Below are 43,171 nucleotides of genomic sequence, written 5' to 3' on the forward strand. Positions count from 1 at the left end.
AATCAAGGAAGTTACTGCTTGGGAAATACAAAGAAATCAACGCGATCGCACAGTTGATTGGCAGTTTACTACCACAGATGCGCGGATTAAACTTAAACGACTTTATCCCTCAATTATTTCTTGACAGACTACTAGATATGCTCAGAAAATTATTGCTCAAACCAAAATCAAAGCTATTAATGTGGTGCAAAGTGATTTCAACTCATTTGCAAATTCTTTTGCTACCCCTTTCGAGAGTCCTGATGGCGATACTTTACCGTTGACAACGCAGCAACTTGTCACCTACGGAACTTACCCAAATACCGGAAGAACTTATCCACAGATTATTTCCTGTAAAATGAAGAGCGCTGATGCCATCAAGTTTTTTTATGGGGAGGATGCAGCAGTATCTGGGTCTAGCTGTCGCGATATCCACAAGCGGATTCTCAAAAAAGTCTTCTCTAAACTCAAGACCAGAAAGATAAAGAAGTTAGCCTTTGAAAAAGACGAGGTTATTCTTGAACCTGATATAGTTGCTACTAATGGTCCAGAGTGGCTAAACCCATTTCCTCCAGACTTGGCATATTTGGGTGATGATGGATTGCTCCACTTGCAAGCAAAATCCCTACCTGTACCTAGAACGGTACCGCCATTTGTTTCCATTGGACCCGAACGAAAGGGCGTACATTACTGTCATCTAGCTGCACCAGAATACATTACTGCATTGATAACTGGCGCTGTAGTACCTTAACTACAAAGGATATGATTTAACTTGAATCTTCAGGACGCACTAAAGTGCGTCCCTATTACAAATAATGTTACAAATTATTTTTTGTAAATCCCTAATTTGTAAATCCCTAAGTTCCTGTACCAACAGCAAAGATATTAGAACCTTCAGAGTTCGCTTCAGGAATACTTTCAACTATTTTTGTCACTGCAATATTACCATCTACACCTGCCATAAATTTATTGTTAATTAAATTGGAAAAAGTAGTAACATCACTAAACCAATTTTCAACAATTTGAGTAATTGAACTGAGTTTTTCCTCCGAATTATTACCACTAATTTGATGGCTGAAGTTACCACTAAAAATCACAATCGGGATAGGTTGATCCTTTTGACGCAACTCAGCTTGAGTAATATTTAAAGCAACGGGAGTATCTTGTAACTTATAAACCAAATTTAAAGATGCTTGCATGGGTACTTCCCCTTCTTTTTTCCAAACACCGTCAGATAAGAGATGCTCGGTAATAAAGTTGCGAGCTGCATCCTTCATAGTAAAAGCAACAAAGCCTCTAGGATTAATCCCTATAGCTTGAAAATCCATATTAGGTAGTACTCGAGCATATTTTTGAGCAATCTTTGCAATGGAAACAGTTGCTGCTGTTTTATCTGCAATTGGTTCGGCAAACATCACCCTATTAGGCTCACCTATAATACTGACACCATTTTTGAAGGTAATACGCGTGAAGTTAGTACTGAATACTGGCTTTCCAGCAAATTCCCATTCTGCAGGTACAATACCGCTATATTTGAGGAAATCTGGATTTAAAATAGAAGGGTTTTGGTTTTTCGCCGCAATAACGATTATTAGTTCTTGAACAGTTAATGGTTGGCTCATGCTATCTACCATATTAATTTATTTAACAGTGATTTTACTACTTACACTCAAAAAATAGTAAAATACTATACTAAAATATTATAAATAATACATTGAGTGTAGCATCTCATAATGAGAATGAAACACAGGAATAATCCAGTTCTACGCCAAAAAATTAAACATTCTCTGTTCTTTACTAGATGATAGCTTTCAAATTATTTATCTGGAGACATAAATAATAATTAATATGTAATCTTTGTAGGAGGAAAAAATTAATTTCCTATAATTTCTGTATCTTATTTATCACATTACTTTTTACAATAGATTTAGGTAGGTATTTATGTATAACTGCCATGACTTTATCTGTCACTATGGGTTTAGTCATAAAATCAGTAGATCCGACAACTTTTGCACGGATTCTATCAAAAAGACCATCACTACCAGTTAAGATAATTACAGGTGTTTTTGCAAATTCAGATATTCTTCTAATCTGAGAACAAACTTCATATCCATTAACTACTGGCATCATTAAATCTAAGAAAATAATGTCAGGTTTATGTTGGATTAACATCGGTAAAGCTTGGATTGTATCTTGGATTTGAAGAAAATTCATCTCGTTTGACGTGATAATTTTTTCCATGGTTTTACATATTTGTAAACTATCATCAATACAAGCGATTAAAGGCTGTTTATATTTTCTAGATGAGATAGAGTTAGAAGTTTTTGTCTTGTCTTTATTTTTTGCTTCAGTAGGCAAAGGTAAATCTGAAATCTTATTAAATTCAATCAATTGTTTGACGACAAATGGTGTTAAACATGAGGCAACTTTCAGGACATCATAATTTAGTTTTAAAGCCAAATCTCGTAGAGTATTCTGCCCATTAAGTAAAGGAACTAAGTTAGCATATAGTTGTGAGTTAATCTCTTTTTTAAATAACTCCTGTTCTCTCAAAACTGGTGATAAATTGGGAGAAAAAGAAGCTAAACCAGCATCAGACCATGCTTTCCATTCACGTTCCATCCGTGTTAGAAAAACTTTAGTACTGATAAAATTAATTGGAACATTTAATATAACTTTAGGTTTTCGGTCACAACGGATAAAACTAAAATTTGCTTGTTGTACAACTTCAAATAATAATTCTGCAACAATATTTTTAGCGACTGCATCTACTTGTCTAGGTTCTACTTCTTCTTTTTTGTATATACTTATAAGTAATTTATAGTCCCAGTATTCGAAAGCAACTTGCTCAGGAGTTAACTTAATTTTATCTAGATTAACTTGAGGACAATATTTTGTCATTAGTCTGCGCCAACGGCGATGAGGATGAGTTCCTCCAGTAGCCCAAATAATGCGTCCAAATCTATAGTAAAAACTCCATTTCTGCTTATTCTGAGATTTAATTTCTAATTTTCCCGTGTATTTAAGTTGAGTACAAACTTTAACTTCTTCTATTGGATCTGTATAAAAATTTGGCTGTGAATGCGACATGATAATCTCTTAATTTTAAATTAGATAATAAATTTGCAAAACTTCAACTAAAGATTTACTATTAAATCTCAGATATAACTCTGTTTCTCAATTTTAACCGGTACGCTACATCATATTTTGTGGAAATATAAGAGCTAGTTATTTTCCCATATTTATCAATATTTGTGATATTTATCCTCCAAATGTTATTTCCTGTATTTCTTATTTTCTAGTTTTATTTATTACAAAAAAAATAGCCCTAGAGAAATTACGGCATTGTTGAAACATACAAGGTAAAAGTGGGAATACTAAATCTGTAGCTTAGAAAGCAGCAGTTTAGCTGGTCTGATTTGTTGTAATCCTCAACGCAGAAAGTTTTTATGCGTCGATCCCTATGACCTCCTAATCTTCGCTTACTAAAGATAACACAAAGGTATAATATATGACTTTTCAAACCAGGGAAGAAGTGCGCGAAAGGCTCGGTAATATTGACCAAATCCGAGACATTATTTTTGGTGCGCAGATTAGAGACTATGAAAACCGCTTTGTTCAACTAGAATCAGATATATCGCGCTTACAACAAGAAATGCGATCCCAGGTTGAACAACTCAAATCGAGTTTTAGTATTGAAATAAAAGCTGCAACAGAAGCATTAGATAAGAAAATAAAATCTATAGCTTTGACGACTCAAGAAGAATCTGTAGATTTACGCCAGCAAGTAGATAGATTAAACCGTAAGTTTTCTAGCAGTATTCAGTCCCTTGACGAAGCATTAGACATTCAAACAACTTCGGTGCGTCAAGAAGCATCCCAAACAAAAATGCAGTTAGAAGATGACATTAAAGCATTGAAAGATTTAGTTTTGGAAGAAATGGAAAGACATTTTTCCCAATTAAGTAAAACTAAAGTCTCTAAAGATGATATTGCTGAAACTTTATTTGCTTTGGGAATGCGCTTAAAAGAAACAGAATTTATCCCAATGTTACGAGAAGCAAGTGATGAAATCAACGGTTATAACTCAACTCCAATATTAAAAGCAAACGAAGAAAAATTTTCTGATATATTGAGTCATTCTCGTAGGTCTAACGATTTGAACTCTTAAATCAAAATAGTTGGCAGTTAAGCTGTTAACTGTTAACTATTGAATATTAAATATTTGGTATATCAACATGACTCAATTAGAAGACTCTGCTTCTTCAAATGTGGATGTAGATTCAAAAGAAAATGCGCAATTAGAAGATTTTATTAAATTATTAGTTGAGTTAAAAATTGTTAATCCAACAGAATCATTTTCATCAAATAACGTTGTTTCAACAGTTAGTTTGTACTCCTCTAACTATGATTCAGCACAAAATAAATCTGTAAGAGATTTAGAATTATCTGAGACTGAGGTGGAAGCAAATATAGATACTGTAGATAGAAATTCACAATTTATTGAAAATCATATACCAACAGATTATCTAGAAGCTGCGATAGATCTGAAATCGCATTTTATCTCACATTCTCAACCTTTAGAGAGTAATGTATTAAGTAATATTAGTGTATTAGATGAAATTGAAAAATCAATTTATTTTGAATTACCGTCCCAAAATAAATTAGAATCTATTAATTACGAAACACAAAACTCTAGTTTAAAATATAATGAATGTGACTCTCACTATAAATCTTCTAAAGTAACTCATAAAGAAGAATCTAATATTGCATTCCAAAAACTACAGAAACTATTATTTGGGCCAGAAATATCAGAGTTAAATACTCGAACTAAAAATATTCAAGATAGTGTTAGATATTTAGAAAATAAAATCTATAATAGTGATGAGCTAATTAATTTATTATTACCATTATTTAGTGAAGTTATACGACGTAAAATATCTATATCTAAAGAAGATATTATTCAAGCGATCGCACCGATTATTGATGATTTAATTAGAACTAGAGGGAAAGAAGACCCAGTTAATATGGGTGAAGCATTATCCACTGTAATTCCATCTGCTTTGGAGAATGTTAGCTCAAAAGACCTTGCAAATGCTCTCGCACCAACAATAGGAGAAGCCATAAAAAGGCAGATTGAAATCGAGCAAGATAAAATTGTTGATGCACTTTATCCCGTAATTGGAAATACTATTTCCAAATATATGATAGAAACTATTCAATCTATTAATGAGAAGATTGAAGAAACCCTTAGCTTTAGAGGTATTAACCGTAAAATAAAAGCTAAATTACAGGGAGTTTCAGAAGCAGAGTTAATTATTAAAGAATCTCTCAGCTTTAGCATTCAAGCAATCTTTCTAATTCATAAAGGTTCTGGATTATTAATTTCAGAAATTCAACCTTCACAGGAAGAACGTTTAGAATCAGATATGGTTGCTGGAATGTTAACTGCAATTCGTGAATTTGCAAATGATTGTATAGCCAAAAATGGGAGAGTTTCTGAACTAGGTGAAATTGACTATGGTGGATCCAAAATTATTTTAGAAGTAGCAGGATATTGTTATCTTGCAATAATTGTAAATGGAGAACCATCTAAGTCTTTGATACAAGAGATGCGATCTACTCTCTGTTTGATAATTAAGAATTATGGTAAATCCATAGAAGAATTTGATGGAAACTTAGACACTATCCCACCTGAAATTAATGCTAGCTTAGAAAAATTAGGAAACTATAAAAATTGTCATAAAAATAAAGAAAATAAAAATAGACTATCTCCATTATTAATATTAAGCTTAATCATGTTAAGTGCGATCGCGATTCCTTGGGGAATTTGGCAATATCGTACTACAGTTATTAGTTCTACAGAAGACAAAATAAGGGTTGCTTTGGATTCTACTCCAGAATTATCTATTTATAATTTGCATGTTGAAGAAAATCAAGGCAAACTACAACTAACTGGAAAATTACCAAACAGATGGCTTCGTAAAAAAGCCGAGCAAATGATAAAAGCTGCAGCACCGAACTGGTCTATTAAGAATAAAATTATTCCTGTTGATATACCCGCAGATCCAATATTAGTAAAGTCTGAAGTTGAAAGAGTTACCAAAATTTTAAATCAAGTGTCTGGTACAGTAATTTATACTAATTTTATTGATGATAAAGTAACTGTAAAAGGTAGTGTTAGACAAATTGCCGATAATAAAAAAATTATTGCAGCATTTGAGCAAATCCCGGGAGTAAAATTTGTCTCAAGTGCAGTTGAGGTTAAAGCTTTAAAAGTTGGAGTGAGAATTTACTTTTCATCAGATTCAGCGACTTTACCTAAGAATATTGATGAAATACTCAAGGAAGTCCAATCATTTCTCAATAAACATCCCTCAACAAAGCTCAAAATCATTGGTTACAGTAACTCTCTTACAAATGATAATTCTCAAGAGATTGCACTTCAAAGAGCTTTAAATGTCAAAAAAATCTTGCTCCAAAAAGGTATTGATCCATCTCGATTACAAGAGAAAGGTAGAATTGATTTACCACCTGGAGTAACAAAAGAACAACCCTCTTGGATGAGACGTTGTGTCATTTTTGAGCCAGTCACAGAAAATAACATTCAACCAAAATAGTTAGTAATATCAAGATTGAAATTATTCAAAATAATTCTTTACATATGATTTAAAAAATTAATCGTTTGCTTTAAAGTTCTACTTAAATCAACATCATTCATTACTGATAATACTAAATTTTATTTTTTTCAATCATGTCTGCTATTTCTCGCAAAATTTGTTTAGTTGGTGATTTTGGTGTAGGTAAAACCAGTTTAATTCGCCGTTTTGTTGATAGACAATTCAGCGATAAATATCTTTCTACCGTGGGTGTTAAAATTTCTCGCAAACTCGTTAAAGGATATCAAAAAGAATTAGCAACTTCACAAGAGCTAAATTTACTTATTTGGGACATTGAAGGTAGTAATAAGTATAAAGCTATTTCTCCTAGTTATTTCCAAGGAGCTAAAGGAGGAATTATAGTTGCAGATTTAACTCGTGAAGATACTCTTGAGCATTTAAAAGACCATATTGAAGCTTTTTTAAAAGTTAATCCTCAAAGTTATACAATATTGGCTCTTAATAAGTCAGATTTAATCGAAATTGAATATTTAGAACGGATTCAAAAAAAATATCAATTTGAAACAAATCCTATGATTTTAAAAACATATTTTACTTCAGCAAAAACAGGGATAAATGTTGATGAGATATTCCAATTATTAGCTAATAATATAATATAAAATTCAAGATGAATCATTTATTAACAAAATTTTTGTCTGCATGCGATAAAGAATACCTAGTAACTAATCAAAACTGGGAAATAATTGAGACATCCTTAATAGACAATAAACTTATAAGTAACTTACCTCAAGACTATTTAGGAAAAGATATTAGAACAATTATTTCAGAACTAGTTGGTTTAGATAATATTGCCCATGAAATTATTCATGGTAAACGAAGTAAATTTGAAATCAAAGGAATAAAAAGTTCTCCAGATAAAAAATTATATATTGATATCTGTATTCTTCCAAATTTTACAGATAATTATGATAATAATAAATTGATATTGTTGATTTCAGATGCAACAGAACGGATGATTTTAGAACAATCATTAGTTCAAGGAGCAAATGAAACTAGTCTGTTATTAAAACAGTTGACAGCTTCTAAGCAATATATAGATAGAGTTGTTACATCAATGGCTGACGCCTTATTAGTAACAACACCATCTGGTAAAATTAAAACAATTAATTTAACAGCAGAGATACTATTAGAATCTAAAGAAGTAGATCTCTTAGAAAAACATATTTCTGTTGTTCTCCCAAAATTTGATAGTTTACAAATAAATAATTTTTACAATACAGAAAATTCAGATTTATTGAACAAAGAAGTAGAAACTACATGTCAAACAAAAAGTGGTAAAAGTATTCCTGTAGCCTTTTCCTGTGCAAAAATTAAAACAGAAATAGAAAGGTTCCGAGGTTATATCTATATTTTACGAGATATGACTGAACGCAAGCAAGCAGAACTTGCAAAACAAGAATTTTTGGCAATTATTAGTCATGAAATTCGTACTCCAATTTCTTCTGTCATGGGAATAGCTGATCTGTTGCTTGAGACGGAATTAGAAGAGGAGCAACAAGAGTTTGTTAAGACCATTTATACTAGCGGCAATTCTTTACTTAAGATTGTGAATGATATTCTAGATTTTGCCAAAATTGAATCTGGAAAATTGGAATTAGAAGCCCAACCTTTTTATCTGTGCAATTGTATTCAGGAAGCTATCTGTTTGCTGTCACTAAAAGCTGAAAATAAAAAGTTAACTTTAAACTTCAATCCTTCACCTAACCTACCTGAAATGATTGTGGGTGATATTACTCGATTACGGCAAATTTTACTTAACCTAATTAGTAATGCGATCAAATTTACTTCCGAAGGAGGAGTAGAAGTTTTTGTCAATAGTCATGAAATTGGAAAAACCCAAGCAGGTAACGAGCTTTACGAAATACAGTTCGCAGTGAAAGATACAGGTATTGGGATTCCCCAGGATCGTCTAGACCGTCTATTTCAATCCTTTTGTCAGGTTAATTCTTCTATCACCCGAAAATATGGTGGTACGGGTTTAGGTTTGTCTATTTGCAGGCAACTAACTGAACTGATGGGGGGTAGAATTTGGGTAGAAAGTAAATTAGGTGAAGGTACTACATTCTATTTCACAATTATTGCACCGATTTTTTCCTTCGAGTTGCAGAATAGAATTTTAAGTTAATTTTTTATCTCAAGCTTCTATTTACTTTTTATGTGTCTTAGCTAAAGGCTTTGGGAACATGAACTATATCTTAATTTTGGTGCTAGGTTTCGCTTGTATTGTGATCGGCTTAAAAATTCAAGAAGAAGTTTATCGTTTATCAGCAGCCTTTACTGGAAGTATTGTTTTGATTTGGGGTTTTACTTTAACACCTACAGCTTTTCAGGTAATGGTTGAGGTTGGTATTGTTTTATCTGTTTTCTCTATCTGCGTGCGTTGTTGGGAATGTGAACAATAGTGAGAATTGGTGATTGGTCATCCTTTAGAATGATTTTTATCAAATTATTAGTAAAATTTTTATTTTTATTTCCTATTTATCCGGATAGAAGATAAATAACCTAAAATCATGAGACTATATTTACATCAAATGATACTCACCCAATGAAGATTTCTAAACGTATTGCAACTCTCAACCGCGTTCGGAAACTTAGCCGCTTGATGGATTCATCCATACGCCTTCCAGGAACAAAGTTTCGGATTGGATTAGACCCTATTATAGGTCTGATACCTGGAGCAGGAGATCTTATTAGCGCAATATTTTCGGCATACATCATACTTTTAGCGACTCGTTTGTCTATCCCTACTCGGGATTTGGGACAAATGGTATTCAATGTTGGTTTAGAAGCAATCGTTGGTACAATACCTCTTGTGGGAGATTTGTTTGATGCTTTTTATAAGTCTAATATTCGTAACCTGGAAATTTTAGAACAACATTTGAGTCAAGCAGAGCCAGAATTAGAAAATATTAATTCAGAAATTTCAAGGTATGCTCAAGTAAAATAAATATTCCTAAGCATGTATCTATACAATAAATAGTTCTTATATCCCTTGCAGAATGTCAGGGATATTTATCTAATTATTAACTTGCGCGTTAAATTTTTAATATAGTAGTGAGCATTTAGATTGGGACACTATATTTCGCGAAGAAGGGAACAGGGAATAGAAAACAAGTAAACTTCCTAAAATCGTAGTGCTACATTTTCTCTGTGATTTTTTTTGAAGTTATGAGTAGCTATTGTGAGTCAAGATATGCTAAGTTTTTTCAGGATTCTAGCAGAGCTGAATGTCAGCAACCCCCGACTAAAGTCGGAGGCTTCTAGCCTTTAACTGACCAGACTAAGGATTAATTTCCTACATTTAAACTAAGTGCTTAAGTTCCTACCTTGAAATGCGTAGCCAGTTTCAAGCTCTAGAATCAAAAAGTTAAACAGATTTAAAGGGGTTAAGTCAGTACTTTTTGGATACGCCGAGTTTAAATATTGTCGAGGCTCACTTTACCGCGTAAGCGAGTATGCCGTAACTGGCAAAAAGGAGAAACGCGGGTAATCAATTACCCGCTCGTTTTTCCTCCCCCACTTAAAAGTGCGGGGTTTCCAAACTCACGCAGGTTTTTAGATGACTTAAAGTCTTCATACTTATAACAAATATGCCTTGTGAACTTTGGCCTTATGTTACCCCTGGAATTCCAGATGAATTATTTGAACGTTTACCAGGAATTCCATTAAGCAAGCGAGAGATTCGCTTGTTGTTAATCGCTCAGCTAAGACTAAAACCTGATTCCGTTTTATGGGACATTGGTGCGGGTACCGGTACCATCCCAGTAGAAGCAGGATTACTTTGTCCAAAGGGAAAAATTATCGCGGTTGAGAGAGATGAAGATGTAGCCGATCTCATTCGGCGTAATTGTGATCGTTTCGGGGTGAAAAATGTAAAAGTAGTTGAAGGAATTGCTCCTGCTTGCTTGGAGGAAATTAAGGAGCTTCCCCGACGAGTTTGTATTGAAGGAGGACGACCCATTCAAGACATTTTGCAGGTCGCATGGAATTATTTACCTCCCCATGGTAGATTAGTCGCCACGGCTACTAACTTAGAAAATTTGTACGCAATTTCCCAAACTTTTGCTCAACTTCAAGTACGAAATATTGAAATAGTTCAGTCAGCAGTGAATCGCTTGGAAACACGCGGATTATCTCAAACTTTTGCCGCTTTAAATCCTGTATTTATACTTAGTGGCGAAAAGCTAGAGTGAATAGGTCTAAAATAAATCATAGTTACCTGATGTTAAATTGTGAAATTTAATAATTCATAATTAATAACTGTGCGAGTACAACTGTGGGGAGTCAATGCGTTATTAAATATAAATATCTGTGATGCACCTCGCTGTAGTAGTTTAAGCCTAGGTACGCTGAACAAGCGAACTGTAAGCATAGTTAAAGGCTTTGTTCAAACCGCAGGCTCTGTGGTTAGACAACCCTAACCGCTATAATTTATATCTTATTTTTTGTGTATGCCTTGGTCTCGGATTATCAGTGGAATTGTTGCTATTGCACTGGCTCTAATTGCAACTATTTTGGGAGGATGGTACTTCACCATACTTTTTGCAGTAATTATTTATTTAGGACAACGAGAATTTTTTAATTTAGTTAAAGCTAAAGGTATGGCTCCTGCAGCTAAAACTACTCTGTTTGTAAGTCAATTATTGCTAGTTATTTGTACCCTTGATGGTAATTTAGCTGATGCAATTATGCCTATATGCGGTACATTAATATGTTTCTATTTGCTGTTTCAACCCAAAATGGCAACAATTGCTGATATTTCCGCCTCGGTTTTAGGATTATTTTACACGGGTTATTTGCCTAGTTATTGGGTAAGGCTACGTGGTATTGACGGTGCAAACCTCAGCAATCTGCCCCTTGGAGGTTATTTACCGCAGTTAGATCCAAATATTTCCCAATCCTTTGAAGTTTCTGATTTACCTAGAGGGTTAACAGCTACATTATTAACTTTCTTATGTATTTGGGCTGCTGATATTGGTGCTTACATTGTGGGTAAGTTTTTTGGTAAAACACCTTTGTCAGACATTAGTCCGAAAAAGACTGTTGAAGGAGCGTTATTTGGAGTTATTGGTAGCGTTCTTGTTGCCATATGTGGAGCATATTTATTAAAATGGCCTCACCCAATTATTGTTGGTGCAGCTGTAGGATTAACAATTGGTATTGCCAGCATTTTAGGAGATTTGACGGAGTCAATGTTAAAACGAGATGCTGGAGTTAAAGATTCTGGACAATTAATTCCTGGTCATGGTGGAATTCTAGATCGTACTGATAGCTATATTTTTACTGCACCTCTAGTTTATTATTTTGTCACGCTTTTATTGCCGTTGTTGAAGACTTGATAATTGGCGACTCGTGACTTGCGATCATACTCGTCTGCGTGCTAGCAACTAAACATGAATGATATTAGCCAATGGAGTAACATACCATTATCACTACTCACATCCACTATGTGCTAAGCAAGGTTATGTTGAATTAGTTAATAAGTTATCAAAAATTAATTTATTTTTGTTGTTTTCTAATAGTTGTAGCCTGGAATCTCTACTATGCTGTTGTGATTTATCCAAAAGTAACCTAGCATAAATTTGACAGAGAAATTACTCAAAGTTGGGTAGATCGAATTTTTTCAGATACCATTAGAGGTAAATTCATCAAGAATTTACGTTTTCGCGAGGAATCTCATTTATGGGATCAGAAAGGGTATATTCGATACTATGTATGCACTAAAAATTTAGACTGCGAACTTATTGATAATGTTGTAATTGTATATCGTTCTGATTTTCCTTGAAATCCCAGAGAGTTTTGTAGGAACTGTTTTTGTAGGGACTAATTATTATATACTGTGTACAAAAATAATTAAAAAAATACCATTTATCAACTACCCATTTGTTTAAGTTTTGAATTCTCAATGACTGAAGCCATCAGAACATTGGTGGTATAATTTTTTTGTCGGTTTTGAAGGGAAACAGCCTTCAAACGTAAGGGGGAAAGTATCCGGTGCAAGTCCGGCACTGTCCCGCAGCTGTAAGCTCAATTTTGTGATTCAAATTTATAATTGAGAATTATAAGTAATTGTTCAATTATAAGTTCACATTTGTTCATTCAGATTGAGTAAGTCAGAATGCCCGCCGATAATTACGTTTATTTTTTATCAGCTCATCTGCGAGGTACGGATGCGTTATCGTTCAGTATTGTCACAATTATTTAATTTAGTCGCGCCAGCAACGCAACAAAAATCACTTGGCGTATATATAGAGTAGTAGATATTAGCAATAATATTTAAGTGCACAGTCTACCTTAAATAAATCTTCACTTACCTGAATTACTTAATCAGGAATATATACTCAATACTTACAATTCAACAGTCAAATATTTACAATTATTGTCTCAATAATTTCCCTAGGGAACTAGCGTTAAGTTTAGTCCGGATTACTTGTCACCGGTCGATTAGTATTTAACATCTCCCTAGGAACAATTATCAGTTTATGGCGTTACCTATAAACTGACAACTGTAGCCCGTAAGGGCGTGGCGTTACCCATAAACTGATAACTATGAAACAAAATCGAGTCAAACTTCATTCAGTTGGACTGGCATTACTAAGCTTATATTTGGTAGTAAACTTACCAAAACCTGCTTATGCAATGCATATTATGGAAGGTTTTTTACCGATTGGTTGGGCGGTTTTTTGGTGGGTTGTCTCCTTACCATTTTTTATTTTAGGATTACGATCGCTAACTCGCATCACTAGAGAAAATCCGGAGTTGAAGCTTTTACTTGCTTTAGCTGGCGCTTTTACTTTTGTATTGTCAGCATTGAAAATTCCTTCAGTTACTGGTAGTTCTTCTCACCCTACTGGTACGGGATTAGGTGCAGTATTGTTTGGTCCCTTAGCAATGTCGGTTTTGGGTACCTTAGTACTATTATTTCAAGCTGTGTTAATGGCGCACGGTGGCTTGACAACATTGGGAGCAAACATGTTTTCAATGGCGATCGCCGGCCCATTTGCAGCATACTGGATATATCGGCTAATTATGCAATCTAGTGGCAAGCAAAAGCTAGCAATCTTTTTAGCCACTGCATTCGCAAATTTACTTACCTACGTTATTACTTCTTTTCAGTTGGCTTTAGCTTTCCCCGCACCTGTTGGTGGTGTCATTGCTTCTCTAAGTAAATTTATTGGAATCTTTGCCTTTACTCAGGTTCCCCTAGCAATCAGTGAAGGACTATTAACTGTACTCGTGTGGAACTGGCTAATATCTTACAACTCTCAAGAATTGGAATTGTTGAACTTAATTAAGCGGGAGTCTCAAAGAAGTGAATCAATCAAATCAGTCTAATACAAATCAATTTCATAAAGGATGGAATAATTGGCTGTTGATCTTGGCAATTATAAGTTTAGCAGTTTTACCATTGATATTTGTTCGTGGTGCAGAATTTGGTGGTGCGGATGGTGAGGCTGAAAAAGCAATCACCGAAGTTGAACCAGAATATAAACCTTGGTTTCAACCAGTTTTTGAACCACCAAGTGGGGAAGTAGAAAGTTTATTATTTTCGACCCAAGCGGCTTTGGGTGCTGGAATTATTGGCTATGGAATTGGTTTATATCGCGGGCGTTCCCAAAAGCAAAAACGTGAAGAGTAAGCATTCCCCATGAGTTTGCAACTAGATACCTTAGCTTACACTAACCGTCTGCGAAAATTACCACCGGAACACAAGCTGATTTTTGCGATCGCAACTCTGGTGATTTCCCTATGCAGTCATCCACCGGTACAAATTTTACTTACTCTGTGGATGAGTGTTTGGACTGTTTTTTATGCCAGAATTCCTGCAGGAATTTACCTACGAGTATTAATATTTGCCGGTTTTTTCTGGCTTACGAGTTTACCTGCATTAATACTCAATGGTGTTTCTCTGAGTGATTTTTCCCAAGTTCAAGGCGATTCTTGGCAGAGTTTAAGGTTGCATTCTTACTATATTTATATCAGTCGTAGTGGAATTCACCAAGCGACGTTAATTTTTACCAGAGCGATCGCCTCTGTTTCTTGTCTATATTTTTTGATGTTAACTGTTCCATTTACGGAGATTTTGCACACGCTGCGTCGATTCAAGTTTCCCGTACTTTTGACTGAAATATTGTTATTAATGTATCGATTTATTTTTATTTTGTTGTATGTAGCCAATGAATTATTAAGGGCGCAAAAGTCCCGTGGTGGTTATCGTAATTGGCGTACTAGCATGAAAAGCTTAGCCTTACTGATTAGTCAATTATTAAAGCGAACTTTACAAAAATACAGTCAATTTTCTTTGGGATTAGAAACGCGGGGTTTTGCAGGAGAATTTCGGGTGTGGTCTCCCCAACGCTATCGTTCATCCAGACGATATACCGTAGAAGCAATTTGTGGGTGTCTAGTATTAATTGGATTAGAATTGTGGCTACATGCAAGAATATTTACTTGAATTTGAGCAGGTATATTACACTTATCCCGGCGCACAGCAATCTTCTCTAAATGGTATTACACTCAAAATTCCATCTGGTAAAAAGTGTGCTCTTATAGGTCAAAATGGTTGTGGTAAAACAACTTTATTCTTGCTCGCAAATGGTTTGTACAAACCTAATGCTGGAACCATACGTTGGTGCGGAGAAATTTTACGCTACAACCGCAATTATCTCAGTAAACTGCGACAAAAAGTTGGATTGGTTTTTCAAGATCCCGAACAGCAACTCGTTGCTTCCACCGTTGAAGAAGATATTTCCTATGGTTTGTGTAATTTAAACCTACCTAACAAAGACATTCAGTCACGAGTCGAGCAAGCACTAACAGAGTTTGACTTGGAAGATTTAGCTCAAAGACCATTGCATCATCTCAGCTTGGGACAAAAAAAACGAATTTCTATAGCCGATGTTATGGTGTTAGAACCCCAACTTTTGTTGTTAGATGAACCCACTGCATATTTGGATGTCAAGCATACTCGTAAATTGACAAAAATTCTTAAAAGAATCCATGGGAATGGTACAACTTTGTTGATGGCTACCCACGATCTAGATCTAGTCGCTCGGTGGGCTGATTGGATTTTTGTGATGGGTGGAGGAAAGTTAGTTCTGGAAGGTGCACCAGAAGATGTGTTTATGCAATGCGACCTGCTAGAAAAATTAGATTTGGGATTGCCACTAATATATCAATTATTATTTGATGAGAATTTATCCTCTGAAGAAAAAACCATTGTAGAAAAATTACGACGACGTTACTTAAAATCTTGATCTCAGTTCAAATTTCTGAGGTTATTATTTTTCAGTGAAAATTTTGATAGCGGAATGCTAAGCTGATTAATTACTTCGCTAATACAAAAAAGTGTTGTCATACAGCAATCATTAGATTCCTGCATTAGCAATATATTTAGGAACATCAGATAGTTTTAAATTCTATGTTTACAGTTCACACTTGGTTGCAAATTCGAGGGACATACCATAATGGTTAAATTTGTGCTGTCATTTAATGCTGAAGATTTAGAATTGCTGCTGGTCGATCGTGGTGTACCAGCAGAAGAAGCTTTTGATGCGCGTGCAATCAAGGAAAGGTACATTCAAACTGAAGAAATGCCCAAAATAGGAGAAACTATTATGTATCCGATTTTTGGGATCTTGAATGATGAATTAAGACACTGGATACATCAAAATATTGGATTCAGAGTTACAAACATCATTCATAATCCTATTGGGGTGGTGTCGTTTTCCGGTACTCCCGAAAATGAAACAACCCAAAATGAGGTTCACACAGTTCTTATAGTCACACCATGTAGACTTCCCATACTCAAGTAAGAGCAAACCACCCCCAAATAGCCCCGTTACTATCCCCAAAGGTAACGGGGTATTCGTTTAACTGTTTTCTGTTCGTTTTGTATTGGCGATTCAAAAAATAGAAAAAATAAACTTAACAAAGAACAAACCCACACCTAACATGGCAGGGGCTTGAGTGGAGGAATGGGAGAATAAAACATTTTTGAGAGGTGATAGCGGCAGTTATTGCTAATCATATACCTAAGGTAGATTATGCCAGCCACTAACACCTTGCTCTATGAGATACTTAATTTGACAAACAATTTATGTCTGCCCGAGACTAACTATTCAAACACATTTCTACTTGCTTGTCCGCTAATTTCTTTTGGGCATCACAACATTAGTATTAACATTTTGGCTGTGACCGTTGGTATGACTATTAGCATGAACTTTTCCACTACCGTTGGTATTAGCCTTACCACGGGGTTGAATTACTCCATAACCTCCATGATTGCGTTCGTAAATTACATTAATTTCGTTTGTTTCGATATTTAGGAACATATAAAAATCATGCCCCACCATTTGTAACTGCTCTAGTGCTTCTTTCACAGTCATTGGTGGCATAGCAAAATACTTCGTGCGCACAACTTCTTTTGGTAACTCCGGAGTACGATTCCCGATTAAGTCTGTAATTACAGCTTCTTCGGTTACGTAAACTTCATTTGTGGAGGTGCTGTTGTTTTTTTTGCTCTGGCGTCTTTCTTTATATTTACGTAATTGTCGAGTTATTTTATCTGCAACCAAATCAATACTGGCATATAAATTCTCGCTACTTTCTTCTGCACGAATTACATTGCCATTTGCAAAAACCGTTACTTCCGCCGACTGATTAGGATTTATTCGGGGATTACGAGCTACGCTGAGGTGAATATCCACCTGATTTGTAATATTCTGAAAATGATTGACTGCCTTTTCTATCTTCTGATTGACGTAGTCGCGAATTGCATCGGTAATTTCAATATTTTTCCCGTGGATGACAAGCTTCATGCAAACTCTCCCACTTTATTTACGTGTATTTTTTACTTATCGGAAGGAGTCGCGGCGATTCTTACTCTCTGCCGCTCAAATTAAGAACTTCTATTTGAATTCGTCTGTTTTTTTGAATTCTTCGGTTAGAATCTGTCCTTATGAATTTAACTTGTTGTTAATGTGCATAACCAGATAATAACTCAATAAAACAAAAAATTATAAGTAAGCGTAACTCTTCGTAACTCAATATATATGCACTAGTCACAGCCAGAAGAAAACAGACTTTATGTACAACGATGTACACATTAAAAGCTCTCTCTCACAAGCAGAATGTTTTTCCTGACTTCTCAATGTAACCCCCAAAAATTTACGCTTCTTGCTTTTGTATTATGTGTCAATAAATGATTACGAACTGTTGGGAAACAAATTAATTCATGTACTTTTTGCTACTACACTTTTACTCTACAGAGTATTCCTCCTGAAATCATCTAACTTATATCTTTAAGGTAGCACTATGTTACTTCCAAAACTAATTCCCTTGACTTTCCTTTAAAATCCTTTGCATTGCTTGACATTCTTTGTTCACAAAAATGTAATAAACCTCACTGAAACCTGAAAATTGTTTGCTAACTATCAATTCAGCTTATGACTCACTCCCGAAATCAATGTTTCTTATATAACCAAGGAGTACTGCTTTATGGGGATGCTCATAAATGGCAGAAGGAACTTGTTGCCGCTCGTATTCAGGATCCTAGTTTAGATGATGTACTAATTTTGTTGGAGCACCCACCAGTTTATACTTTGGGACAGGGAGGTAGTTTAGACTTTCTCAAATTCGATCCGGGCAAAATTCAAGATAATACCCAACCTGTTTCTCAAGAAGATTTACAATATAATTCTCAACATAATTCTCATAGTATCTACCGGGTTGAACGTGGTGGTGAAGTTACGTATCATTGTCTGGGTCAGTTAGTGGGGTATCCAATTTTAAATTTGCAACGACATCGTAAAGACCTCCACTGGTACTTACGACAACTAGAAGAAGTATTAATTCGCGTCTTATCTACTTATGGCTTACCAGCAGAACGCGTTCCTTCTTTAACTGGCGTTTGGGTAGATGGATATAAAGTTGCAGCAATTGGAATTAAAGTTAGCCGTTGGATTACCATGCATGGTTTTGCTTTAAACGTGTGTCCAGATCTGAGTGGTTTTAAGCAAATAGTTCCTTGTGGAATTTCTGATAAACCGATTGGTTCCCTAGTTCAATGGATTCCTGATATTACAGTTTCTCAAGTACGCCCTCTTATTGCAAATATGTTTGCCCAAGTATTTGATTTGGAAATAATTGAAATTGAGGCTAAGGATAAAAGTTAATCGGGATTTACTGTTCGTAGCTTGCACGTATTCCTTAAGAATGAAGCTAATGTGTTAGCGTAACGTAAGCCCAGGTCATATTCTGCTATAAATTTTTGGTAAATATCGATCTAAATCTAAATACTTCCGGTCTTAAGAAATTGAGCGTGAAAAAATTTAATGGGTACGGTAGATCCTGTACTTACTTATGCTATTCATTTGCAGGATAGCTCAAATTACCTCTTGTCTGGGAATCATATAAAAAACACCTTTACCTAAAAACCATTAAAATTAGACTTCCCGAAGATTCACAGGACTTACGCAATTGTCACAATATACCAGTGGTGCGTGACACTCAAAACCTTACTAATACGTTCAGGTTAACTCGCTTGTGTCACGCACCCTACAAGAAAAATGTGCCGGTTGCGTAAGTCCTAATTCAATTTATCCAACGTTAGCGATTGTATTAAAACTAAAATTCAAATTTAAATTCAAATTTAAATTATTTTACTAAAACGCTTTATTTAAACGCCGTGAGCAATGAAAGAGACTTAAAATTAAGTCAAATTATCTACAAAAATTCTCGCACGGGAGAGGTACACGCTCCACCGCTAATGCCTCTCAGAGAACGTGACTTCAAAGCTTTGGCTACTTTATTCGACCAGTTAGATTGTACTGAAATCGAAGCCGACATAAATAACACTTTAAGCTTAATGGTACCCGAACCTAGCTGGGATGAAGACCCCTATGAATTTTTACAGGAGTATTTGTGATTACTGGATATTGACATTACTTATTGCCACTTCCCATTTCCAATAAAACCTTTAAAACACCTTTCGTTTGAGCTTTCTCAAAGGCTGCAATTCCTTCTTCTATTGGATAATGAGCTTCTATTAATGGTTTGACATCGACTTTTTGTTGAGCTAATAATTCCAATGCGGGTGAAAATGGACCGCAACGGGAACCAATCAAAGTAATTTCATCAACTACCAAGGAAGAAGCATCTAAACTTAACTTACCTGCATATGTGCTCTTGAGAACTAATGTTCCACGGGGTCGCAAAGCACGTCTAGCAATCTCAAATCCAGCACTATTACCGGTACATTCTACAGAAATATCAAAATATCCATTTTGCACTATATCCTTAAAACCTGTCTTAATTCCTCTAGCTTCTAAATTTGCAAGTTTTTTGCTGTGACGACCGACAACTAAAAGTTCACAACCTGTTAAAGCAATAGTTTGGGCAACTAATTGACCTAGTTTCCCATCTCCAACCACCAATACTCGACGATCTGTTCCTAAAGTTACTTGCTCCTGAATTTCCAGTGCTGCAGCTAGGGGTTCTGTGAAGGTTGCGACTTCTGTAGGTACGCGATCCGGTACTGGATACAGATTTTTGATTGGCAAACAAAGATACTCTGCAAAAGCTCCATTACGATTTACGATACCAAGTACGCTACGGTTCTCGCAGTGAGTGGGTTGTCCGCTACGACAAAAGCGACATTCTCCACAAGCAGCATTAATCTCTCCAACCACACGCCGATTTACAAGATTGTCTGGACCTTGTTCGACTAAACCGACAAATTCATGTCCTAAAATACCGGTGTAAGGATAGTAACCTCTAATTAATTCTAAATCGGTATTACAAATACCGGCTGCTAAAACTTTTACCAAAGCTTCGCCCTCTGGCGGTTCGGGAATGGGGATATCGGTACGTAATTGCAGGTGATTATTTTCCAACCAAAGTCCTTTCATGGGCGATCGCCAAATCTGGAATAAGATGAGTTAAACAACCAAAATATTTTACCGTTTAGTTACGAATATATTGTTTTAAATCATTATATAATTTTTAGGATTTATGCAACGAAAGCGGATCCGTAAGGTAGCGGATCCGTCGCTAGTACAGCTAGAATTCCCAAAATATTTTGTTTGCTTTTAAATTGTACCGAGTAAGTAATGGCAAACTATTGGTAAAAAGACATACTATAGTACACTTGCATATTGTTTAATCTTCATATATCCGACATTCTTCCGCGCCGGGATTTTCTTCACAGTATGCTTGGAAAGAACTAAGTTTTTTTTGCGATCGCTGACGTGATGATTCTGCTTGCAATTCTTCCACTACGTCCCATGCTGCAGCACATTCCCGAGAAGTATCACCTTTTTCTGCACAGATAGCACGAGCATCGTCACGGGCTGCTTCGATGCGATCCTCAAGAAACATATCTGTAGGCTTCTCAACAAAATCACTTTTATTGAGAATATCACTAATTGAAATAATACCTAGCAAACCACCTTTAATTACTGGAGCGCGACGGATGCGAGTATTTGCAAACAATCTGGCTACATATTCCACACCTAGTTCGGGATTAACCACAATACAGGGTTTGGTCATGATCTCATATACCCGCATTTGTTTGGGGTCTTTACCATATGCAGCAACCTTATAAATAATATCTGTTTCAGTTACCATTCCATAGGGGTCGTCTTGTGTTCGAGGTTCTACAATTAAAGCTCGCAAACCTTTATCTTTCATTAGTTTTACAGCTTCTGCAACAGTTGCAGAACCACGAATGGTAACAACTTCTTTGGTCATTATTTCTTCTGCTTTCATCATAATCCTGGGAGTTAAAGTGATAATTTTTCTTTTTTTGGGATTTTTTTTGGAATCTTCTTTTGTGAAAATAATTTAACTAAATAATTTCAGCCCCAATTTAACTAAATAATTTCAGCCCCGCAACCATACTTGCTGACAAAATTTACTTCTGCGATCACAACTTAATCTTCATATATTCTGGCTTCAGGAGCATCGGGATACTCTTCACAGTAAAGCTCAAAATTACTTTTTGGTTTCTCTACAAAATCACTTTTACTTAAAATATCTGTAATTGATATTACCCCCAATAGTTTGCCTTTAATTACCGGAGCGCGACGGATACGAGTATTTGCAAACAACCTGGCTACATATTCCACACCCAATTCGGGGTTAACTACAATACAAGGTTTACTCATGATTTCATAAACTCGCATTTGTTTGGGGTCTTTACCATGTGCAGCAACTTTGTAAATAATATCGGTTTCAGTCACCATACCGTACGGGTCATTTTTATTACGCAGTTCCACAACTAAAGAGCGAAGTCCTTTCTCTTTCATTAGTTTCACAGCTTCGGCGACAGTTGCAGAGCCACGTACGGTAACAACTTCTTTAGTCATTATGTCTTCTGCTTTCATAACCTTTTCTTCTCTTACCTTTACTCGTAAAGCGATAACTATTTCTTTTGCTTCTCGTGTCTCAAAGTAATTCAGTCACGATTGTTTTGAATTTTTCATAGGGAACGACTCCAACAACCTTTTCTATGCAGCTTCCATCTTTATAAATCATGACTACCGGAATACTGCGGATTCCCAATCTTTTGGCGAGACTCGGATTCTCATCAAGGTCTACTTTAGCTACCTTTACACGCTCCTCATATTCTTGAGCTAATCTATCCATCATCGGAGCAATCATTTTGCAAGGTCCACACCAAGTTGCAGTAAAGTCAACAACAAACACACCGTCGCTGCTAGAAAGTGTATCGAATTCGGCTTCTTTGATATATTCAACTGCATCCATCTGATAACTCCTTATTTGAATTAAATATATGGGTATTTTTATTGACAGGTTTTAAATAACACTTCTTATTAATTGATAAGCTCGAATTGTTGTAACCTGATGTAATATGTCTTCATAAGACAAGTAAGCAAACAAAATAATGGCAGCTAATAAGGAAAACGATAATTATTTATGGGAAAAACTTAACCAAGCAAGGCAAGCTAAAGCAGCTAGAGGTGGTTATGCTGGATATGGTTCGCCTCCTTTTGGGAAAAAATCTGTAAATGGCGAACTGGTGGAAAATTCTCAAGAACAGCAAATTATTGAATTAATTCGCCGCCATCATAAATCTGGAAAATCTCTACCCCAAATCGCTAACTGGCTTAACCTACAGGGATACACAACTAAACGAGGAAAGCAATGGCAACCCGTTTCTGTAAAACGAGTATTAGATAGACTTTATGGAAAAAAAGGAAGAATATCTGGTATTTAGAAAAATTGAAACCATCCTCAAAAACAGATTAGAAACTAAAATTTTAAGTACTTCATTTCTTCTCTAAAGTAACCCGAGCATACTTTATAAGAGATATAATATCTTTATATCTTACTTTATTATAATCTCACCTCTAATAAGTGCAACCTATACTAAATAAAGCTTTCAGGCTCTACTCCTTTACATCTCTCGTATTGTACAAATTTTCGTATAAATAATGTATAGCTTGGCGAACAAAATTTACAAATTTTAATATGCATTCATTCCACAAAATAGCACAATCTTAGCTAAAACAGAGGAGCCTGAGGCGAATGGCACGCTCGTTAAGAATCATCCGCACAAGCGCGTGCGTGAACAAAACTTGAACTGAGTTTATAGTTATTAGTTTACTGCTCAATTTAAGGTCTTATAAACATAAGGTATTTATTCCAATGGAGTAAATCATATTTCAAGAACTGCCTAATTAATCATAACTATTGGAAAATTATTATAACTCTGGATGCAACCAAATAAATAATCCAGCAGATGCAGTAGTACCAACAAAATGTGCTGCTATACCAGTAACATTACATACGTTAATAAAAACATCTAGCGAACGAATAATACGCGTAGGATTGTAAATAGTCACTCCTTGGGGCTGAGAAATTGATTTTGCGAGCAATACACCTAAGCCAGATAAGCTACCAATGATAAAAATTAACATACCTGCGAAGCCTAAGATTGCACCTAATCTTAAGATTTGCATGACCTCGGCTTTTGATGGATGTAGATCTGGTTGTGGGCTTCTTAATCTACGTCCATAGCGAGCAATACGTAATCCAACATAGCAGCCAAATAAAAGTAGTAATATTCCTAAAACAGCCCAGAAAATACTCATACTAATTCCTGGAAGTGTTCCTTGAGTAAAACTTGTAATCTGAGAATTAGGTGTCACTGTGCGACTAAATTTTCTTCCAGATATTGTTAGGATTAACAGAAAAATAGAAGTTCCTCCTAACCCTAACTGCATCCAAATACTTACCCAACCAACTATCTGTAAGATTTTACCAATTGCTTCTAATTTGGGATTTATTAATTCTGTGCTTATGGTGTTTTTCATGGTTGATATTTAATCAGTGAATTATTATGTACAGAATTTATGCAATCAAGCGTCATAATAAAATACCAAATATAAAGCTTGTAGTTGATATTTTAATACGCTAATTAAGGAATAAATTTCTGACTAGAATTTCTAAATACTTCAGTTACATAAGTCCTAATATAAAATCAAAATCCACCATTTATAAGATAAGCCTATTTATCCAAAGGAATAATCTGTCTGTAGTTTATATATGAGTTATTTCTGAAGAGCTAAATTTAGTACTTAGCGATATTCTTTAGATTTGCTAGGATTCCATACGTATATGCTCTCTACATAAATAAAAAAACAGTAGGTTAACCCACTGTTAAATTTAGATTTTGTGGTGTTTAACGAGTAGTTGCTATTTTTCTAATAGCAACTGAGTTGATGCGACCTCAGTGGAAAAATTTGCAATTATAACTTAACTAGTAACACTAATAGCTCCCCCAGTTGCAGCAGCAACAGCAGAAATCAAAGCCGTACAGAATAACCACCAGGAAGCGACTGCTGCAGCTTTACGAGTTTCTTGTGCTTGTTTTTTGGCTTCTAATTTAATTTTTTCTAAACGCAGTTGAGCTTCTTGTTGAATCCGTTCTGCTCTTTGTAAAACACGATTGCGGGTTCTTTCAATTTGTCTAATAATCCTCTCAGCATCAGCTTTAGAGATATCGTCTCGGGAAGCCATAAGAGCAATTAGGGTATTTCGATCAATTTGAGAGAAGCGATCGCGTAATGCTTCAAATCCCGCTTCGGGGTCGTCAAATAAGGTTTGAACATCCTTTTTGATCTGATCGTATTCTAATTCTGGACAATCTAAACTGTTAAGATAGTTACGGATTTTTTCTAGAAGATTATCAATTACACTTTGAACCTGTTCTTGAATCTTTTGTAATTGTGCTAGGAATTGATCTCGCACAGATATGATTTGATCGATAACTTGCTTTACTTCTTCTTCTGATAAATCGTCCCTCTGAGAGAGTAAAGCAACTAAAGTGGAGCGGTCGAATTGAGCTAGACGCTCCTGCAAACTTTCCATCCCTGCACGGGGGTCATTGATAAGCAATTGCACATCCCGTTTAATTCCTTCCGGGTTAAGTTCTTCTTTATCGGTAGAACGCAAATATTCGGAAATAAAACCCTGAAAATCCTGTATCTTCGACTGAGCGCGACGAGCAATTCTCTTAGGTGTTTTAGCAACTTCACGCAGGGTATTTTGCACCTCATTGATGACTTGATTGACCTGCTCCTCACTTAAATCATCTCTTTGACTCAGAAATTTTACCAATGTATCTCTGTCCATAGCTGCTAAACGCCGTTTAATAGCTGCAGCACCAAGCTTGGGGTTATCTAATAATAAGGTTAAATCTCGCTTGATTCCTTCTGGGTTGAGTTCTGCTTTCCCAGTGCTGTAAAGATATTCGCTGATTGCTGATTTTGCATCTTGGTATTGTTTTAATGCTTTACTAGCAATGCGCTCGGGAGTATAGCGCATCTTAGTCCAATTAGCTTCTATACTATCAATGATTTCATTAACTTGCTCTGGAGTTAGGTCGTTACGTTGAGTGAGTAATTGAACTAAGGTATCCCGATCAAACTGAGCGAGTCTAGCTCTTAATGCTGCTGTACCTGCTTGAGGATCATTTAAAAGTAGTTTTAGTTCTCGTTGGATCGCCATCGGGTTAAGTTCTGTTTTACCAGTCTCTCGTAAATAAGATTGAACCTCATACCATTGCTTTTCTGCTTTTGCTTTTGCTATTCCAAAGGTTTCTGAAGCCTCTTTGAGAACAGTATTTTGTGCAATTTCTAATTCGTTTACAATCGCAGAAATTTCCACTCGGTCCATATCTTTGCGCTGTTCTAGAATCCGCTCTAAAGTAGGACGGTCAAATTGAGCCAAACGATTACTTAAGCATTGGTAATCTGCATCTGGATCTGCTAAAACTTCTTTAAATTCTAACTGGATTTTTTCTGGGCTAAAATCTGCTTTTGGGGTGGTGAGAAGATAATCTTCTGCTTCTGCAAATACAGTGATTGATGCTTCTCTAGCTTGTGCGGCTTCTGCAACTCCCAATATTTCTAAACGAATTACTTCTAATAGATTAGCGGTTGTTTGAATTTTAGCTTGAGTTAAGATCCCTTTTTGTTGGAGCCAATCAACAAAGTCAGCACGATTGATTTGTCTTAGATCCCTGGCAATAATACCAGGATCGGCACTTGGATCGTAAATTAAGTCCCGAAACTCAAGATTTAAGTTTTCAGGCTTTAACTCCCAAGGATAAGCATTGAGGAGATAATTTTCAATATCTGCACAAACAGTACTTTGGGGTATTGGTTCTTTTATTCCAACCTTTGTTGCAACCTTGTCAGTTTGTTCCCCTAATTGTTCCCCAACTCGCTGCAATTTACTAATAATATTCCCTACATCGAGATCGGATAAATCTGTCCGCCCCATAATGATACCAGCTAAACCATTAAAGCTTGTTGTGGTAGCTTGAGCTATTATTCCATCCTGAGATTCTTGGGATTTACGACGCTTGCGCATTTCCGCAACTAGATCATCTAACTTCCTAGCAAAGCTATTACCAATCAACTCTTCCCGAGTCGCTGACTTAAGATAATCTACAAATTCTATCATCCGATCTGGACGTACAGGAATTTTCTTGGCTGTTTTTTGCCATACCTGATCTAATTTATCCGCAATACGATTTACATCTCTTTGAGATAGATCGCTACGGTTACCAATTAACTCTGCAAAGGTATCGCGGTTAAGATCGGTGATGCGATCGTTATTCACAATTTCTTGTAAATTTTCATCATCAAGTAATTCCTCAAAATCTGCAGCGATTTTTTCCAAATCTACAGATTGAGGACGTACAGATTCTAAATATTCTTCAACATTTTCCTTCAATGTGGTTGAGTCGAATGCTAAACCTAGTTCGTGACGAACTGCTGCTGCTGCGGATTCTGCAGTTGCGACCATTTGCTTGCTTGTAGCTTTTACACCAATTGCTGCAGCTGCGGTACCCATAATTGCTTGGAAACCTGATGTCGCAGTGTTGACTACCGAACCAATCAAAGAACCGACGGTACTCGAACTTACCCAAACTAACAAAGAAAAGTAGGTACCCCAAATCACTAAACCTACAATCGCTCCAGATACAGGAGAAACAAATAGACTTAACTTGACTGCTAAACTACAAGCAATGAATAAAGAAATTGCAACACTAATCAGTGTTCCCAAACCCAGCACTAAACTAATTTTACGAATAGTGCTACCAAAATTATTAGATTCTTCTTTACTATCATCATCTGTGGAACCAGAAGCACCGGCTAAGGATATCCCTAAGGCAACACCAAGGTTAGTCAATAGTAATTGAAAGGCAAATGCTAACACCACCCCGGTGACTAAAGCTGCTAAAAATTGCGGTCCACTAAATACAAAAGCAGCATCCCTAGTAGTTTCTGTACTGGGTTGAACAATGACTTGTCCCAACCATATTCCCGAATTTAGTATTCCTGAATTCAATATTCCCGAACTTAATATTCCTGAACTTAATATTCCCGAACTTATAAATTCTTGTATCATTTTTGTACTGTAGAGCTTATTTATTTTTCTTACCTATATTTATCAGGACTTACCTAATAAGGATTTGTCATTAAGAGGAAAACATAGTGTATAATTGGCACCTAACAAAGCTATATGATTAAAGCTACGCTCTTGACTGCGCCACGCTAACACTACAAGCTTCAGTAGTGGCTAAACTAATGAAAGAAATAGATTCATTTTGCGTAAGCTATATTTATCTGAAAATGAAATATCTGAAAATGAAATATCTGGAAATGAAATATCTGGAAACGACTTTGTGTAAAATTTGAAATATCTACATTTTCCATGTATTCCAGAATAAATGGGCATTTAGCTTTTCAATTTAATTTATTTCTTTTCTCGGCATTTTTATTCCTTTATTCTCTCAAATATTTCAGTATTCTAATCTTATTACTAAATAGAAATAATTACTTCTTTCGAGGGAATCAATATTGTCTAGTTATCTGAATATTTTTTTGATTAAACTTAAATACTTAGGTATAACAGTATCTCTATCTTAAGGATGAAGAATTTTTCTTTAAGTTAGATCTTGTTCACCTTTACTAAGAATGATGAGAATAATTAGGCATCAAAAATTAGTTACACATAAGTTTTTTTCTACTAATTAGAGTTTAATATACTTCAGCTAGATGTCACGATTCTAAAGCAGTATGGTAAATTAGTAATAAAAAATCAGTAAATGAGCTTACGTTTAGTTGAAGCATTTTTACCACAATCGCAGGAACAGTCGGTAAGAGAATTTCTTGAACCCCATCCTTTCGTTAAAAGTTGGTATGTATCATTACCAGAAGAGCAAATATTACTTAAAATATTGCTTCATGAAGGGCAAGTAGAGCCGGTTGTTGATTGTTTAGCACAAAAATTTGGCGATTTGGATGGATTTCGGCTATTGCTTTTACCTGTTGAAGCTTCTCTTCCCCAACCCGAACCAGAAAAACTAGAACCAGACGTAGAACGACAAAAATCCTCTCGCATTTATCGGGAAGAAATTTATCTTGACATCGCTCAAAGTATCAGTCTCAATAGGACAGAAATTCTTTTAGTTATCCTCTCTACCATTATTGCAGCTATTGGCTTGCTCCGAGGTAGCGAAGTCATAGTAATTGGAGCAATGGTTGTAGCACCTTTACTCAAACCAAATATGGCTTTAGGATTAGCTACTACTTTGGGAGATATATCCTTAGGAAGAAAAAGTCTTATTATCGGTTTAATGCAGATTTTGATAGCTTTAGCTCTTTCAATACTTTTGGGAATATTTGTATCAGTAGACCTATCTAATATGAGTGAAGTTGCTTTGAGAACGAGGGTTGATTTATCCGATATCGCCCTTGCTTTTGCTTCCGGTGTGGCTGGTGCAATTTCTTTTACTACCGGCGAAAAAAGTGCTGTAGTTGGGGTAATGGTTTCGGTAGCTTTACTGCCGCCATTAGTCGTCTTGGGAATCTTAATTGGTTCTGGTTTATGGTTTCCTGCTTTAGGAGCAACAGTACTGGTTTCAACTAATATTGTTTGCCTTAACTTAGCTGCGATCGCAACTTTTTGGATTCAAGATGTTCGCCCACAGGAATGGTGGCAAAATAATATTGCCAAAAAGATAACTCGTGTAGCGTCTATAATTTGGTTATTACTTTTGACTATCCTGATAGGACTTATTTTTATCGTTAAGCTTGGCTATAAATAAAAAAATACTAAATGCTATGGGCAAAAATCAAAAATAACGTTATACACCAACTCATTGAGTTAATTAATTCTTCATTTTACATCTTGCAATTTTCTCATTTAGCATTAGAACAGGGTAAGACTTGAAGTTTATTTCTTTTTATTTAGAATTAGCAGTGATGCAATCGTTGTACTAGCAGATACTAAACTTTTCTCACTGAACTCATAGACAAACACAACTTACTTCGCGATCCAACGGTTAATAATTTCTTGATACTTTGCTTGCTGTTGGTGACTTTCAACTTCAATTTCTAAAGATACTTTTTTGCAACCATCTTTTTGTTGAAGTGAAATTTCCCTTAAAACTTCACTCGCAATTTCAGAAGAAATTAATTCACCTCTGACAATAAAATTGACATCTTCATTGTCACTAGTATTTATTATAACTCCAGGTACTTCTGACTCCGCTAAATCTATTTCTGTCAGTTGTCTATTTGGCGAATCTATTTGTTCAATGATTAATATTTCTCGTCGTATCGGAACTTGTACCAAATGAGTTTCTACTTTTTTTCTAATTATAACTTCTCCAATTTTGCGCCGTTCTCGTTTAACAAGTAAACGTTCTTCACGCAAGGAAACTTTTACTTCCTTCGACTCGGATTCCTGAAGAGATTTGTTTGTGTTATTTTTTACTGGCTTTGATGATGTTATATTATCGATATCTGATATTAAACTGTTTGTATATATATCACTCTGGTTTACTACGGGTAGGTTAACAACGTCTGATTTATTTAGATTCACTACTAGTATATTTTTATTAATTCCGATTTGTTGTACCCAATCACTACTCATTAAACGTAACTGATTTGTACCAGAATTATTTAGCGGAGAAACTAATAGACAAAGATTATTTTCTTCGTCAGTAGAAATATTTTTTACTACTGCAATAATAGTCCCCCTCAAATTAACAACGTTAAAGGATATAACTTGCTTATCTAACTCAATAAGTACCGACTTAATTTTAGATTTATCAGTAATGATACTGTTATTGTATGAATTCACTTTTCAATTCTCCACTTCTAAATTAAAGAATAAAATTACAGGTAAAGAGAGCTAGAACAGTTCTCTACTCTACCTGTAAACACTCTCCACTGACGCGTTCAACTATTTTCTACTTCAATTGAGAAATCTATTCGTAACAATTGTAAGTAAGACTAAAATTCAAAGCACTTGAATATAAAATCTATGCAAAAGTTTCGTGAATCAAGGAAGATTGTCAAATTATTTGTGCTGAATGGTTGGATTACCGTCTACATCAACCTCTAACTCTTCCCTACGAAGTTTTTCTTTTGCTTCTACGCTGTCTTTTTCAACTTCTTTTCTGACTGAAACTTCTTCTCGTACAAAAGCTTGCTTTTCAATATTCGCTGATTCTTCGTATACTTCGACGCGAGCAACTTCTCCTTCTTTAAAGTCAACAGTTCCTGGTGCAACAGCTTGAGTTTCGCTAGAAGCAGTACGTTCGATGATTACTCGCTCTTTTTCGATAGGAACGACAACTTCAGCAGTTTCAGTTTCTACTTTCTTACCTATAGTTACTGCACCTGTACGAAAACGGTCTTTACTTGCAACTAAACGTTCTTCGTAAAGCTTAAGGTTTTGATGATTTTTCTCGTCAGTTTGGTAAAGTTCTGGCTCTGAATCGTAACTATAATTGGTGCTATCGTAAGCAGGTAAAACACTACCGCCCGTATTCCTATAGGCTGCTCTGACTCTTTCTTCGTAGTCAAAATCTATAACCATATCGTCGTTATATTCGGGTAATCGATCAGCTGCATCTTTTCTCAAACCCACAGCATATACCCGTTTTTCGTTATAATCTATGGTTGCTCTACCTATTGGTAACAAGACTTTCTTACCAAAAACCCAAAAACCGGTATCAATAATGAAGTAACGGAAACGTCCTGTTCCATCAACTATTACATCATGGATAGAACCAACTTTTTCATCAGCTTCGCTGTAAACAGAAAAATCTTTGATATCATCACCAGCAAAAATATCTTCTTTATAGTTGGGGTATAAATCTGCAATTTTGTATAAAGCCATTGAAATTTCTCCTTATTTATATCTGAACAATAATAGCTACTCAAGGTTTTTCAAAATAAACTGACCGAAATATTTAAATCCACTAAAACTTGCGTAAACCTGTTTTACTTGGAGATTTATACAGCATATAAATTTGCTACTATGCCGTTTTTACGCAAGTCCTAACAGGAAATTTTGATTTATTTGACTTGATTAGCACATCCAATATTAATGTAGTCTATTTTAATTTATAAGAAATCTCACTTATGAAGTAAACGTAAACAAAAAAATATAAATCTATAAATCTTTAGTCTTACTTCTCTAGAAATAATATCTGATTTATATTTTATTTAAAGTTTTGATTACGCAAAATGAACAACGCATTTCCGTCATTATCAGCGAAAGCATTCGCAAAGCGCATCCTCAGTAATCGCCAAAAACTCTGAAATTACTATCTCCTAAACAGAGATGCAATACCTAGAGCCTCCGGCGTCGCCGTTTAAACGCATCAAGCGCGGGATGTTCCGTAGTGCGTGCAAATACCGCAGGTGCAGCTCAGCCTCCAGCTACGCTACCTACAGATCCGCTACCGTTGAATAATTCCTGACTTTATAGAACCCATTTGGGATCTTTTTAATTGGTAGCAGTGGCCAGTCTTTTAAGCATAAGTCTTATAAAACAGAGATTTACCTTGGTAGTGGAATTATCAAGAGTTCTCTCGATTAATTTTCATAAGCGATTTATGATTGCTAGATTTAGAAATTGAAACTATCCTCAGAAATTTTGAGACATTTTCTGATTGTATTATTATCTGAGATTCTCTGAATTGTTACTTTGCAGAGAAATACCACGGTTACATCTCTGTAATTATCAAAATTTTGGGCTTTAAAAATACATAAATAGTTAATAACTAAAAACTAACTGCGAACTAGTAACTAATATCTTGATATAATCCGCGATCGAACAATAAGATAGTTGGGGCAAAGCATCATGGCAGACTGGAAGGAAATTCCTGGTGGTGTCACAGCGCCTAGGGGATATCAAGCAGCTGGAATTGCTGCAGGTTTAAAACCTTCAGGCTTACCGGATTTAGCTGTAATATTTTCGGAAGTGGAAGCGATCGCAGCAGGTGTATTTACTACTTCCCAGGTAAAAGCAGCTTGTGTAGATTACTGTCGCCAACGCTTGCAAGGCAAACATAGTGCCCGTGCTATTCTCTGTAATGCAGGACAAGCAAATGCTGGAACGGGAGAACAAGGCTGGTTGGATGCTGAATTATCCGCCAAAGTTTTGGGGGAAACCTTAAGTATTTCTCCGGAGTTAATTTTATTAGCATCTACTGGGGTAATTGGACAAAGGATTCGCATGAATGCTTTAACTGCTGGGATTCCCAAGTTAGTTGCCGAGCTTTCACCAACAGGTTCTGATGCTGCAGCCCAAGCAATCATTACCACAGACTTAGTAACTAAATCTATTGCTTTAGAAACGAAAATACATGACAAGATTGTGCGAGTAGGTGGAATCGCTAAAGGTTCGGGAATGATTCATCCTGACATGGCAACTATGTTAGCTTTTGTAACTACTGATGCTGCCGTATCGCCCCAACTTTGGCAACAAATGTTATCCCGTGCAGCAGATAGGAGTTTTAATGCAATTACTGTAGATGGTGATACTAGCACTAACGATTGTTTAATTGCCCTTGCTAACGGTCAATCTCGTACCCCTGCAATTACGCAAATGGGTGCAGAAGCGGAAAAATTAGAAGCAATGTTAACCGCAGTTTGTCAACATTTAGCAAAAGCGATCGCCAGAGATGGAGAAGGTGCGACTTGTTTAATTGAGGTGCGGGTAAGCGGTGCACCCGATGAATTATCTGCTCGTAAAATAGCCAAAACTATTGTTGGTTCTTCTCTAGTCAAATCTGCAACCTTTGGACGCGATCCTAACTGGGGACGTATTGCTGCTGCTGCTGGGCGTGCGGGAGCACCATTTGAGCAAGACAACCTCAGAATTCAGTTGGGAGAGTTTCTTTTGATGGAAAATGGTAATCCCTTAGATTTTGACCGCAAAGCCGCTAGTACTTATTTAGAACAAGCTGCTGTGAACTCTGTCGCATCAGAAAACTTACTTGCAACTGAAATGAGCAACGATCTTGTAGTTGATCGCAGTAAAACCAAAACTCAACGCTTAGATAATCCAGTTGTAATTGCGGTTAATATTGGTAATGGTAACGGTTCTTCTGTGGCTTGGGGCTGCGATCTGAGTTATGACTATGTGAAAATTAACGCTGAATATACCACCTAAAAGGGAAGAAAAAACAGAAAATAACAAGATAATTAATATCTCCAGAGTATATTTTAATACTATACTATTGATGCTCTGGGGTTAAATTTTCTCAAAACTCCCGCGATCAAGTTGATTTTATAGCAATCTTCAATAATTCGTAAAAATCAATATTGTAAAGAGGTTGCAGAGGCTAATAGTTATGCCGCAGACTCTGCAATCTCTCTGCGGGATTTATCTGTTTACAAATCAAATATGGAGTTAATTTACGGGAGATTAGTATAGCCATACGGCGTATTTTGGTGTACCTCATAAACCTGCAAAGTGCTGTAAAATACACTTTCTTTTTCTTTAAAAATAATAGACCTCTCCGGAGATGTCTAATATAAATCAAAAAAAATCTGGAAAATATACTTTAAGTTTTGAAACTAAATATACAAACTGCTGCATTACCTAACGAGTTTTGAGGTTGTCGATGCGTCGCCTAATTTCTTGGATTCTTACCCCATTTTCCATACTTACCACATCTTGTGATGTATTAGTGGAGCCAAAATCCTCTGTAGCAGAAAACTTAAAAACAAATACAGATGTTCCCGCAAATAACAACCTTTCTCCTTTGGAAAAACGGGTTGTTGATGAAATGAACAAAGCTAGAACAAATCCTGCTGCTTATGCAGCTGTTCTGGAAGAATATAAAAATCGCTTTGAAGGCGATCGCGTCAAAATTAGTTCCAATGTTTACTTACAGACTAAAGAAGGTGTTTTAGCGGTAGATGAAGCGATCGCATTTCTGAAAACAACTTCTCCAGTGGGAACTCTAAGTATATCAAAGGGAATGTCACTCGCTGCTAAGGACCACGTAAAAGATCAAGGTGATAAAGGTATAGTTGGTCACAATGGTAGCGATGGTAGCGATCCTTTTAGCCGTCTAAATCGCTATGGGAATTGGGAAATTACAGCAGGGGAAAATATCAGCTATGGTTCCCATACTGCTCGATATATCATTATGCAGTTAATTATTGATGATGGCGTACCCGACCGCGGTCATCGGATAAATATGTTTAACCCCCAATTCAAGGTTACTGGAGTTGCTTTTGGTATTCATAATACATATCGCCAAATGTGCGTTATTACTTATGCTGGAGGTTACCGAGAAGCAATACAATGACAAAATTAAAATTGAACCCAAGAAATGGTATCGAGTAGTCAGGTACTTTTATTTATAGGACTTACGCACTCGTTACCTTAGCACAGCGAGTCCCGAAGGGACTTATTCCCAATAGTTTGGGGTAGAGACCGCACCTACGGTGAATGCTATTTCCTAACGGAAACGCTAACGCTAACCTTGCGTCGCAATGCCTGTAATTGCGTTGTCCGTGCGTAATTTCTGATTTATTGAAAAATTTTTCCCGTCCATTCATTCACTTATTTAGTTTTTGATTTTTAATTTATTTAAAATATTTTTCAATGTTAATTTTTATTATTCAGTGAGTGAATAAGGAAAGCTTAATATATTTTTTAGACTATAAATTTTTATTGAAATTATATGTGGAAAATATGGATGTCGAACTGTATATATCTTTCGTATATGTATATTATGACTACCAAACAGCCACTATATTATTATGTCAAACCAAAAGAAAAAATCTAATGGGTTTGGATGTGCAAATATTCCAATATCACTAATCCTAATAATTTTAGGAGGTGGTTGGTGGTGGTTTAGTCAAAAAAGTAATCAAGAAGCGATCGCTAAGCTTTTACCTAAAAATCAAATAGTAGCTATTCCTATTTTAGATTCAAATTCTAAATCATCTAAATCAAACTCAAATAGACCTTTAATTAAGGCTCCCGTTGTACCAAAAGTTTCAAATTCTCCTAGTTATCCCCGAAAAACATTACCCTTAATTAAGGCTCCCATTGTACCAAAACTTTCCAATAGTTCTCGACCAAATTCTTCTCAAGCAAATTCTTCTCAATCAAATTCTTCTAAATCCAATTATTCTCAACAAAATAATCCTAATTTAACTTCTCATACAAATCAAAAAATAACTAATATTGCCAAAAATATACCTGAACCAACATTATTAACTCAAACTCCTTGGGAACAAAAAATAATTAGAGGGATCTATTTAAGTCGTTATCACATTACCAATAATACTAACGAATTAACTATTCGTAAAAGAGTTCGTTATTATCGTTCTCAAGGATTTAATACGATTATTCATGGGGTTTGGGGTAATGGTTGCACCATGTACAACAGTAAAGTCATGCAACAGAAAGTTGGCTTGAAAAGTTGTCCCAATAAATTTCAAGATAAATGGTTAGATTGGTTAATTGATGAAGCACATAAGCAGGGAATGCAAGTTCATGCTTATTTTGAGAAAGGAATTAAAATTGATCGAAACAGTCCAATTTTTCACTTGGCTCTTACTAGTAACTGGGTTGTTCCTGGTGTAGATAAAACCTATCCTAATGTCGATCATTACGTTCTCAACGTCGAAATCCCAGAAATCGCTAATTTCTTCAAAGAAATTTCAGTTGAGTTCGTGAAAAAATATCCCCAAATTGACGCAGTGCAATGGGACGATTATTTAGGATATCATGCGGAGTTACCCGGACAAATAGATCGTACTACCAAATTAACCAATTTTGTTCGAGAAATAATTGCTGCGACCAAACAAGCTAATCCGAAAGTTAGTTTCGATATTTGTCACCATAATCCTTATTGGGCTAAACGATATTTTGCTGCTGATTGGTCAAAGTGGAATATCGATAGAGCATTTATTCAAGTTTATAATGATGCGAATTTTCAAGAAGAATTAAAATATGTCAGAAATTCGGCAGGAATTGCAATTAGCGATCGACAATTTAATCGTTTGCCAGAATTAGTAAACAACCCAGCAGTGAAGAGTATTTTAGTATTTCCTGTCGCCAGTAAGCCCGAAGAAGCTGCTTCTAAATTAAAAAGTTTGACTCAAGCAAAAAATCACCAAGCGAATTTTCAGAGAATCTCCCAAAGGTTTTAATAATAAACAGAGTGGTATATTACTACATAAAAAGTTTAGGACATTGGTAAATTCTGAAAGGTAAGCTTTTATTCGTCATAGGTGCGGTTTGTTATGTCCTACTGATCCACTAATGACTTGCGCGTAGAGCTATAAGATCCTAAATCATTAGCAATACAGAAATTATCGCAGCATCCCCTAACCCAATACCTGTATGGGAAATCCCGTTCAAATTAGGTAATATGAACGGGATCTCAATTGAGAAACAAATCACAGAAGACGCTTCTATCGTCTGCAGAAAATTATAAATCAGGAGGTAAAATTACGTTGTCAATTATATGAATAACACCATTACTTCCCTTCACATCTGCTGTAGTCACATTAGCGTCATTTACCATTACACCTTTGGGCTCAACTTTTACACTAATGGGAGTACCATCAAGACTTTTCACCTCACCGGATTTTAAGTCTTTGGATAATACTTCTTGTGGTACGACATGATACCTGAGTATTTTCACCAAAACTTCTTTATTCTTTGGTTGTAATAGCTCTTTAACTGCATCTTGCGGTAACTTACCAAAAGCTTCGTCTGTAGGTGCAAAAACGGTAAATGGTCCTTCACCTTGCAAAGCTTCAGCTAATCCAGCAGCTTTTAACGCGTCTACAAGTGTATTGAAGGAGCCGTTAGCCTCAGCAATCTGTACTAGGTTTTTATCAGAAGTTTGTTCGGTTCCAGTAGAAGGTTTTGTTTCAACAGGTACTCGATCCGGCGCGGGAATAACCGGTGGAACGCTGGGAGGAATCTCCGGTGTTCCGGGTGTTGTTCGATCCCCACAAGCAGCACGATTATAAGGACACTCTTGCAGAATACTAGGATTGGGATTGAGAGAACCTGAAGTTTGAGCAATTAAGACAGATGAACGGGATCTAGTCTTATTTGCTAAAGAAGAATTTACTTTGTTTGGTGTATTCTGAGTCTGATTTTTGGAGGAGTGGTTGTGAGAAGTCTCTGGAATAATATTCAAGTTGGGACCGAAAACTTCTTTCGCCCCTACCTGTAGATTTACCAGAAGACTGACGCCCGTCACTCCTACTACACTAGCCAACTTGGTCAGCATTTTGCTGTTCTCAAATTTCATATATTTTGATTATTCGGCTGGAGATTCCACACATCACACAAAAACTTATATCATTTTTTATACATAAAATCTCGTTCTAGAGACTTTTTTGCCATATTTTTTGTTATAAAGTATGGACTAACTAACAACAATTTACTAAAACTTATAATAATTATTACTTTTGGTCTCTAGCTTTAATTCTCAGTGTAGTTTTCCATTTGAAAACTAGAGATGATTTTTGGTTATTTTTTTTGGCGAACAAGATTATTTTATAATGTTTGAGATTATTGTTATGGAGGTATTTATAAATACCTCTGAAAAAAACTTATAGATAAATATTTATCTTTGAGCACAACGTATGATTGATTAGTAAAATCATAAAATTTTGCTAGTAGAGATTTTTACTTATATGGCTTGCGATTTCTACAAAATTATCAGTTTAGTAATAATACTGGATAATCTAGTTGATTATTGCGATTTCGCCCATAAAGCATGAATTAATGCTATTTTTAGCCTATTAATTTTGATCTATGAAAGATGAGTTTATTTGTTCTGATGATTTTTTCGGAAAAATTTACAGATTTATGATATTCCTGTAGTAGAAAAAGTATGGATTTTATGTTAATCGTCAAATTATCTTAAGTAAAGCATTTTTAATTCTAAAGCATAAGTTTCTAATTATAAAACATAATAGTAAATTTATTATCAAATAAATTTACTTAAATGGACGTGTTCAGAACAAGGAGCAGAATTTTAATAATACCTAGAACGATATAAAAATGAAAACATTAGGTTCAGAATATTAACATACATACTACATATGTGTTACTTTTTTTGTATCCCTTAAGACAAATTGAGTTATAAACCTCTAAGTATTTTTTGATTAATTACAAAAGTATTAGTTGAAATCAATATTTAAATTATTTCATTCACCTTTATATTCATCTGTGGTTCTATCCATAAATAATTCGATTTCTTAAGTAATAAAATATTGTCTAAACAGTTATTAAGTGATGAATATCTGTTTTTACCCATAACAGCCATATTTGATGTATCAATGAATTTGGTTTTAGAAAAATTGTTGATGTTTTACAAGCAAGTAATTCGATTAACCTGCTTAGGAATCTATCTATAATATCGATGATCATAAAAAATTTAGTTTAGTCGTAGATAGTAAAAGTCTTGAGGTGTTTGATTCTTACGTGCAATACATTCATAAATCAGGAAAATATGCTGTAATTTGCCCAAAAGATAACTTACAGGAAAAATATTATTCAATAAATAGAAGTATTGAATTAAATTAATTTAAACGAATGTAAACTTATAAAATTGACGAGCAAAATAAACTAATTTTAAGTCATGCTAGAGCTGTATCAATTTGAACTTTCGCAGTACTCAGAAAAGGTACGTTTGATTTTAGACTTCAAAGGCCTAGAGTATCGTAAAATCGAGGTTGCACCCGGCATTGGTCAAGTTGACTTATTTAGAATGACAGGTCAACGCCAAGTACCTGTGTTAAAAGATGGTAGCAGATTTATTGTAGATTCTACAGAAATAGCTAAGTATTTAGATGCTCAATATCCTGAAAAGCCTTTAATCCCTGTAGAGCCAAAGCAACGGGGTTTATGTTTAATGATGGAAGAATGGGCAGATGAGTCTATTGGAATAAAAGGTAGAAAGGCACTATTTTCTGCCATCACTCAGGATAGGGACTTTCGCACGTCCTTACTACCAAGTTCAACCCCAGACATTCTCAAAACTTTAGTGGGTGAAGTCCCAAGTGATTTCTTGAATGTTTTGGGTGCCGGCGTGGGTTACAGTACTGATGCAGTAAATAGAGCCATGGCGGACTTAAAGCAAGACTTGGAAGCCCTGATTTTAATACTGTCCGATAGTCCCTATTTGTGTGGAGAAGAACCAACATTAGCTGACTTAGCTGTAGCTGGATTATCTATCCTGCTCAAATTCCCTGATGCTGCTTACTTGGAATTACCCAGCCAAGTTTTAGGCAAAGGTGTACCAGGAATTGCAGATAATCCTGCATATGCACCATTTTTCCAATGGCGCGATCGGCTTTACAATGATTATCGTAAGCCTATTATTGGTGCTTCTACTCCTACAAGTAGCGATCGACCAACTTCTATTCAAATTGAGTAGAGATTGGGGATTGGCAACTGGCGACTGGGTGTCAAATAATATGGACACAATTTCCATAACCATATTGCTAACGCCACGCTAGACCTAACCTAAAGGCTAACGCTAACACTGCCTTAGCAGTTCGAATCCACCGACCCATACCAATTGCCAATTCCCAATCAGTTGACCAGTTTGATGCCAAAAATCGCCTAATTCCACAATCTGCAATTAAAATTCACATATATCATTCATCATGTAAATTAGTCACATGAACTTGGGACTGCCGCTTGGCTCAGTTATACAAGGCTCTCTTACCGGAGGATTAGAAGTTCGCTTAAACCCCGACATATCTGTAGAAGATATGCGAGTGGGAAAATTCTTGGTTGTACAGGGTGTGCGATCACGCTTTTTCTGTATGTTGACAGACGTAGCTTTAGGCACAGCCAATCAAAGAATTACAGCAAACCCTCCTCGTTGGGAAGATACTTTCCTCAGAGATGTTCTCGCAGGGAGTGGAACTTATGGCACTATGACTCTTGCTCCAATGTTGATGTTTACTCCAGAAGAGAAGGAGTCTTTTAATGGTGTCAATGGCAAATCTGCCAATCCCTTTGTACCATCTGCAGGTTCTGGTTTAGCATCTTTTCAACCCCAAACCAGTACAACTATGGAATTGTTACCAGTCAAAACAATTCCTTCCCACTTCAGCCAAGTGTATGAAGCTTCTGAAGAAGATTTCCGCCGGGTATTTGGTTGGGAAGATGATATCCACCGTCGGAATTTTTCCATTGGTAAGCCCCTTGATATGGATGTGCCAATTTGTCTAGATTTAGACCGGTTTGTGGAACGCAGTAATGGTGTATTTGGCAAATCCGGTACCGGTAAATCATTCCTTACCCGTTTACTGTTAGCAGGTATAATCCGTAAGGGTGCTGGTGTGAATCTAATCTTTGATATGCACTCAGAGTACGGCTGGCAAGCTGTTTGTGAAGGGAAGCAATATAGTACTGTAAAAGGGTTAAAACAATTATTCCCAGGAAGAGTAGAAGTTTATACATTAGATCCAGAGTCTACCCGGCGTAGAGGCGTACGAGATGCACAGGAACTTTATTTAAGTTATGACCAAGTAGAAGTTGAAGATATTCGCCTATGTAGTCGCGACTTAGGGCTTTCCGACGCTAGTTTAGATAATGCCAACATCCTGTATGCCGAGTTTGGTAAATCTTGGATTTTGCAATTATTGAACATGACCAACGAAGAAATTAAGCTTTTCTGCGAAGAAAAACGCGGTCACCAAGGTTCAATTACGGCATTACAACGCAAATTGCTGCGGATGGATAACTTAAAATATATGCGCTCAGCTTGTCCCCATAACTATGTCAACCAGATCCTACGTTCTTTGGAAGCAGGGAAAAATGTAGTTGTTGAATTTGGATCCCAGTCAGATATGCTTTCCTACATGTTGGTGACCAACATGATTACCAGAAGAATTCACCAGCATTATGTCAGCAAAGCCGAGAAGTTTTTGCAAAGTGGAAATCCAACCGATAAACCTTATCAGTTAGTAATTACCATCGAAGAAGCACACCGCTTTTTGGATCCAGGGATTGTTCAAAGTACTATTTTTGGTACTATAGCCCGCGAAATGCGGAAGTACTTTGTGAGTTTGTTGGTAGTAGATCAACGTCCATCTGGGATTGATAATGAAGTCATGTCCCAAATTGGAACGCGCGTCACAGCTTTACTTAATGATGAAAAAGATATTGACGCAATTTTTACTGGTGTTTCTGGGGGTAGTAGTTTGCGTTCGGTGCTTGCAAAATTAGATTCCAAACAACAAGCATTAATTTTAGGTCATGCTGTTCCTATGCCAGTAGTGGTACGCACTCGCCCCTATGATGAAACATTTTACAAAGAAATTGGCGACCCTGCTTGGGAAGAAAAAACTGATGAGGAAGTATTTGCAGAAGCTGAACTTGCAAAAGCCGACCTGGGTTTTTAATTGGTAACTGGTAATTGGTATACGCCCGCACTGCTAATGCAGTGTTAGCGAAGCGTGACGCGTAAGTGTCATATGGTAATTGGTAATTGGTATTTATGTTACTTGTTACTCATCTTCTCATACCCCATAATCATACCTAGTACCTTTTTTAGGAGTTCTCAGCTTGACAAAATAATCCTCTCTGCTAATCTCTTTAAAAGCAATAATGCAATTCTTGTGTAACAGAAAGCTCGGCCATGATATTTCTTCACCTGCTTTCCAAAATTCCACATGGGAATATTTTTAAATTGCCAATATTGCTGCTTTGTTAGCAAAACATGATTTAGGAGCAATTTTATTGATTCAAACTCGGGTAACTGTTTTCATTTAAATTTCTTATTGAATTTTTACATCAAGTTTTCTAGTTGAAATCATTGCGTTTGGTATACTGCTTCTAATTTATACTCAAAAAGTTTATTTATCTTCTATATTGTTTGCTCTACTTTAAAATTAATCTTGAGTTAATAGCCTCGATTAAAAGCTGGAGTGAGAATAACTGATACAGTAATCTATTAACTACTAATTTGGCAGCTTTTATTCCAGTTTTTCCAATTTCGTGACATCCACCCATCACAAAACCCAAAACAGTTCGGTTATCCGGATAGTTCTAGGCAACAGAAAATTTATTTTTAACGTCACTATATATAAAGTAGGAGACAAAAATCCCAGGAAATTTTTTTGCTATTAAAACTGTTTTTGAGTATAATTGGAAGTTTAATCTATGCTACTTTACTAGCCAAAGATTTTGTCGTAATATTGAATATAAATAAGTAGAACTCATACTGACTTCGTATTTTTACTATCGCCGACAGCGATAAAGGGAAGTAGAAAGACGACAAGTTTATCTGACTTACCGTCATAGGTTTGCACTTAAATTAACGATGATGGGGAATGAATACTGAGGGGGACCATCTCGGCGATTTCTGCTTCAGCGTTTTGTATGAATACATTGTCTTAGATGTTGTGCCACAGAAGAATTTATATGAGTCCCAGGTTTCCCATTTATCACAATCAATAATACTCAACCTATTCAAAGTATTCATGGAGTAGAGGATAACGCACCAATGCCAACTACAAACACTCAACTAGAAAGCACAAACACCAAATTCACGGCTGATATGGTGCGAACCTATCTGCGCGAGATTGGTAGAGTACCATTGCTGAACCGCGAACAAGAAATTGTTTTTGGTAAGCAAGTACAACAAATGATGAAGTTGG

The 43,171-nt window shown here is 35.8% G+C and carries 36 protein-coding genes, 1 pseudogene and 1 riboswitch; of the genes and pseudogenes, 25 read left to right on the top strand and 12 right to left on the bottom strand.

Annotation, left to right across the window (positions count from 1 at the left end; all coding sequences use genetic code 11):
- Together QNJ50_RS16200 and QNJ50_RS16205 are read left to right on the top strand one after the other, a co-directional pair.
- Positions 1-124, top strand: a pseudogene (locus QNJ50_RS16200) (IS630 family transposase); the annotation flags it as partial.
- 57 nt (positions 125-181) lie between these two features.
- Positions 182-730, top strand: a complete 549-nt coding sequence (locus tag QNJ50_RS16205) for a hypothetical protein (protein WP_300637011.1) — start codon at positions 182-184, stop codon at positions 728-730.
- Positions 731-836: 106 nt separating this feature from the next.
- On the opposite strand, the gene QNJ50_RS16210 is transcribed toward QNJ50_RS16205, so the two are convergent.
- Both QNJ50_RS16210 and QNJ50_RS16215 read right to left on the bottom strand, forming a co-directional pair.
- Positions 837-1,601 (bottom strand): hypothetical protein, encoded by a 765-nt coding sequence (locus QNJ50_RS16210; RefSeq protein WP_300637013.1) that lies wholly within the window; start codon positions 1,599-1,601, stop codon positions 837-839.
- 259 nt (positions 1,602-1,860) lie between these two features.
- Entirely contained in the window at positions 1,861-3,069 is a 1,209-nt protein-coding gene (locus QNJ50_RS16215; protein WP_300637015.1) for a response regulator, read from the bottom strand.
- A gap of 421 nt (positions 3,070-3,490) precedes the next feature.
- On the opposite strand from QNJ50_RS16215, the gene QNJ50_RS16220 reads away from it, so the two are divergent.
- From QNJ50_RS16220 to QNJ50_RS16280, 13 genes are all read left to right on the top strand, one after another.
- Positions 3,491-4,150, top strand: a complete 660-nt coding sequence (locus tag QNJ50_RS16220) for a hypothetical protein (RefSeq protein WP_300637017.1) — start codon at positions 3,491-3,493, stop codon at positions 4,148-4,150.
- 67 nt (positions 4,151-4,217) lie between these two features.
- Positions 4,218-6,599 carry an OmpA family protein gene (locus tag QNJ50_RS16225; RefSeq protein ID WP_300637019.1) on the top strand — a complete coding sequence of 794 codons (2,382 nt, stop codon included), beginning with the start codon at positions 4,218-4,220 and terminating at the stop codon, positions 6,597-6,599.
- Positions 6,600-6,733: 134 nt separating this feature from the next.
- Positions 6,734-7,258: a Rab family GTPase gene (locus QNJ50_RS16230; RefSeq protein WP_300637021.1), complete on the top strand. Its 525-nt coding sequence runs from the start codon at positions 6,734-6,736 to the stop codon at positions 7,256-7,258.
- A gap of 8 nt (positions 7,259-7,266) precedes the next feature.
- On the top strand, positions 7,267-8,784 hold the full coding sequence (locus QNJ50_RS16235) for an ATP-binding protein (RefSeq protein WP_300637023.1): 1,518 nt from the start codon (positions 7,267-7,269) through the stop codon (positions 8,782-8,784).
- Positions 8,785-8,842: 58 nt separating this feature from the next.
- Positions 8,843-9,061 carry a hypothetical protein gene (locus tag QNJ50_RS16240; RefSeq protein WP_300637025.1) on the top strand — a complete coding sequence of 73 codons (219 nt, stop codon included), beginning with the start codon at positions 8,843-8,845 and terminating at the stop codon, positions 9,059-9,061.
- Positions 9,062-9,204: 143 nt separating this feature from the next.
- A complete protein-coding gene (locus QNJ50_RS16245; RefSeq protein WP_300637027.1) occupies positions 9,205-9,606 on the top strand; it encodes a DUF4112 domain-containing protein in 402 nt (133 codons plus the stop codon).
- Positions 9,607-10,249: 643 nt separating this feature from the next.
- A complete protein-coding gene (cbiT, locus tag QNJ50_RS16250) occupies positions 10,250-10,852 on the top strand; it encodes a precorrin-6Y C5,15-methyltransferase subunit CbiT (protein WP_300637029.1) in 603 nt (200 codons plus the stop codon).
- Between the two features lie 258 nt (positions 10,853-11,110).
- Positions 11,111-11,998 carry a phosphatidate cytidylyltransferase gene (locus QNJ50_RS16255; RefSeq protein ID WP_300637031.1) on the top strand — a complete coding sequence of 296 codons (888 nt, stop codon included), beginning with the start codon at positions 11,111-11,113 and terminating at the stop codon, positions 11,996-11,998.
- 591 nt (positions 11,999-12,589) lie between these two features.
- Positions 12,590-12,804, top strand: a riboswitch (cobalamin riboswitch).
- Positions 12,805-13,208: 404 nt separating this feature from the next.
- On the top strand, positions 13,209-13,994 hold the full coding sequence (locus QNJ50_RS16260) for an energy-coupling factor ABC transporter permease (protein WP_300637033.1): 786 nt from the start codon (positions 13,209-13,211) through the stop codon (positions 13,992-13,994).
- Positions 13,972-14,298 (top strand): energy-coupling factor ABC transporter substrate-binding protein, encoded by a 327-nt coding sequence (locus tag QNJ50_RS16265; RefSeq protein ID WP_300637035.1) that lies wholly within the window; start codon positions 13,972-13,974, stop codon positions 14,296-14,298. Before QNJ50_RS16260 ends, QNJ50_RS16265 begins: the two co-directional genes overlap by 23 nt.
- Positions 14,299-14,307: 9 nt before the next feature.
- Positions 14,308-15,114, top strand: a complete 807-nt coding sequence (cbiQ, locus tag QNJ50_RS16270; protein ID WP_300637037.1) for a cobalt ECF transporter T component CbiQ — start codon at positions 14,308-14,310, stop codon at positions 15,112-15,114.
- Positions 15,095-15,916 (top strand): ABC transporter ATP-binding protein, encoded by an 822-nt coding sequence (locus QNJ50_RS16275; protein ID WP_300637039.1) that lies wholly within the window; start codon positions 15,095-15,097, stop codon positions 15,914-15,916. Before cbiQ ends, QNJ50_RS16275 begins: the two co-directional genes overlap by 20 nt.
- Positions 15,917-16,138: 222 nt before the next feature.
- Complete coding sequence (locus tag QNJ50_RS16280) at positions 16,139-16,474, top strand: hypothetical protein (RefSeq protein ID WP_300637041.1); 336 nt, start codon at positions 16,139-16,141, stop codon at positions 16,472-16,474.
- 333 nt (positions 16,475-16,807) lie between these two features.
- Here QNJ50_RS16280 and raiA read toward each other — a convergent pair whose 3' ends face one another.
- A complete protein-coding gene (raiA, locus tag QNJ50_RS16285) occupies positions 16,808-17,479 on the bottom strand; it encodes a ribosome-associated translation inhibitor RaiA (protein WP_300637043.1) in 672 nt (223 codons plus the stop codon).
- A gap of 627 nt (positions 17,480-18,106) precedes the next feature.
- Here raiA and lipB point away from each other — a divergent pair.
- Complete coding sequence (gene lipB / locus QNJ50_RS16290) at positions 18,107-18,835, top strand: lipoyl(octanoyl) transferase LipB (protein ID WP_300637045.1); 729 nt, start codon at positions 18,107-18,109, stop codon at positions 18,833-18,835.
- Positions 18,836-19,347: 512 nt separating this feature from the next.
- On the top strand, positions 19,348-19,587 hold the full coding sequence (locus tag QNJ50_RS16295) for a hypothetical protein (protein ID WP_300637047.1): 240 nt from the start codon (positions 19,348-19,350) through the stop codon (positions 19,585-19,587).
- Positions 19,588-19,603: 16 nt separating this feature from the next.
- Here QNJ50_RS16295 and QNJ50_RS16300 read toward each other — a convergent pair whose 3' ends face one another.
- From QNJ50_RS16300 to trxA, 4 genes are all read right to left on the bottom strand, one after another.
- Positions 19,604-20,569 (bottom strand): alcohol dehydrogenase catalytic domain-containing protein, encoded by a 966-nt coding sequence (locus QNJ50_RS16300; protein ID WP_300637049.1) that lies wholly within the window; start codon positions 20,567-20,569, stop codon positions 19,604-19,606.
- Positions 20,570-20,819: 250 nt separating this feature from the next.
- The gene (locus QNJ50_RS16305) at positions 20,820-21,431 is read right to left on the bottom strand and encodes a CBS domain-containing protein (RefSeq protein ID WP_300637051.1); all 612 of its coding nucleotides are present in this window, start codon (positions 21,429-21,431) and stop codon (positions 20,820-20,822) included.
- A gap of 161 nt (positions 21,432-21,592) precedes the next feature.
- Entirely contained in the window at positions 21,593-22,045 is a 453-nt protein-coding gene (locus tag QNJ50_RS16310) for a CBS domain-containing protein (RefSeq protein WP_300637054.1), read from the bottom strand.
- A 61-nt stretch (positions 22,046-22,106) separates the two neighbouring features.
- On the bottom strand, positions 22,107-22,427 hold the full coding sequence (gene trxA, locus QNJ50_RS16315; RefSeq protein ID WP_300637056.1) for a thioredoxin: 321 nt from the start codon (positions 22,425-22,427) through the stop codon (positions 22,107-22,109).
- A 139-nt stretch (positions 22,428-22,566) separates the two neighbouring features.
- Between trxA and QNJ50_RS16320 the strand changes: the two genes are divergently transcribed.
- Positions 22,567-22,899: a recombinase family protein gene (locus QNJ50_RS16320; protein ID WP_300637058.1), complete on the top strand. Its 333-nt coding sequence runs from the start codon at positions 22,567-22,569 to the stop codon at positions 22,897-22,899.
- Positions 22,900-23,386: 487 nt separating this feature from the next.
- Here the strand turns inward: QNJ50_RS16320 and QNJ50_RS16325 are convergent, their stop codons facing one another.
- Both QNJ50_RS16325 and QNJ50_RS16330 read right to left on the bottom strand, forming a co-directional pair.
- On the bottom strand, positions 23,387-23,998 hold the full coding sequence (locus QNJ50_RS16325) for a DUF3611 family protein (protein WP_300637060.1): 612 nt from the start codon (positions 23,996-23,998) through the stop codon (positions 23,387-23,389).
- Positions 23,999-24,440: 442 nt separating this feature from the next.
- Entirely contained in the window at positions 24,441-27,605 is a 3,165-nt protein-coding gene (locus QNJ50_RS16330; protein ID WP_300637062.1) for an MFS transporter, read from the bottom strand.
- A 700-nt stretch (positions 27,606-28,305) separates the two neighbouring features.
- On the opposite strand from QNJ50_RS16330, the gene QNJ50_RS16335 reads away from it, so the two are divergent.
- A complete protein-coding gene (locus QNJ50_RS16335) occupies positions 28,306-29,307 on the top strand; it encodes a TIGR00341 family protein (protein WP_300637064.1) in 1,002 nt (333 codons plus the stop codon).
- 218 nt (positions 29,308-29,525) lie between these two features.
- Here the strand turns inward: QNJ50_RS16335 and QNJ50_RS16340 are convergent, their stop codons facing one another.
- Both QNJ50_RS16340 and QNJ50_RS16345 read right to left on the bottom strand, forming a co-directional pair.
- On the bottom strand, positions 29,526-30,347 hold the full coding sequence (locus QNJ50_RS16340; RefSeq protein ID WP_300637067.1) for a DUF2382 domain-containing protein: 822 nt from the start codon (positions 30,345-30,347) through the stop codon (positions 29,526-29,528).
- A 219-nt stretch (positions 30,348-30,566) separates the two neighbouring features.
- A complete protein-coding gene (locus tag QNJ50_RS16345) occupies positions 30,567-31,391 on the bottom strand; it encodes a DUF2382 domain-containing protein (protein WP_300637068.1) in 825 nt (274 codons plus the stop codon).
- 969 nt (positions 31,392-32,360) lie between these two features.
- On the opposite strand from QNJ50_RS16345, the gene argJ reads away from it, so the two are divergent.
- From argJ to QNJ50_RS16360, 3 genes are all read left to right on the top strand, one after another.
- A complete protein-coding gene (gene argJ / locus QNJ50_RS16350) occupies positions 32,361-33,674 on the top strand; it encodes a bifunctional ornithine acetyltransferase/N-acetylglutamate synthase (protein ID WP_300637070.1) in 1,314 nt (437 codons plus the stop codon).
- Between the two features lie 454 nt (positions 33,675-34,128).
- The gene (locus QNJ50_RS16355) at positions 34,129-34,821 is read left to right on the top strand and encodes a CAP domain-containing protein (RefSeq protein WP_300637072.1); all 693 of its coding nucleotides are present in this window, start codon (positions 34,129-34,131) and stop codon (positions 34,819-34,821) included.
- A 457-nt stretch (positions 34,822-35,278) separates the two neighbouring features.
- A complete protein-coding gene (locus tag QNJ50_RS16360) occupies positions 35,279-36,679 on the top strand; it encodes a family 10 glycosylhydrolase (RefSeq protein ID WP_300637074.1) in 1,401 nt (466 codons plus the stop codon).
- Between the two features lie 281 nt (positions 36,680-36,960).
- Here the strand turns inward: QNJ50_RS16360 and QNJ50_RS16365 are convergent, their stop codons facing one another.
- Complete coding sequence (locus tag QNJ50_RS16365) at positions 36,961-37,776, bottom strand: fasciclin domain-containing protein (RefSeq protein ID WP_366914277.1); 816 nt, start codon at positions 37,774-37,776, stop codon at positions 36,961-36,963.
- A 1,359-nt stretch (positions 37,777-39,135) separates the two neighbouring features.
- Here QNJ50_RS16365 and QNJ50_RS16370 point away from each other — a divergent pair.
- The 3 genes from QNJ50_RS16370 to QNJ50_RS16380 form a co-directional block, all read left to right on the top strand.
- On the top strand, positions 39,136-39,933 hold the full coding sequence (locus QNJ50_RS16370; protein ID WP_300637078.1) for a glutathione S-transferase family protein: 798 nt from the start codon (positions 39,136-39,138) through the stop codon (positions 39,931-39,933).
- Between the two features lie 247 nt (positions 39,934-40,180).
- Positions 40,181-41,914 carry an ATP-binding protein gene (locus QNJ50_RS16375; protein WP_300637080.1) on the top strand — a complete coding sequence of 578 codons (1,734 nt, stop codon included), beginning with the start codon at positions 40,181-40,183 and terminating at the stop codon, positions 41,912-41,914.
- Between the two features lie 1,103 nt (positions 41,915-43,017).
- Positions 43,018-43,171: sigma-70 factor domain-containing protein (locus QNJ50_RS16380; protein ID WP_300637082.1), on the top strand; the 154-nt coding region annotated here is incomplete at its 3' end.

Origin of the sequence: Mastigocoleus sp. MO_188.B34 (genome assembly GCF_030065675.1) — a bacterium.
Taxonomy (GTDB): Bacteria; Cyanobacteriota; Cyanobacteriia; order Cyanobacteriales; family Nostocaceae; genus Mastigocoleus.

Coding starts and splice junctions, on each gene's coding strand:
- QNJ50_RS16210 (WP_300637013.1), bottom strand. CDS start 1,601: ATGAGCCAACCATTAACTGTTCAAGAACTAATAATCGTTATTGCGGCG.
- QNJ50_RS16215 (WP_300637015.1), bottom strand. CDS start 3,069: ATGTCGCATTCACAGCCAAATTTTTATACAGATCCAATAGAAGAAGTT.
- QNJ50_RS16220 (WP_300637017.1), top strand. CDS start 3,491: ATGACTTTTCAAACCAGGGAAGAAGTGCGCGAAAGGCTCGGTAATATT.
- QNJ50_RS16225 (WP_300637019.1), top strand. CDS start 4,218: ATGACTCAATTAGAAGACTCTGCTTCTTCAAATGTGGATGTAGATTCA.
- QNJ50_RS16230 (WP_300637021.1), top strand. CDS start 6,734: ATGTCTGCTATTTCTCGCAAAATTTGTTTAGTTGGTGATTTTGGTGTA.
- QNJ50_RS16235 (WP_300637023.1), top strand. CDS start 7,267: ATGAATCATTTATTAACAAAATTTTTGTCTGCATGCGATAAAGAATAC.
- QNJ50_RS16240 (WP_300637025.1), top strand. CDS start 8,843: ATGAACTATATCTTAATTTTGGTGCTAGGTTTCGCTTGTATTGTGATC.
- QNJ50_RS16245 (WP_300637027.1), top strand. CDS start 9,205: ATGAAGATTTCTAAACGTATTGCAACTCTCAACCGCGTTCGGAAACTT.
- cbiT (WP_300637029.1), top strand. CDS start 10,250: ATGCCTTGTGAACTTTGGCCTTATGTTACCCCTGGAATTCCAGATGAA.
- QNJ50_RS16255 (WP_300637031.1), top strand. CDS start 11,111: ATGCCTTGGTCTCGGATTATCAGTGGAATTGTTGCTATTGCACTGGCT.
- QNJ50_RS16260 (WP_300637033.1), top strand. CDS start 13,209: ATGAAACAAAATCGAGTCAAACTTCATTCAGTTGGACTGGCATTACTA.
- cbiQ (WP_300637037.1), top strand. CDS start 14,308: ATGAGTTTGCAACTAGATACCTTAGCTTACACTAACCGTCTGCGAAAA.
- QNJ50_RS16275 (WP_300637039.1), top strand. CDS start 15,095: ATGCAAGAATATTTACTTGAATTTGAGCAGGTATATTACACTTATCCC.
- raiA (WP_300637043.1), bottom strand. CDS start 17,479: ATGAAGCTTGTCATCCACGGGAAAAATATTGAAATTACCGATGCAATT.
- lipB (WP_300637045.1), top strand. CDS start 18,107: ATGACTCACTCCCGAAATCAATGTTTCTTATATAACCAAGGAGTACTG.
- QNJ50_RS16300 (WP_300637049.1), bottom strand. CDS start 20,569: ATGAAAGGACTTTGGTTGGAAAATAATCACCTGCAATTACGTACCGAT.
- QNJ50_RS16305 (WP_300637051.1), bottom strand. CDS start 21,431: ATGATGAAAGCAGAAGAAATAATGACCAAAGAAGTTGTTACCATTCGT.
- QNJ50_RS16310 (WP_300637054.1), bottom strand. CDS start 22,045: ATGAAAGCAGAAGACATAATGACTAAAGAAGTTGTTACCGTACGTGGC.
- trxA (WP_300637056.1), bottom strand. CDS start 22,427: ATGGATGCAGTTGAATATATCAAAGAAGCCGAATTCGATACACTTTCT.
- QNJ50_RS16320 (WP_300637058.1), top strand. CDS start 22,567: ATGGCAGCTAATAAGGAAAACGATAATTATTTATGGGAAAAACTTAAC.
- QNJ50_RS16325 (WP_300637060.1), bottom strand. CDS start 23,998: ATGAAAAACACCATAAGCACAGAATTAATAAATCCCAAATTAGAAGCA.
- QNJ50_RS16330 (WP_300637062.1), bottom strand. CDS start 27,605: ATGATACAAGAATTTATAAGTTCGGGAATATTAAGTTCAGGAATATTA.
- QNJ50_RS16335 (WP_300637064.1), top strand. CDS start 28,306: ATGAGCTTACGTTTAGTTGAAGCATTTTTACCACAATCGCAGGAACAG.
- QNJ50_RS16345 (WP_300637068.1), bottom strand. CDS start 31,391: ATGGCTTTATACAAAATTGCAGATTTATACCCCAACTATAAAGAAGAT.
- argJ (WP_300637070.1), top strand. CDS start 32,361: ATGGCAGACTGGAAGGAAATTCCTGGTGGTGTCACAGCGCCTAGGGGA.
- QNJ50_RS16355 (WP_300637072.1), top strand. CDS start 34,129: ATGCGTCGCCTAATTTCTTGGATTCTTACCCCATTTTCCATACTTACC.
- QNJ50_RS16360 (WP_300637074.1), top strand. CDS start 35,279: ATGTCAAACCAAAAGAAAAAATCTAATGGGTTTGGATGTGCAAATATT.
- QNJ50_RS16365 (WP_366914277.1), bottom strand. CDS start 37,776: ATGCTGACCAAGTTGGCTAGTGTAGTAGGAGTGACGGGCGTCAGTCTT.
- QNJ50_RS16370 (WP_300637078.1), top strand. CDS start 39,136: ATGCTAGAGCTGTATCAATTTGAACTTTCGCAGTACTCAGAAAAGGTA.
- QNJ50_RS16375 (WP_300637080.1), top strand. CDS start 40,181: ATGAACTTGGGACTGCCGCTTGGCTCAGTTATACAAGGCTCTCTTACC.